Origin of the sequence: Aquimarina rhabdastrellae, assembly GCA_947387485.1 — a bacterium.
GTDB lineage: Bacteria > Bacteroidota > Bacteroidia > Flavobacteriales > Flavobacteriaceae > Aquimarina.
Genome location: CANDNT010000003.1, coordinates 57,672 through 115,342 on the forward strand (window position 1 = coordinate 57,672; position 57,671 = coordinate 115,342).

Annotated in this window: 58 protein-coding genes (2 of these 58 cut by a window edge); 29 read left to right on the forward strand and 29 right to left on the reverse strand. The window is 32.0% G+C overall.

Annotation, left to right across the window (positions count from 1 at the left end):
* From ACYEKI_RS07720 to ACYEKI_RS07730, 3 genes are all read right to left on the reverse strand, one after another.
* Nucleotides 1-2,029, reverse strand: the 5' portion of a protein-coding gene (locus ACYEKI_RS07720) for a hypothetical protein (protein ID WP_459210601.1). Its footprint begins 1,481 nt before the window's first position; only the first 2,029 of its 3,510 coding nucleotides appear in the window; its start codon is at nt 2,027-2,029; the stop codon falls past the left edge of the window.
* A gap of 149 nt (nt 2,030-2,178) precedes the next feature.
* Complete coding sequence (locus tag ACYEKI_RS07725; protein ID WP_459210602.1) at nt 2,179-3,906, reverse strand: porin family protein; 1,728 nt, start codon at nt 3,904-3,906, stop codon at nt 2,179-2,181.
* A 29-nt stretch (nt 3,907-3,935) separates the two neighbouring features.
* On the reverse strand, nt 3,936-6,962 hold the full coding sequence (locus ACYEKI_RS07730; RefSeq protein ID WP_459210603.1) for a tetratricopeptide repeat protein: 3,027 nt from the start codon (nt 6,960-6,962) through the stop codon (nt 3,936-3,938).
* 237 nt (nt 6,963-7,199) lie between these two features.
* Between ACYEKI_RS07730 and ACYEKI_RS07735 the strand changes: the two genes are divergently transcribed.
* Nucleotides 7,200-7,880, forward strand: coding sequence for a cell division ATP-binding protein FtsE (locus ACYEKI_RS07735; protein ID WP_459210604.1), 681 nt, complete (start codon nt 7,200-7,202; stop codon nt 7,878-7,880).
* Nucleotides 7,881-7,882: 2 nt separating this feature from the next.
* Here the strand turns inward: ACYEKI_RS07735 and ACYEKI_RS07740 are convergent, their stop codons facing one another.
* Entirely contained in the window at nt 7,883-9,004 is a 1,122-nt protein-coding gene (locus tag ACYEKI_RS07740) for a hypothetical protein (RefSeq protein WP_459210605.1), read from the reverse strand.
* A gap of 108 nt (nt 9,005-9,112) precedes the next feature.
* Here ACYEKI_RS07740 and ACYEKI_RS07745 point away from each other — a divergent pair, with 108 nt between their 5' ends.
* A complete protein-coding gene (locus ACYEKI_RS07745; RefSeq protein WP_459210606.1) occupies nt 9,113-10,078 on the forward strand; it encodes a glycosyltransferase family 2 protein in 966 nt (321 codons plus the stop codon).
* Here the strand turns inward: ACYEKI_RS07745 and ACYEKI_RS07750 are convergent.
* From ACYEKI_RS07750 to ACYEKI_RS07775, 6 genes are read right to left on the reverse strand one after another with little or no spacing between them, the layout of a single operon-like run.
* A complete protein-coding gene (locus tag ACYEKI_RS07750) occupies nt 10,052-10,468 on the reverse strand; it encodes a sugar 3,4-ketoisomerase (RefSeq protein WP_459210789.1) in 417 nt (138 codons plus the stop codon). The two genes, ACYEKI_RS07745 and ACYEKI_RS07750, sit on opposite strands and share 27 nt — an antisense overlap.
* Entirely contained in the window at nt 10,443-11,312 is an 870-nt protein-coding gene (locus ACYEKI_RS07755) for a glycosyltransferase family 2 protein (RefSeq protein ID WP_459210607.1), read from the reverse strand. The genes ACYEKI_RS07750 and ACYEKI_RS07755 overlap by 26 nt, the downstream gene beginning before the upstream one ends.
* Nucleotides 11,305-11,880 (reverse strand): acyltransferase, encoded by a 576-nt coding sequence (locus ACYEKI_RS07760; protein WP_459210608.1) that lies wholly within the window; start codon nt 11,878-11,880, stop codon nt 11,305-11,307. The genes ACYEKI_RS07755 and ACYEKI_RS07760 overlap by 8 nt, the downstream gene beginning before the upstream one ends.
* A 39-nt stretch (nt 11,881-11,919) precedes the next feature.
* Entirely contained in the window at nt 11,920-13,215 is a 1,296-nt protein-coding gene (locus ACYEKI_RS07765; protein ID WP_459210609.1) for an O-antigen translocase, read from the reverse strand.
* Nucleotides 13,216-13,221: 6 nt separating this feature from the next.
* Nucleotides 13,222-14,343 (reverse strand): DegT/DnrJ/EryC1/StrS family aminotransferase, encoded by a 1,122-nt coding sequence (locus ACYEKI_RS07770; protein WP_459210610.1) that lies wholly within the window; start codon nt 14,341-14,343, stop codon nt 13,222-13,224.
* A 34-nt stretch (nt 14,344-14,377) separates the two neighbouring features.
* Entirely contained in the window at nt 14,378-14,716 is a 339-nt protein-coding gene (locus tag ACYEKI_RS07775) for a tRNA-binding protein (protein WP_459210611.1), read from the reverse strand.
* 99 nt (nt 14,717-14,815) lie between these two features.
* Between ACYEKI_RS07775 and ACYEKI_RS07780 the strand changes: the two genes are divergently transcribed.
* Nucleotides 14,816-15,955 carry a glycosyltransferase gene (locus ACYEKI_RS07780; protein ID WP_459210612.1) on the forward strand — a complete coding sequence of 380 codons (1,140 nt, stop codon included), beginning with the start codon at nt 14,816-14,818 and terminating at the stop codon, nt 15,953-15,955.
* Here ACYEKI_RS07780 and ACYEKI_RS07785 read toward each other — a convergent pair.
* The 3 genes from ACYEKI_RS07785 to typA all read right to left on the reverse strand — a co-directional run bounded on the left by ACYEKI_RS07785 (nt 15,952) and on the right by typA (nt 19,134).
* The gene (locus ACYEKI_RS07785) at nt 15,952-16,941 is read right to left on the reverse strand and encodes a GNAT family N-acetyltransferase (protein ID WP_459210613.1); all 990 of its coding nucleotides are present in this window, start codon (nt 16,939-16,941) and stop codon (nt 15,952-15,954) included. The genes ACYEKI_RS07780 and ACYEKI_RS07785 overlap by 4 nt on opposite strands.
* A 9-nt stretch (nt 16,942-16,950) precedes the next feature.
* A complete protein-coding gene (locus ACYEKI_RS07790) occupies nt 16,951-17,202 on the reverse strand; it encodes a uroporphyrinogen decarboxylase (RefSeq protein WP_459210614.1) in 252 nt (83 codons plus the stop codon).
* A gap of 132 nt (nt 17,203-17,334) precedes the next feature.
* A complete protein-coding gene (typA, locus tag ACYEKI_RS07795; protein WP_459210615.1) occupies nt 17,335-19,134 on the reverse strand; it encodes a translational GTPase TypA in 1,800 nt (599 codons plus the stop codon).
* Nucleotides 19,135-19,321: 187 nt separating this feature from the next.
* Here typA and kdsA point away from each other — a divergent pair, with 187 nt between their 5' ends.
* The 8 genes from kdsA (at nt 19,322) to ACYEKI_RS07835 (ending at nt 24,502) form a co-directional block, all read left to right on the forward strand.
* A complete protein-coding gene (gene kdsA / locus ACYEKI_RS07800) occupies nt 19,322-20,140 on the forward strand; it encodes a 3-deoxy-8-phosphooctulonate synthase (protein WP_459210616.1) in 819 nt (272 codons plus the stop codon).
* Nucleotides 20,141-20,251: 111 nt separating this feature from the next.
* On the forward strand, nt 20,252-20,455 hold the full coding sequence (locus tag ACYEKI_RS07805; RefSeq protein WP_459210617.1) for a hypothetical protein: 204 nt from the start codon (nt 20,252-20,254) through the stop codon (nt 20,453-20,455).
* 146 nt (nt 20,456-20,601) lie between these two features.
* Entirely contained in the window at nt 20,602-21,207 is a 606-nt protein-coding gene (locus ACYEKI_RS07810; protein WP_459210618.1) for a hypothetical protein, read from the forward strand.
* A gap of 21 nt (nt 21,208-21,228) precedes the next feature.
* A complete protein-coding gene (locus tag ACYEKI_RS07815; protein ID WP_459210619.1) occupies nt 21,229-21,522 on the forward strand; it encodes a winged helix-turn-helix domain-containing protein in 294 nt (97 codons plus the stop codon).
* Nucleotides 21,523-21,588: 66 nt separating this feature from the next.
* Complete coding sequence (locus tag ACYEKI_RS07820) at nt 21,589-21,891, forward strand: hypothetical protein (protein WP_459210620.1); 303 nt, start codon at nt 21,589-21,591, stop codon at nt 21,889-21,891.
* Between the two features lie 109 nt (nt 21,892-22,000).
* A complete protein-coding gene (locus ACYEKI_RS07825; RefSeq protein WP_459210790.1) occupies nt 22,001-22,555 on the forward strand; it encodes a DUF1361 domain-containing protein in 555 nt (184 codons plus the stop codon).
* A 14-nt stretch (nt 22,556-22,569) separates the two neighbouring features.
* A complete protein-coding gene (creD, locus tag ACYEKI_RS07830) occupies nt 22,570-23,925 on the forward strand; it encodes a cell envelope integrity protein CreD (protein ID WP_459210621.1) in 1,356 nt (451 codons plus the stop codon).
* Between the two features lie 88 nt (nt 23,926-24,013).
* Nucleotides 24,014-24,502 carry a DUF192 domain-containing protein gene (locus tag ACYEKI_RS07835; protein WP_459210622.1) on the forward strand — a complete coding sequence of 163 codons (489 nt, stop codon included), beginning with the start codon at nt 24,014-24,016 and terminating at the stop codon, nt 24,500-24,502.
* Between the two features lie 75 nt (nt 24,503-24,577).
* Here the strand turns inward: ACYEKI_RS07835 and ACYEKI_RS07840 are convergent, their stop codons facing one another.
* From ACYEKI_RS07840 to ACYEKI_RS07880, 9 genes are all read right to left on the reverse strand, one after another.
* Nucleotides 24,578-25,600, reverse strand: coding sequence for an FAD:protein FMN transferase (locus ACYEKI_RS07840; protein WP_459210623.1), 1,023 nt, complete (start codon nt 25,598-25,600; stop codon nt 24,578-24,580).
* A 5-nt stretch (nt 25,601-25,605) separates the two neighbouring features.
* Nucleotides 25,606-25,983 carry a Na(+)-translocating NADH-quinone reductase subunit F gene (locus ACYEKI_RS07845; protein ID WP_459210624.1) on the reverse strand — a complete coding sequence of 126 codons (378 nt, stop codon included), beginning with the start codon at nt 25,981-25,983 and terminating at the stop codon, nt 25,606-25,608.
* A gap of 59 nt (nt 25,984-26,042) precedes the next feature.
* Entirely contained in the window at nt 26,043-26,921 is an 879-nt protein-coding gene (locus ACYEKI_RS07850) for a DUF4846 domain-containing protein (protein ID WP_459210625.1), read from the reverse strand.
* A 114-nt stretch (nt 26,922-27,035) separates the two neighbouring features.
* The gene (gene nqrF / locus ACYEKI_RS07855) at nt 27,036-28,346 is read right to left on the reverse strand and encodes an NADH:ubiquinone reductase (Na(+)-transporting) subunit F (protein ID WP_459210626.1); all 1,311 of its coding nucleotides are present in this window, start codon (nt 28,344-28,346) and stop codon (nt 27,036-27,038) included.
* A gap of 1 nt (nt 28,347) precedes the next feature.
* Complete coding sequence (gene nqrE / locus ACYEKI_RS07860; protein WP_459210627.1) at nt 28,348-29,067, reverse strand: NADH:ubiquinone reductase (Na(+)-transporting) subunit E; 720 nt, start codon at nt 29,065-29,067, stop codon at nt 28,348-28,350.
* A 4-nt stretch (nt 29,068-29,071) separates the two neighbouring features.
* On the reverse strand, nt 29,072-29,716 hold the full coding sequence (locus ACYEKI_RS07865; RefSeq protein WP_459210628.1) for an NADH:ubiquinone reductase (Na(+)-transporting) subunit D: 645 nt from the start codon (nt 29,714-29,716) through the stop codon (nt 29,072-29,074).
* Nucleotides 29,717-29,718: 2 nt separating this feature from the next.
* A complete protein-coding gene (gene nqrC, locus ACYEKI_RS07870) occupies nt 29,719-30,477 on the reverse strand; it encodes an NADH:ubiquinone reductase (Na(+)-transporting) subunit C (protein ID WP_459210629.1) in 759 nt (252 codons plus the stop codon).
* 2 nt (nt 30,478-30,479) lie between these two features.
* A complete protein-coding gene (locus ACYEKI_RS07875) occupies nt 30,480-31,673 on the reverse strand; it encodes an NADH:ubiquinone reductase (Na(+)-transporting) subunit B (protein ID WP_459210630.1) in 1,194 nt (397 codons plus the stop codon).
* 11 nt (nt 31,674-31,684) lie between these two features.
* Nucleotides 31,685-33,037, reverse strand: coding sequence for a Na(+)-translocating NADH-quinone reductase subunit A (locus ACYEKI_RS07880; RefSeq protein WP_459210631.1), 1,353 nt, complete (start codon nt 33,035-33,037; stop codon nt 31,685-31,687).
* Nucleotides 33,038-33,257: 220 nt separating this feature from the next.
* On the opposite strand from ACYEKI_RS07880, the gene ACYEKI_RS07885 reads away from it, so the two are divergent.
* The 3 genes from ACYEKI_RS07885 (at nt 33,258) to apaG (ending at nt 36,127) form a co-directional block, all read left to right on the forward strand.
* A complete protein-coding gene (locus tag ACYEKI_RS07885; RefSeq protein WP_459210632.1) occupies nt 33,258-34,526 on the forward strand; it encodes a type IX secretion system plug protein in 1,269 nt (422 codons plus the stop codon).
* Between the two features lie 93 nt (nt 34,527-34,619).
* Nucleotides 34,620-35,738 (forward strand): DUF3667 domain-containing protein, encoded by a 1,119-nt coding sequence (locus tag ACYEKI_RS07890; protein ID WP_459210633.1) that lies wholly within the window; start codon nt 34,620-34,622, stop codon nt 35,736-35,738.
* A 2-nt stretch (nt 35,739-35,740) separates the two neighbouring features.
* Nucleotides 35,741-36,127: a Co2+/Mg2+ efflux protein ApaG gene (gene apaG, locus ACYEKI_RS07895; protein WP_459210634.1), complete on the forward strand. Its 387-nt coding sequence runs from the start codon at nt 35,741-35,743 to the stop codon at nt 36,125-36,127.
* Nucleotides 36,128-36,142: 15 nt separating this feature from the next.
* Here apaG and ACYEKI_RS07900 read toward each other — a convergent pair whose 3' ends face one another.
* Together ACYEKI_RS07900 and ACYEKI_RS07905 are read right to left on the reverse strand one after the other, a co-directional pair.
* Nucleotides 36,143-37,132 carry a DUF6695 family protein gene (locus tag ACYEKI_RS07900; protein ID WP_459210635.1) on the reverse strand — a complete coding sequence of 330 codons (990 nt, stop codon included), beginning with the start codon at nt 37,130-37,132 and terminating at the stop codon, nt 36,143-36,145.
* The gene (locus ACYEKI_RS07905) at nt 37,129-37,848 is read right to left on the reverse strand and encodes an NRDE family protein (protein ID WP_459210636.1); all 720 of its coding nucleotides are present in this window, start codon (nt 37,846-37,848) and stop codon (nt 37,129-37,131) included. Before ACYEKI_RS07905 ends, ACYEKI_RS07900 begins: the two co-directional genes overlap by 4 nt.
* 147 nt (nt 37,849-37,995) lie before the next feature.
* On the opposite strand from ACYEKI_RS07905, the gene pruA reads away from it, so the two are divergent.
* Nucleotides 37,996-39,624, forward strand: coding sequence for an L-glutamate gamma-semialdehyde dehydrogenase (gene pruA / locus ACYEKI_RS07910; protein WP_459210637.1), 1,629 nt, complete (start codon nt 37,996-37,998; stop codon nt 39,622-39,624).
* 79 nt (nt 39,625-39,703) lie between these two features.
* Here the strand turns inward: pruA and ACYEKI_RS07915 are convergent, their stop codons facing one another.
* Nucleotides 39,704-40,405, reverse strand: coding sequence for a Bax inhibitor-1/YccA family protein (locus tag ACYEKI_RS07915; protein WP_459210638.1), 702 nt, complete (start codon nt 40,403-40,405; stop codon nt 39,704-39,706).
* A 516-nt stretch (nt 40,406-40,921) separates the two neighbouring features.
* Here ACYEKI_RS07915 and ACYEKI_RS07920 point away from each other — a divergent pair.
* The 3 genes from ACYEKI_RS07920 (at nt 40,922) to ACYEKI_RS07930 (ending at nt 43,958) form a co-directional block, all read left to right on the forward strand.
* On the forward strand, nt 40,922-41,089 hold the full coding sequence (locus ACYEKI_RS07920; protein ID WP_459210639.1) for a hypothetical protein: 168 nt from the start codon (nt 40,922-40,924) through the stop codon (nt 41,087-41,089).
* A gap of 107 nt (nt 41,090-41,196) precedes the next feature.
* Entirely contained in the window at nt 41,197-43,311 is a 2,115-nt protein-coding gene (locus ACYEKI_RS07925; RefSeq protein WP_459210640.1) for a tetratricopeptide repeat-containing sensor histidine kinase, read from the forward strand.
* Nucleotides 43,308-43,958: a response regulator transcription factor gene (locus tag ACYEKI_RS07930; protein ID WP_459210641.1), complete on the forward strand. Its 651-nt coding sequence runs from the start codon at nt 43,308-43,310 to the stop codon at nt 43,956-43,958. The genes ACYEKI_RS07925 and ACYEKI_RS07930 overlap by 4 nt, the downstream gene beginning before the upstream one ends.
* A gap of 1,084 nt (nt 43,959-45,042) precedes the next feature.
* Here ACYEKI_RS07930 and ACYEKI_RS07935 read toward each other — a convergent pair.
* Nucleotides 45,043-45,840: a hypothetical protein gene (locus ACYEKI_RS07935; RefSeq protein ID WP_459210642.1), complete on the reverse strand. Its 798-nt coding sequence runs from the start codon at nt 45,838-45,840 to the stop codon at nt 45,043-45,045.
* Between the two features lie 200 nt (nt 45,841-46,040).
* Here ACYEKI_RS07935 and ACYEKI_RS07940 point away from each other — a divergent pair, with 200 nt between their 5' ends.
* The 10 genes from ACYEKI_RS07940 (at nt 46,041) to ACYEKI_RS07985 (ending at nt 53,478) form a co-directional block, all read left to right on the forward strand.
* A complete protein-coding gene (locus ACYEKI_RS07940) occupies nt 46,041-46,904 on the forward strand; it encodes a hypothetical protein (protein ID WP_459210643.1) in 864 nt (287 codons plus the stop codon).
* Between the two features lie 27 nt (nt 46,905-46,931).
* Complete coding sequence (locus tag ACYEKI_RS07945; RefSeq protein WP_459210644.1) at nt 46,932-47,897, forward strand: caspase family protein; 966 nt, start codon at nt 46,932-46,934, stop codon at nt 47,895-47,897.
* 15 nt (nt 47,898-47,912) lie between these two features.
* Nucleotides 47,913-48,278 (forward strand): hypothetical protein, encoded by a 366-nt coding sequence (locus ACYEKI_RS07950; RefSeq protein WP_459210645.1) that lies wholly within the window; start codon nt 47,913-47,915, stop codon nt 48,276-48,278.
* A complete protein-coding gene (locus tag ACYEKI_RS07955) occupies nt 48,275-49,036 on the forward strand; it encodes a TIR domain-containing protein (protein WP_459210646.1) in 762 nt (253 codons plus the stop codon). The genes ACYEKI_RS07950 and ACYEKI_RS07955 overlap by 4 nt, the downstream gene beginning before the upstream one ends.
* A gap of 27 nt (nt 49,037-49,063) precedes the next feature.
* Nucleotides 49,064-49,435, forward strand: coding sequence for a DUF6804 family protein (locus ACYEKI_RS07960; protein WP_459210647.1), 372 nt, complete (start codon nt 49,064-49,066; stop codon nt 49,433-49,435).
* Nucleotides 49,436-49,605: 170 nt separating this feature from the next.
* A complete protein-coding gene (locus tag ACYEKI_RS07965; protein ID WP_459210648.1) occupies nt 49,606-50,862 on the forward strand; it encodes a hypothetical protein in 1,257 nt (418 codons plus the stop codon).
* Nucleotides 50,863-50,896: 34 nt separating this feature from the next.
* Entirely contained in the window at nt 50,897-51,796 is a 900-nt protein-coding gene (locus ACYEKI_RS07970; protein WP_459210649.1) for a hypothetical protein, read from the forward strand.
* Nucleotides 51,797-51,983: 187 nt separating this feature from the next.
* The gene (locus tag ACYEKI_RS07975) at nt 51,984-52,319 is read left to right on the forward strand and encodes a YegP family protein (protein ID WP_459210650.1); all 336 of its coding nucleotides are present in this window, start codon (nt 51,984-51,986) and stop codon (nt 52,317-52,319) included.
* Between the two features lie 98 nt (nt 52,320-52,417).
* Nucleotides 52,418-52,747 carry a hypothetical protein gene (locus ACYEKI_RS07980; RefSeq protein WP_459210651.1) on the forward strand — a complete coding sequence of 110 codons (330 nt, stop codon included), beginning with the start codon at nt 52,418-52,420 and terminating at the stop codon, nt 52,745-52,747.
* Between the two features lie 521 nt (nt 52,748-53,268).
* Nucleotides 53,269-53,478 (forward strand): hypothetical protein, encoded by a 210-nt coding sequence (locus ACYEKI_RS07985; RefSeq protein ID WP_459210652.1) that lies wholly within the window; start codon nt 53,269-53,271, stop codon nt 53,476-53,478.
* A 56-nt stretch (nt 53,479-53,534) separates the two neighbouring features.
* Here the strand turns inward: ACYEKI_RS07985 and ACYEKI_RS07990 are convergent, their stop codons facing one another.
* Nucleotides 53,535-54,131, reverse strand: coding sequence for a hypothetical protein (locus ACYEKI_RS07990; RefSeq protein WP_459210653.1), 597 nt, complete (start codon nt 54,129-54,131; stop codon nt 53,535-53,537).
* A gap of 295 nt (nt 54,132-54,426) precedes the next feature.
* Between ACYEKI_RS07990 and ACYEKI_RS07995 the strand changes: the two genes are divergently transcribed.
* On the forward strand, nt 54,427-56,094 hold the full coding sequence (locus ACYEKI_RS07995) for a tetratricopeptide repeat protein (RefSeq protein ID WP_459210654.1): 1,668 nt from the start codon (nt 54,427-54,429) through the stop codon (nt 56,092-56,094).
* Nucleotides 56,095-56,144: 50 nt separating this feature from the next.
* Here ACYEKI_RS07995 and ACYEKI_RS08000 read toward each other — a convergent pair whose 3' ends face one another.
* Nucleotides 56,145-56,525, reverse strand: coding sequence for a tellurite resistance TerB family protein (locus ACYEKI_RS08000; RefSeq protein ID WP_459210655.1), 381 nt, complete (start codon nt 56,523-56,525; stop codon nt 56,145-56,147).
* 305 nt (nt 56,526-56,830) lie between these two features.
* Nucleotides 56,831-57,671: the 3' portion of a T9SS type A sorting domain-containing protein gene (locus tag ACYEKI_RS08005; RefSeq protein ID WP_459210656.1), read on the reverse strand. It continues 707 nt past the right edge of the window; 841 of the gene's 1,548 nt are visible here — the last part of the coding sequence; the start codon falls outside the window, past its right edge; its stop codon occupies nt 56,831-56,833.

Consider the following 57,671-nt stretch of genomic DNA (forward strand, 5'->3'; position numbering starts at 1 on the left):
CTTTTCCTGAAGAATATCCATCTTCGGCAACATAATCATAATATCTCGTGGTTGCTCTTTGTGATTCACTACTGTAATCTGTAATTGATTTGATTCGTATACCTCCTACTTCTTCACTTAAAAACTCAGGTGTTTCTTCTCCATTTGTTCTCGGAGCTTTATAAAAACGTACGCGTAAGCGTCCTTCAACTTTTTTTCTGTTTTGATCTGTCCATATACTAAGTCTATAAGTTCCTGGTTTGATCTCTATTTTTCCTCCACTAGATCCACTCACTCGTATGGTCTCTGTATTAGGTACGGTATATTTATCATCAATCTCTTCATACAAATGTGGACACATAGCTGGCACTTCATCACTATTTATAGCGCGTAATTGTGTTGCTAAAGCATCATATTGAGTTGAAGATGCACAAGATCCTTCTCCTGCTACTCGTGTCATTGATATTCCTGAAAAAGAAATACCTACCGAGGTAAGTTCATGTTTTATCTCTGCTATAGTTGGCTCTGTAAATGTATATGTATATGATACTTCTTTACGTTGTGGTTGTCTTGTGGTTTCATCTGATTTAAATTTTAAATCTATCTCCCAGTTAGGTGCTAAGTTTGCATTGTTTTCTATTACTTCAGCATAAGGCTTCTTTACCGTATTTTGTTCGTATGCAATTTCACTATATCCTTTGGTAGGATAAATGATTTTTTTTAATGCACCTGCACTTGCATGTGTAAAGCTAGGTCTCTTATCTGCTTTATAACTTGTTCCTGCTACATTGACACCATACTGGTTATTTTTTCCATTATAAAACCCCCATAAGTCCTGCTTAAAGGCATTGGCATTTTCATTATTTAAAAAACCTGGTATTTGATTTTTATTTTGATATTCAAAACTATAATAGTGCTCTCCATTTCTGGTGATCTGCTTGAGCATATCTCTGGTTCCCTCATAGTCCAAACTATAATTCCAGACAATTGTATTACTAAATTTATCTACTACATATATTCCCTCATAGAGTACACGATCATTACTTCCTTGTGCTATTAAATTTCTACTAAAAGACACCTTACTGTTAGTACCTTCTATTCTACTTAGCAGTTTTCTGGTAATTTTTGTTTTAGAAACTCCATCTGTATAAGTAGTAAGTTGAGTTGGTAATCCATTCCCACAGGTTATTTCTGCTTCATTTGTACTCCCTGTAGCATAATAATCATAACTAATATAGCTATCATTATTATAACTAAAATTTAAGGTTTCTCCATTAGGATAAATTACTTCTGATAATTGCCAGCTTGATACATTATGGGTAAAAGCATCGTTATATACATTGTAATTTCCTCCATAAGGTTCATTTAATTCTTGCTCATAAAAACGATATTTTATTCCTTGATCATCGGTTACTATAAAGCCATTAAATTCTATCTTCTTTGAAGTCTTCCAATCAAATTCAACGATATAATTATGTTCTGATAAATATACTGGACTTTTATCTAATCCTACTTTAAACGAAAAACTAATACCATTTACACTTACATAATATTTATCTGCTTCTCCATCTAAATCTCCATTAATAAGTTGTCTTGATATCTCTTCTGTTAATAACGTATTTCCATATAAAAAAGGATTTACTAATCGTTCTCGTTCTTCTCGTATTCCATAATAACCATTAGGATGTTCATCAGGGATTCCTCTAACTTCTCGAGTAACCACTCCACCTGCATTTAAATTCCATCCTAAACCTGTAATTGATGGTTTATCTTGATAGATCAAACCTTTAAAGTTATAGCTTAAACTCACTGGCCAGCTATACCCTCCTATACTAGAAATATTGTAAATAGGTATGGGAAAGTTCATTTGTCCTGTACTTAAATTTACAGGAACATTACCATAGTTTCCTAGACTTGCCGCTTCTGGAGATACCGGAAAAGGTATCAGGTTAACATCCCTTTCTTCACCCGATCCTGCGTCTTGAGCATACATTATTCCGCTTATGATACACACCAATAGCGTGCACCACAGCTTGCTGTAGTGTTTCATACTTGTTCGTTTTTTTTGATTAATACTTTATTAAGCTACAAATTTACGGAAAAACCTTTTTTTTAACAAGTCTTAACATTATTCTGAAATATAAAAAGCGCTCAGTAAAACTGAGCGCCTTTTAGTTTTGATTCTTTTATCTATATACTTTAGAAATCAAATTTATAGGTTGCTCCTCCCATAACTTGTAATCCTTGTACTGGATAATTATTCCATTTGTTATAGTCATCTCCTAATAGGTTATTTCCTTTTATAAATGCAGATAAGCGATCATTAAATCGATATCCTACATTGATATTGGCATCTATATAACTATCTACTGTAACTGTTTGTGGTGTTACTACTAATGTTGTATTGAGTATATCTTTTCGCTCTCCTACAAAAAACAATTGTGCCCCAGCATACCATTTATCTGTGATCTGATAATCTGCATTTAAACCTGCTTCAAATTCTGGTAGATTCCATGCTTCTTCTTCTCTATCTGTACTGTAACTATAGTAAGTTCCGTTGATTCCTAAAGTAAATTTACGATTGAGTTCTACTTTGATTTCGGCAAATCCTTTAAAGGTTGTGATATCATCATATCGATATGAGAATGAGTTTCCGTATTGATATCCTTCTGTAGGTGTAATACTCATTGCGTTATTAACAAATAGTGCTTTATTATCTTCTGCTACATAACTTCCTCTTAAATTATATAGCACTCTATTTACTAACTTTCCTTTAATTCCTAAATATGCATCGTATTGATTGTGCGTAGATGTTAACGATAGATTAGGAGATACATACGGATTTTGTTGTACCGCATCTCTATAGCTATTTTGATACAGGTCACCTTCTATTCCTCCATACGCGATTGCTTGATCGCCTGATAATCGATATGATCCTGAAATTTTAGGATAGATATAAAAATTATTTTCTCCATTTTCAATATCAGAACTATAATATACGGCTGCTCCTAACTTTAATGTTAAGTTATCTCTTAACACCATAAGATTAGGACTCACTCCTAAGTTTAAAATACTATATGTATCTACTGTTGTATTAGGAATAACAGTATCATAGCTTCCGTTAAGGAAATCCACAATTACATCTGTTTTTATCAATTCGTCTGCTACTTCTATTTCAAAAGTAGGTTTTGCCTTGATATGGTGTTCTACCGTACTCGTTGCATCTCCAAAATAACGGTAACGTAAACTCGCTTCTTTAAAAAAGGAATCTTCTAATTTTAATTTTCCTCCTACATATGCTCCAAAATAACTTTGAGCAGGATCGATTGCTTCTATTTCTTCTTGAGTACGCACTGGTAATGGTGGTAATCCGTACCAATTGTATAATTGATGTTCTGCTCCTACTTCTATTCCGTATGCCAAATCTCTTGTTCGAGAAGTATAATTTAGATCCAAAGAGGTATTGTAAAATTTGTCATCTAATTGAATATCTTGTATACCACCTTGAGAAGAGTTATGATGTAAATACACTCCTACATTATCTGTTCTATCAATTTGAAAATTACTGTAAAATTCGGCTAAAACCGAAGTAAAATTACCAAAACCTAGTGTTGCATAATTATCAAATAACGGAATTCGTTTTGCTTTTTCAAGACTAACTGCTTTTCCTTTTACGGGAGTATAGGTTGACGCTACTGGAACCGAAAAAATACTGTATCGCAGTGCTTTGGTATTCTTGGTAATCGAATCATCAAATACTGGTGATGCTTTTACTTTAAAAGCATCGCTTATGGTAGGTGTATACGCTTTTACAATGACTACGCGTTCTGTACCTATGTTTTGTTGCTCTTCTTCTTGTGCTTGTACTACTCCTGCACTTAAGCCTATAAAAATAGTGAGAAGTATATATTGAATATATTTAGTCATATAGGTTTGTTTATTTTATGCTGTGCTTATTAATTATCTTCTGTAGTTTTAATAGAAGAGTTCGTTTTTGCTTCTTCCGCTTTGATTTTTTTCAACTCGGCTTTGGCTTCAGTAATTACATCTGGATATGCGGTGAATTTTTTAATGACTGTTTCAAGAATATAAGTTGCTTGATAAGCATCTTTTAATCCATAAAAATTCTTTGCCATTAACATCAATCCTTTTGCTCCATATAGCTTATAACCTGAATATTCTTTGGCTAATCGCTGTATTGTTTTATTTGAAGCCTCGTATTGTTTCTCTTTTGTTTTAAAATAAGCATCATAATATAGTGCTTCGGCAGCTAGTTCTCCAGTAGCTATTTTACTCACTTCTGCATAGGCTTCTTTTGCTCTATCTTCGTTTCCTGTTTGTATCGCTGATCTCGCAATAAAAATCTGCGCATCACTCTTTATCGCATTTTCTATTTTAGGATTTTCTAAAACCTTTTCTGCGTACACTACAGTTTCTTTATATTTAAATAACTGGTAATATGACTTCATTAAATTAGATTGTGCAAAAATGATATTTTGAGGAAAATCTGCTACTTTTTCTAAACGTTCTAATACTGGAATTGCTTTTTCATAAGCTCGCTTCTCTAACAGCACTTGAGATAACCTTGCTAGTGCTTGTTCTGTAAACTCATTACGTTCTTCTTGTAACACATATTCATAATGTGGTATAGTTGCTTCTTTATCTCCTTGTATATAATAAATCTGTGCTAAATAAAAATGACTTTTTAACGCATGTAATCCTTTCGGGAATTCTTCAAGGTATTTAGTAAATCCATTGATCGCTGCATCATAATTGTTATCGTGGAATTGCTTTTCTGCAGCTTCATATCTTGTATTGTCTAAATCTGCATCTGTAACCTCAACAAAATCCAATCCTTTTACCCAATTAGTATACTCGTCTATTCTACCTAAATCCACATAAATCAATCGTGCTGTATTTACTGCTTGTATCGCTTCTTCTGTTCCGGGATATTCGGCTACTACTTTTTTAAATTTCGCTAAAGCTTTATTCCCCTCGTCTCCATTGTAATAGATCAATCCTTCTTTTAATAAGGTTTTAGGTACATAAGAACTTCTAGGTAATTCTGTTATCAATTGATCATAAGTAGCAATTCCTTTTTCGGTTTGATCTTCTGCTATATATACATTTCCTAATGCGTATAAAGCATCGTCTCTATAAGTAGATCGTGGATAGTTTTTTAAAAAGGCATTAAGGTCTTCTATCTTTCTATCGTTTTTATTTACAAAACCATAACTAATTGCTTTTTGATAATGTGCATAATCTGCATCTGCTCCTCCTGCTTTGATGGCTTTGTTATACGTTTCCATTGCAGGCCAATATTGACTCGAAATAAAATGACTATCTCCTAATCGTAGGTATGCATCTATTTTTCTTGTTTCGTCTATACCTCGCTTACTACTATACTTTTTAAAATGTTCTATAGCTTTATTGTACTCTTTCTTTTTAAAGTATGTATATCCTATTGCATAATCTATAGCTGCATATTCTCTAGTTTCTGTAGCTCCTGAACTATTTGCAAATTGTTTAAATCCTATTAATGCTTCATCATATTTATTTAAAAGATATTCGCTTTCTGCTTTCCAATAAATTGCTTTTGCTGTATACTTAGAATCTCTTTGTTCTGTTAACGATTTATCAAAATAGATAATTGCTTCAGGATAATTCCCTTCGTTATATAATTCTGTACCTCTAAAGAACGCTACTTTTTGATAGACTATTTTATCTTCAAAATTGCGGCTATTTTCTAATAGTTCCATAGCTTCTTTATAGTTCTTTGAAGTAATATAGGAATCGATTAATAATGATTGTATCTCTTCTGTATGTTCTCCTTTTTTATATGCTTCAAGATAGTTTGTTAATACTGTAGGTACGCTTTCATACGAGTTCCCTACTTCATAACTAAGTTTTGCATAATTATAAGCTGCATCATCTTTGATCTGCATATCAAAATCCATTTCTGATGCATTGCGAAAGGCATTTAATGCTTGCTGTTTTTGGTCAGATTTTAAATAAGATTCGGCTAAATGATAATAAGCATTTTGAGCAATACTATTCTTTCCATCAATAATTTTATTGAATTCTGAAATAGCACTTAAATAGTCTCCTTGTTTATAATATGCGTACCCTAATTGATAATAATCTGTATTATTCCACTTTCCTTTAAATCCTTTGTATTCTTTTAAATATGGTATTGCTTTGTCATATTCTCCTAAATTAAAATAACTCTCTCCTATGATTTTATTTAATTCTGATTTTTCATTAGCTTTTTTTGTATTGGGTAACTGGCGTAATCCTTCTGTGATTGCTTCTTGAAAATTTCCAGATTTAAAATTCATATCACTCTGGAAATATGATAAATTTTTATTGTATTGTTCTAGATCTTTTACTTCATCAAATAATTTATTGGCCTTTTCATAATTATCTCCTTCATAAGCAATGAATCCTAAATAATATTTAGCTTGTGCTCCATAAGTTTCACTTTCTTGTACTAATCCCAAAAACTTTTCGGCTTCGTTAAATCGTTGTGCCTTAAAGTTTGCATATCCATTATTGAAATTAAACTTTTCTTTATCTGCATTGCTCATATTGCTTTGATCTACTCGATCATACCATTTACGGGCATAGGCATAGTTTCCGTTTTCGAAATAATAATTTGCTACATCTATAAAAGCAGAGTTACGCTTGATACTTGTAGGGTATTTTTCTACAAAGTCTTCGATTAACACATCTGCTTCTTTCTGATTAAGCCAGATAGCACAATTAGCGATATAATAGGTACAGTCTGAAGCCACTTCTTCATCCTTTGTATGCTCTTTTACTTTATCAAAAAGTGTTTGTGCTGCTAAGAATTGTTTGTTATTATACAACTCAATCGCCTGCTTATATTGCACTTGATCATGAGTATAGATTGCCGATTGTTGCGCATAGACAGAGGTACATAGTCCTACTGCAACAAGCATCGTAGTGATGTGTTTATTCATTTAATTCAGATTAATATCAAAAAAGTAGTAGTATCTTATTCCGTTATATTACAAATTTAACTTCAAAATAAATGAATCTCTTTTTAATAACGAATTATTTTATGGTTAATTACATGCTTTATTTTCATCATTACTGTTTTTAACTCTTTTTTAATTTTTTTGTCATTTTTTTCCTCCTATAAATCTCAATTCTCCTTAAACTTTTTACTTTTACAGTACGTTAATATCTGATTATATATGTCGACTATACTAAGTTTAAAAAACGCTGCTATTTATCAAAGAGAAAATCTTATCCTTTCTAATGTCAATATCACAGTTGATAAAGGTGATTTTGTGTACCTTATTGGTAAAACTGGTACTGGTAAAAGTAGTTTTATGAAAACTTTATATGGTGATATTCCTTTAGTCGAAGGTGAAGGTAGCATTGTTGATTTTGATTTGCCGACCTTAAAAGAAAGTCAGATTCCCTTTTTACGTAGAAAGTTAGGTGTCGTTTTTCAAGATTTTAAATTACTTAACGATCGTACCGTTAAGGGTAATCTTATGTTTGTCTTAAAAGCTACAGGCTGGAAAGATAAAAAGGCAATGGATAGAAAGATTGATGATGTTCTAGATAAGGTAGGTATGAAAAACAAAGGAAATGAGTTTCCTTATCAATTATCTGGAGGAGAGCAACAACGTATCGCTATTGCTAGAGCTTTATTAAATGACCCTGAATTAATTCTTGCCGATGAGCCTACAGGGAATTTGGATCCTCAAACATCTGTCGAAGTTATGGAAGTTTTACAGGAGATTAATAAAAATGGTAGAACTATTCTTATGGCTACTCATGATTATGCCTTGATTCTTAAATATCCTTCTAAAACTTTAAAATGTGAGGGTAGTAAAGTCTTTGAAGTAGTACAACGTAAAGGGTAAGATTACTTTTTATTTTCTGCTAAAATTGCAGCTATTTTTTGTGCATTCTTTTTGACATCATATAATTCTGGAAGTATAGCTTTTCTTAATTTACTTTCTTGATATGACGTATCTTTTAATTTTGCTATAGTTGCAAGAAAAGCTTCTTTTGTCGAGGCTAGTTCGCATAATGAAAGTACTTTAGGTTCATCTGTAATATTTTCATTAATAATACAAAACCTACTCTTATACAATGCATTAATCAATTTAAGTTTGGTTCCTGAACGCTGAAAAGAATACAACACATTGATATGTGCACCTTCCAATAACTCATCGAGATGAGTATCATTCTTTATCTGCACATAACTTATGTTTACTGTATTTCTTATCTTATTATCTATACATTGTTGTCTCGTGCCACTTGCTATTACAAAAGGGTATTTGTTTTTCTTGAATATTTCAATCAAAAATTCCACCGCTCTAATATTATCACTTATAGACAAATCGCCATGGTACAACGCATATTTTCCTTTATCTGATAATTCTTTTACTTCTCCTCCTCCATGAAAAACAGGAATATCTATGGCATTTTTATAAGCTTTATTAAAGTATTCATATTCATAATGAGATAGACTTAATACGTTTGTAACATTGTGCAAGTTTTGCTCATATTTTTTAAACCTCAACGCTTCTAGATAATGTATTCCTTTCCATAAAATATTTTTAGAGCTTCTTGCCAATCCTTTACTGTAGTCGTGCTCTATATTATGTGCTCGTACTAGAAGTGTTCTATCTAATACATCTTTATGTTTAAGTAGTTGTGTTGTATGCAATCCTTCAAAGAGAATAGGATGATTATCCTCTAGAATTCGCTGTACCATTTTTTTATGATATCGTATTTTTACTCTATACGGAATGGTACTTAATAACTGTATTAATGCTGTTCTTTTAGGATAAAAATATACATTATCGCACAATTGTTTTAACTGTTCTGGAACCACTTTATCTTCTGTAAAACAATGCAAGTTTATACGTATCCCTATAGCATGTAATGCTTCTATTTTATAAAACACATCTATTGCACCTCCATAATTAGCGGGATATGGATTATCAAAACTTATAATATGTAGTTGTTTTTCTTTCAACTTATAAACTTGGGGTTACAAAAATAGTATTATTCATTTGTCATACTATTATATCTTAATATTTGTTAGTATTATTGTTAAACTATAGAAAATTAAGCCTTGTTTTAAATGAGTTCTAGTTCTCCACATCCTCTTTCTCTCGAACCTACGCCGCTATTTTCTATCATCATTCCATTATATAACAAAGCTTCTTATATAAAAAACACCTTAGATTCTGTCCTGGCACAAACAGTATCTGATTACGAAATTATTATCATTGATGATGGTTCTACAGATCAAAGTGCTACTATCGCAAAAGCAGTTTCAGATACAAGAATAACGTATACTTATCAAGAAAATCAAGGGGTTTCTGCTGCTAGAAATCACGGAATACAGCTTGCTCGTGGAACTTATATTACTTTTATCGATGCCGATGATTATTGGTATCCTTTTTTTTTGGAAGAAATTCTAAATTCAATTCAGAAATTCCCTGAAGCTTCTGTTTTTTCTATGGCTATCGAACGTAAATTCAAACAGCATACCTATCCAGAGGTATATGCTGTACCTCATATCAATCCAGTATGTATTGATTATTTTGAAGGTAGTCAATCTATGTCATTACTTACAACCTCTAGCACAGTTATAAAAGCCACTGTTTTTGAACATATAGGCTATTTTGATACGCAACTTAAAGCTACAGAAGATATTGATTTATGGATTCGCATAGGTTTACACTATCTTGTTGTTTTTAATTCTCGCATAGGTGTACGATATATCGATGTTCCTAAGAGTTTATCTAATCTTAGATTATCAACAACGTATAAGAGTTCATATGATGCTTTTAGTACCTACGAAGCGAAACGTCCATATCTTAAACGTTTTTTGGATCAAAATAGATTCGCTCTCGCTCTCGAAAGTAAACTCACTAATAATAACGAACGTTATTCTTTTTATAAAAAATCACTTTCGATACAATCTCTTAATTGGAAACAAAAATTAATTCTAAAGTGTCCTGCTTTTTTCTTAAAAATATTACTCTCACTAAAACAATGGCTAGCTTCCAAAGGATTAAGAACTTATATCTTTAAAGGATAAAAATCGATCATATTCTCTGATATAATCCTCTTCTTCAAAAACATCTGAAGCTAAGACTAAACATACTGATCCTGCAGAAAAGTTTTCTAACTCTCTCCAGATTCCTTTGGTTATATATAATCCTTTATCTGGTCGATTTAATGTTATTGTTTGTTTTTGTTCGCCATCATCTATAATCACATCAAAACTTCCGCTTAATGCCACTAATAATTCGTATTGTTCTATATGAGCATGTCCACCTCTCTTTGCTCCACTAGGAACATCATATAGATAATAGACTCTTTTGGCTTCAAAAAAATTGGTATCTTTTTCTATTACCGATAAATTACCTCTTGGATCTTCGATTTTCGGAATAGTTATAAGCTTACATTCTTGTATTGTTGTTTGCACTGTAATCACTTGGGGTGTGTTTTAATTCTTTATACTTCGTTATTGCTGCTATCCCTACTTTCCATTTTGTATAACTTTCTCCCATCCCAATATATTGCTTTCTTATCAAATAAACTATATATTTTAGAAGCCATATGTATACTTTATTCTTATATAATTGATAATACATTGCTGTTCTAGCATAAATTAACCGATCAGAATCTACTTCGTCACTAGAAGAAAAAGGCTCGTGAACAACAATATTTGCTGGATAAAAATAGCTCTGTAGTCCTCTGTATGCTACTTCTTTTAAGAATAAATAATTTTCGCCATCAGAAAAAATTGCTCCTAACCCAAAATGTTCTTCAAACTCAATCCCTTCTTTCTTAATATCTTCTAGTTTTATAGTGATCTCTGGAGATAGCACATTCGTTCTTATATGTGTATTAAACTTTTGTGCTTTTTTAGGATACTTCCAATAAGGTTTACCTGTTGTTGTTAACGTTTGAAAACTAACTACTGTTGCTTCAGGATTTAAATTGTGAGCTGTTATGATATGCTTTTCAAACCCTTTAATTAATGCTATATCATCATCAAGAAGTAAACACAATGGTTTTGTTGCTTGTTGTATAGCTAGGTTTCTACTTTTTGACAATCCTTTTTCAAAGGAGTTAATTATGATGACATTATCCAGGTTTGATTTAATAATATGCTTTGGAGTTGTTTGATTCACAACTATAATTTGATAATCTGCTATAGATACTTGACAAAACATCAACTTTAAAAAATCTAACGAATTTCTATGAGTAGTAGCGATCAATAATTGAAGATCTTCCTTTGTATATTTTTTGGTTTTATTACTCATTAAAATACTTCAATTCGCTAATAATTTTCATAGGATTCCCTCCTACTGTAGTATTCTTTGGTACATCTTTGGTCACCACAGTATTACTACCTATCACACTATTTTCTCCTATAGTTACTCCTTTAAGAATAGTTACATTATTACCAATAAACACATTTTTTTTGATCAAAACATTTCCAATATTTCCTGATGTATTTAATCTATCATAAGTATTTATCTCATGAAAATCACTATCATATATATGACAATTATAACCTATTAATGTATTTGATTCTATAGTTATTTCTCCTCCTGCACTTATGATACTGCAGTTATTATTGATATGTACGTTATCTTTAATAGTAATTGTAGCTTCTGGTGTTCTTGCTTCTATATATCCATATCCATTATAATAGTATGGAGAACGTATTACTCCTATATGAGTTTCTTTTCCTATTATAATCTTTCCTTCTCCATTAAGTACTATTGGTTGGTGTATATTAAAATTTCCTTCTATATATTTTGCTGAGGATAGCATTTTATACTTCCATATACGTAGTTTAACCCATAAAAATGATTTTATCCCCATTAGTCTAATTTATATAACAAATATATCTATAATGTAGTGTTAAATGGCTCTATCTGGTCCAAAAAAGGATTTTCTAAATACGATTATTAAGATGATTAACAACAACATATAATCTAAGGCATGTGCTATTGTCGCTCCTATATAGCCGTATTCGTCTATAAAATAAATACTCATAAAATAGAGAAAACTCAAAGAGATTATTTCGATTATAACATAATGCCAAAACATTTTCTTTGCAATAAACTGATATGCAATCACTAAAGATGCTACCTTAAAAAAATCTCCTATCAACTGCCACATAAACAGTGGTTCGACCGCTGCAAAGGATGTTGATAAAAACCATTTAATGATATATGTTCTCAAGAGATATACAACCACTAGTCCTAAACCAAATAATGGTAAAATTGTTTTATAAAAATTTAGTACTTCTTCTTTAAAGAAACGACTCCTTTTTATTCCTGATAATTTAGGTAATAGATAAACGCCCAGTAAAGTATTTATAAACAATAAATATTGTCCACTAATACGCTGCATAGCTTCCCAATGTCCTGCACTATCAATTCCTTGGGTAAGGCTTATATAATTTCTAATTTTTATCATTATTGCAGGCAATGCTATTGCAGAGATTAAAGCCATAATTGCATAGACTCCAAAGCGTTTCATATAAGTTTTGGAAACTTGCTCGACTTTAATAAGCTTAGAAAAATTTCGCTGATTTAATATGATAACAAAAGTGATTAAAAAAGCGATTGCAGGATTGACTACTATTGCTATAAAAGCTCCTTCTAATTTAAATTGCCATATTAAAAATACAGTAATTATCAATCCAAGAATACTTCCTACTATATTTATTATGATATAGGTTTTATATTTTGAGTATCCATTTATAATTGCCAGACAAAGCATATTTAAAGCATAAAGAGGAAGCGCGATTGCCATTGCTTTAAAGACATATGCAAAATGATATGTTATTCCAAAAATATAGGTATTCCAGAAATCTGCCCCATAGTATAATCCCACCGCCATAAGCATAGTTGCGGTAACTCCCAGGTAATAGGTCGTTGATAATATCTTGGATATTTCGGCTTTGTTGTCTCTGTATTCTGCTATGTAGCGAACAACCGCATTATAGATTCCTAATGTACTTATGGATTGTATTGAGGTTAAAAAGTTACGAATATTGCCTATTAAAGCCATTCCTTCGGCTCCTAAGAACAATGCTATAATTTTTGAACTGGTAATTCCTGCTATTAATTGAACTATGACACCTACAGCATTCCATGAGGTTACTTTTAATAATACATTTTTGCGGAATTTGTCAGATATCCAGCTCATTAAATTCTAATAGGCATTAAGTACTTCTATAACTCTTTCGATTTCGTTGATTGTCATTTCTGGATAAAGAGGAATACTTATAACCTCGCTATGTATCTTTTCGGTTATAGGTAATTCTAAATCCTTAAATTCAATTAATGCTTTTTGATGATGAGGGGGTATAGGGTAATGTATTAAATATCCTATTTCTTCTTGGTCAAGATACAAACAAAATTCGTCTCGATTTGTAATTTGTATAACAAATACATGAAAAATGTGATTTTCCCATGACTTTACATGTGGTTTCTTTATTTTTTCATTCTCGATTTTATTAAAATACTGTTTTGCTATAGCTCTACGCCTATCATTATTTTTATCTAAATCTTTCAGTTTTTCTAAAAGAAAATATGCTTGCACTTCATCTAATCGAGAATTCACACCTATGATATCATTTACATATTTTGAGGTTGATCCATAATTTGCCATTGATCTTATAATAGCGGCTAAGGCACTATCATTTGTTGTTACAGCGCCACCATCTCCCAGTGCTCCAAGATTTTTGGTTGGATAAAAGCTAAAGCCTACTGCATCACACAAACTTCCTGCGCGAGCTCCACTTGTCGTCATCGCTCCATGTGCTTGTGCTGCATCTGCAATAACAAGTAATCCTCGCTTTTTTGCTATGGCACTAATAGCCTCCATATCGGCTAGTTGTCCATACAAGTGTGTAGGTAGAATTACTTTAGTATGTGTAGAACATTGTGCTTCTATCCTTTGTGGATCTAAATTAAAACTAGCTGCATCTGGTTCTACCAAAACTGGAGTCAAATTAGCCTGTTTTACTGCTAGAATAGTTGCTATATACGTATTTGCCGCAACAATAACTTCGTCTCCTTCTTTGATGCGTCCTAGTGCTACATAAGCTTTCAAGATTAAAGTTAATGCGTCTAATCCATTACCTACTCCAATACAATAACTGGTTCCACAATAGTTTGCAAAGGCTTTTTCAAACGCTGTAACAGCACTTCCTTTAATGTACCAACCAGAATCCAAAAAACGTTCAAAAGACTTTTTAAACATCTCTTTATATGGTGCGTTGACTCTTTTTAAATCTAAGAATGGAACTTTTACTTTATTCTTATGTTGCATATATAGCCTAAACTTATTTTGTGTGCTTTTAGTATTACGATATTTTCAATCCATTTACTACTGCTCGCTCTGTTTGTAAAATAGTAACTTCTTTGTCATCACCTACTGCGCCTAACAACAAAAACTCACTCATAAAGTTTGCGATCTGTTTAGGCGGAAAATTAACTATTCCTATGATCTGTTTTCCTATCAATTCTTCTGGTTGATAGAGTTTAGTAATTTGTGCCGATGTTTTTTTATGTCCTAATGCTCCAAAATCAACAACAAGTTTATATGCAGGATTTCTAGCTTCTTTAAAAATACTAGCTTCTATTATCGTTCCTACTCGCATATCTACTCTTGCAAATTCTTCCCATTTTAAATCTTGATCCATTTGATTAGTTCTTTTAATTCCTTAAACTTAATAAAGTTTATGATTTCTTTTATTTTTTTAAAGATTAAAAATACCTTTGAGAACAAAGATTTTTTCTGCATGCGCATATTATTAGTTGGTGAATACAGTAGGCTTCATAACTCTCTTAAAGAAGGGCTTATTGAATTGGGGCATCACGTAACTATTATTGGCAAAGGCGATGGCTTTAAAAAATACCCTGTAGATCACTCTCTAGAAGCTACTTACACCAATTCATCTATACTATTAACCAAAATAAGACATGCTATACATCGTATTTCTGGATTTGATATTCACAGTATAGAGACCCTATATCAATTTTATAAAAAACGATCTTTTTTTAAAAACTATGATGTAGTTCAACTTATAAACGAATATCCTTTTGAAACACATCCTATCTTAGAAAAACTGCTTTTACGGTTTATTTTCAAACATAATGCTACTGTTTTTCTATCTGCTTGTGGCGAAGATTATCTTTCTGTTTCTTATTTATTACAACATCATAGTCAATATCATATTTTAACCCCTTATCTCAACGATTCTAATCTAAAAAATACATATCAATATTCTTTAAAATACACTAAACCTAGTTTTAAACGATTACATCATTTTGTTTTTAAACATATAAAAGGGGTTATTCCTACAGATATGGACTATGTTCCCCCTTTAAAAGGGCATCCTTTGGCTAGACCATTAATTCCTAATGCCATCAATACAGCTACTATTGATTTTATTCACAATGATATAAAAGAGAAGATTGTTATTTTTCATGGAATTAATACCGCAAATATTCCTAAAAAAGGAAATGATTTCTTTACTGAAGCTTTATCCCGTATTCAAAAGAAATACAGTGATCACATAGAGGTTATTGTTGCCCAAAGCTTACCATATGCTCAATATATTAAAGCATATAAAAGTGCTCATATATTACTAGATCAGGTATATTCTTATGATCAAGGATATAATGCTCTCGAAGCTATGGCTATGGGAAAAGTTGTTTTTACTGGTGCCGAAGATTGTTTTATTTCTCATTTTGATTTAAACGAAACAGTAGCCATTAATGCTACACCAGATGTTGATGCTATTTATCAACAATTAGAGTGGCTTATCTTACATCCTGAAGAAATTGTACAAATAGGAAAAAATGCCAGAGCATTTATCGAGCGAGAACACCATTATATTACAATTGCTCAACGTTATATAACTACCTGGACCAGTTAAATTAAAACGGCATCTAATAAGGTGTGTTGTTTTGGGTTTACACTATAAAAGTCATGTACTATACCTCGTGCACCAAAACATTCTTTCCAATAATGTAATCCTATATTCATTTTGGTTCCTTGAGCTTCATTAGAAATTCCAAAGTCAAAATATCGTTTGTCTTTAAATCTATTTTCTATTAATTCTGAAAAGAGAAAATCTAAACTCCCTAAAATCTGTCGGTCATCATTACTAGAAATATATTGTACATGTACAACTTGATCTGTTATAAAAAGTGTTGTTCCTGCCACCAATTCTTCTTCTTTATACACATTAAACTGTTTAATGTGCTGCGGAAATAAGTTGGCTAATTGCGTTATTTCTTTAACCGAATGTACAGGAGTTGCTTGGTGTCGTTTTTGAAGGTTGGGGATCAAAATAGTTTCCCAAAAAGAGGCAAATTCTTTTTCTTCTCTTACCTCTAATAGATTCTTTTTCCCTTTACGTACTCCATCTTTTCTATTTGATTGAATAGGCAATTTAAAGTTATCTTGTTGAATCACCGAAGCCAAATCCCTACGAGTTAATTTCGCTTTAAGCAAAAATAAGATATAATCTACCTCATCGGCCGGGACTTTGTGATATATTCTAGGGGTTAACTTGAGTTCTAAATGCTGAATGTGCTGTGCTTCTAGAAACACTAGTATTGCTTTATAAATACTTATTGTTTCATTAAACTTTACTTTTTTAGAAAGTACAACACCACCATAGCTCAATCCTTGATGAGTATATACCACCGCTCCACTTTTATTAGCAGGTACCACTGCAATAAGCGTAGTTTCTTTAAATACTAAAAGCGAAAAATCTTCAAACCTATCCTTATGATACTCCATAAAATCTCTATGGAATAAAAAAGTAGCATTCTTTGCATTAGCTACAAATTCATTCCATAGTTTTTTATAAGTCGAAGTATATACTATTACCGAATAGGTTTCAAGATTTCGCACGTTTCAAATTTATTGTTTCTTAATAAAAAGATAATAAAAATTAATTAACGCTATAGATATGTTAGTTATAATGATTGGATACGACCAACCTAAAAACACTCCGTATACTACAAACGCCAAACACCCTATAGTGTTAACGATTCTAAGTGTACGAATATTTTTCATTAAGAAAGAAACAAGTACCATAAGAGATGCAAAATAACCTATAATTTCTGTAGTTGACCACATTGACTCTGAAAGGAAAATTACTAATTGCTTCATCATATTTATTTTTAATTACAATATTACTTTATTTAAAATACAGACCCCCATACCTTTACCCCATGTAAACTAAAAATCCCGAGCACAATGCTTGGGATTTTCAATAAATAGAGAGTCTTAACTTTCTATTTATTAGATGTTTTTATTTCGCTTACGCTCTACTTCAGTTAAAAGAATCTTACGTAATCTCAAGTGATTAGGTGTTACCTCTACATATTCATCTTTTTGAATGTATTCTAACGCTTCTTCAAGTGAGAACTTGATAGCAGGTACAATCTTTGCCTTATCATCTGCACCAGCAGAACGTACGTTTGATAACTTTTTAGTTTTCGTTACGTTAACTACCATATCATCTCCTCTAGAGTTTTCTCCGATCACCTGTCCTTCATAAATATCTTCTCCTGGATCTACAAAAAACTTACCTCTATCTTGTAATTTATCAATTGAGTAAGGAATCGCAGTACCTTTTTCCATAGAAACCAAAGAACCATTTTGTCTTTCTGGGATACCTCCTTTAAGCGGTTGGTATTCTTTAAAACGGTGTGCCATTATAGCTTCACCAGCAGTAGCCGTTAATAATTGGTTACGTAATCCTATAATTCCTCTTGATGGAACCATAAACTCACAAACCATACGGTCTCCTTTTGCCTCCATACTTAACATTTCTCCTTTACGTAAAGTAACCATCTCAACTGCTTTACCTGATACGTGCTCTGGTAAATCGATAGTTAACTCTTCTACTGGTTCACATTTTACACCATCGATTTCTTTGATGATTACCTGTGGTTGTCCAATTTGAAGCTCATATCCTTCTCTACGCATTGTCTCGATTAATACTGATAAATGCAGTACTCCACGACCAAATACTAAAAACTTATCTGCACTATCTGTCTCTTGTACACGTAATGCTAAGTTTTTCTCTAATTCTTTTGTTAAACGCTCCTTGATATGACGAGAAGTTACATATTTACCATCTTTCCCAAAAAATGGAGAATCATTGATCGTAAATAACATACTCATTGTAGGCTCATCGATAGCAATCGTTTCTAATCCTTCTGGGTTTTCAAGATCAGCAACAGTATCTCCAATTTCAAATCCTTCTAATCCTACAAGTGCACAAATATCTCCAGCTACAACTTTCTCTACCTTTCTTCTTCCTAATCCTTCAAAAGTATGTAGTTCTTTAATTCTTGATTTTATAATGCTGCCATCTCTTTTTACAAGAGAAACTTGCATTCCTTCTTTTAATTCACCTCTTTGTAAACGCCCGATTGCAATACGTCCTGTAAATGATGAATAATCTAATGATGTAATCAACATTTGTATAGAACCTTCTTCAATTTTTGGTGAAGGAATATGCTCGATAACCATATCTAATAACGGCTCAATATTCTCTGTTGGCTTTTGCCAATCTTCGCTCATCCAGTTGTTTTTTGCAGATCCATATACTGTAGGGAAATCCATTTGCCACTCTTCTGCTCCTAATTCAAACATAAGATCAAATACTTTCTCATGTACTTCTTCTGGCGTACAGTTTTCTTTGTCTACTTTGTTTACAACCACACATGGCTTTAAACCTAAATCAATTGCTTTTTGTAATACAAAACGCGTCTGTGGCATTGGTCCTTCAAAAGCATCAACTAATAGTAATACTCCATCGGCCATATTTAATACACGCTCTACTTCACCTCCAAAATCGGCGTGACCCGGAGTATCAATAATATTGATCTTTGTGCCTTTATAATTTACAGATACATTCTTTGAAGTAATTGTGATCCCACGTTCACGTTCCAAATCATTGTTATCCAAAATAAGATCTCCGGTGTTCTCATTTTCGCGAAATAACTGACAATGGTACATAATCTTATCAACCAGTGTAGTTTTACCGTGGTCAACGTGTGCAATAATCGCAATATTTTTTATTGTGCTCATAGCTAAACTTAAAATTTTAAAAATGCCTGTATTTTAAAGGCGTGCAAATGTACTCTTTTTTTTTGACAGGTCTAACATTCTTAAAATGATATTTTAAAACTTTTTAAATCAATCATTTAGCAATATTTATTTTTAGACCTTCAATCGTAATAATTGCTGTATATTTGCGGCTCAAAATACAATTATTATGCAACTCCAAAATATCCCTAATATTAAGAATACTGATAGTGATAATTTCTTTTTACTTGCAGGTCCATGTGCTATCGAAGGTGAAGATATGGCCTTGCGTATTGCAGAGAAAGTAGTAGCTATCACAGATAAATTGCAAATCCCTTATATTTTTAAAGGGTCTTTTAAAAAGGCTAACCGTAGTCGTATAGATAGTTTTACAGGGATTGGAGATGAAAAAGCTTTAAAAATTTTACGTAAAGTTTCAGAAACTTTTAATGTTCCTACTGTTACAGATATTCATACAAACGAAGATGCCTCTATGGCTGCCGAGTATGTTGATGTATTACAAATTCCCGCTTTTTTAGTAAGACAAACAGATCTTGTTGTAGCTGCTGCAAACACTGGTAAAACAGTAAACTTAAAAAAAGGACAGTTTATGAGTCCTGAAGCAATGCAACACGCAGTTAAAAAAGTAACCGATTCTCATAACCAAAATGTAATGGTTACCGATAGAGGAACAATGTTTGGATATCAAGATATGATCGTAGATTTTAGAGGTATTCCTACTATGCGTCAATATGCTACCACAGTATTAGATGTTACGCATTCTTTACAACAACCTAATCAATCTAGTGGTGTTACTGGCGGTAGACCAGATATGATCGAGACGATCTCTCGTGCTGGTATTGCAACTGGTGTTGATGGTTTGTTTATGGAAACGCATTTTGATCCAGCTAATGCAAAAAGTGATGGTGCCAATATGTTGCATTTAGATTATCTAGAGAATTTATTAAAAAACTTAGTTGCTATACGCCAGACAATTGTTTCGCTATAAAACAACTTGTTTTTTAACACTATATAATTCTTGCTAATAAGGATATACATTATTTTAGAGCTATAAAATAAGATTATCAAATCTTGTTTTATTAATTAAACAATTTCCTCTATGAAAAAGTTATTCTTTGCAAGTAAACTATTATTAATAGTAGTATTAGCCACTGTAGGAACATTATCACTTATAATGTTTCCTTTTTTAATTGGAGACAGTGATCCCGAGACCGCAATCATCGGGTGGTCATATTTTGGATTATTACTATTTTCTGTTTCTTCTGGCTACTTAATATTAAAAAAAGGTTTAAAATTAAATTAGTATTAAAACGACACACTTAAAAAAACTGTTGAGATGTAATAAAACATCTCAACAGTTTTTTTTTACAGTTTCAAAAAAAATCTTGAATATAAAATTTGCTTGTTCTATTTTTTTAATATTACTTTGTATCTCAAAGTACTTTAAAAATGATTCAAAAAGATTATTTACAAGATATTTCAGAAATCAAATCGTTGATGAATAAATCAACTCGATTTTTATCATTGAGTGGATTGGCTGGTATATTGGCAGGTATTTATGCTATTATTGGTGCTTTAATTGCTTATTATTTGATAGATCATAGCAATAAAAATTATGTTGTCTTAGGAGGTACAGTTTTTAAATATATCATTCTTGATTTATTATTAGTAGCCTTATTAAGTGGTGTTACTGCAATCTTTTTAAGCATAAGAAAAGCTAAAAAGAATAAGGAATCATTATGGAATGCTACTTCAAAAAGATTATTGATTAATTTTTTGATCCCTATGATCACTGGTGGAGTTTATATTCTTATCAAAATCTTTAGTCATCACTATGGACATACAGGCGCATTAATGTTAATCTTTTATGGTTTGGCTTTAGTAAACGCTTCAAAATACACTATAGGAAATGTAAAGTACTTAGGTTTTACCGAAATTTTATTGGGATTAATTTGTGCTATTTTTCCTGGATATGTTTTTTGGTTTTGGATCATAGGTTTTGGGCTAATGCATATTATTTACGGAAGTTTGATTTATTTAAAACACGATCGTTAATTTTGCGGCTAAATTTCGATTATGAAAAGTATTATTAGCAATATCAATAAAGTCTTTGATCACCGAATACGTTTGGGGATTATGTCGGTATTGGTTGTTAATGATTATGCCGATTTTAAAACACTCAAAGAACTTTTGGGTGCTACCGATGGTAATTTGGCAAGCCATACAAAAGCACTGGAAAAAGCTGGATATATTACTGTAGAAAAATCTTTTATAGGTAGGAAACCTAATACCAAATACAGTGCTACCAAGCAAGGTAAAGAAGATTTTAAAACACATGTAGAAGCTATAGAAAAACTATTAAAGTCATAAAATATCTCAGGATATTTTTTTTACTCACTTACTTTGAGTTTCAAAGTACTTTTAAAATACCTAAAAATGAATACCTTTTTATTTGAACATCCTTTTAATCGTAAAGCTTTTCGTATAGCGCTTTTAAGTTTTGGTATAGGGACTTCATTACTCCTGCTATTTTTAATTACCCGAAATGGTCTCTTCGTAGTGATAGGAATCTACTACACGCTAATTGCTATTATAGTCAATGCATTAACAGGTTTAAAGCTAATCAAAAACCTTATAACAGATACGACCAAATACGAGACCTTATATACATTATTGATCTTATTACTCAACATACCTATTACTGTATTATACATTCATATTGTTCTACTTCCAATCTAATCTTACTATGTATTCATTCTCAAAAAAAAATAACATAACGATTTACTTAATTTCTCTATCCGCAATTATACTGTTATTAAGTGCCAGAGTTCTTATTACACAAAGCTTAATGTATGTGTTTTTACTATGGAATATTTTTTTAGCATTTATCCCTTATGGTATAGGCTTGTGGATTCAACAAAAAAGAAATAATCTATCCAAAATTAAACTTAGTTTTTCTTTAATGCTATGGTTATTATTTCTCCCTAATGCCTCTTATATTGTTACTGATTTTGTGCACTTACGTTTATCTACTCCTAATACCATATGGTTAGATACCTTATTATTGTTTTTTTGTAGTTCGTTAGGATTACTACTAAGTTTTTCATCTACTTATCAAATTACAAATACTTTATTCAGTAAATCCAATTCAACTACTAAACTTATTTGGCTTTTTTCAATACACTTTGCTATTAGTTTTGGTGTATACTTAGGTAGATTTCTCAGATGGAATTCTTGGGATTTCTTTCATTATCCTTTCAACCTTTTCACAGACATTGTTAATCGATTTACTCATCCATTACACTATATAAATGATTGGAGCTTCATTCTATTATTTCAAGCTTTCATTTCATTCTCCTATTACTGTTATCAATATTTAAAACAAAATACATCTAACTTTTAATAACACTTAAACTTATGGAAATTCAAAAACAAAAAAAGACATTTAGTCAATGGATTACCACTTCTATCACGATAAGAATGTTTATGGTAGGGATTTTAATCTTGATTCTATTGATTCCTTTAACTTTTATACAGTCTTTAATTAATGAACGTTCTCATCGTCAATCGGAAGTCATTGATGAGATCAATCAAAAATGGGGAAACGAAGTATATTTATATGGCCCTATTTTAAAAATCCCTTATCGCAAACGTGCTGAAACTTCTATATGGGATCAATCCGAAAAATCATACATTAAAGAGCATACAACCACTATCGAGAATGCCTATTTTTTTCCTGAAACTTTAAATATCGATGCTGATATAAGCTGCGAACCTTTGCGTAGATCTATTTATGAATCTGTGGTATATAATGCAGATATGAATATTTCTGGAAGCTTTTCTAAACCAAATTTTAATTCAAAAGATATTCTTGACGAAGATATTTTGTGGGACAAGGCTACTATTTTAATTAAAACCACCAATGTCAAAGGAATTAAAAGTAGCCTAAACTTTGTACTTAATGATACTTCTTATCCTTTGTTTTCTAAATATACCGAAGACACATCTTATGCTGCTTTAGAAACTAAATTCCTTGCACTAAAAGATTTACCCGATACCAATACTATTTCTTTTACACTACCTTTTAATGTTAACGGTAGTAAAGAAATTAAGTTTATTCCTATAGGAAAAGAAACCGATGTACATTTAGCTTCAGATTGGGGTGATCCTAGTTTTGATGGTAATTTTTTACCTAACCCAAAAACTAAAAAAGTTACCAAAGATGGTTTTAAAGCCGATTGGAAAGTTTTACATGTTAATCGTGAATTTGAGCAAGAGTTCTTTGGTAAACTACCTCAAATTAATGCTGCTGCTTTTGGGGTTACGTTATTAATTCCAGTAGATGAATATCAAAAAAGTGAGCGTGCAGCAAAATACGGCTATCTAGTAATAGCACTGACCTTTTTGGCATTCTTCTTAATCCAGACTATGAGTAAAATTCATATCCATCCGTTTCAATATTTTATGATTGGTCTAGCGCTTGCCATGTTTTATACCTTATTGATTTCTATCTCTGAGCATTCATCATTTTTTAAAGCTTATATCATTGCCAGCATTGCTGTCATTACACTCATCACCGTCTATAGTAAATCCATACTCAAAAGCTATAAGTTTACGCTCTTAATCTGTGCTACGCTATTAGCTTTATATACTTTTATTTTCGTTTTAATTCAATTAAAACATTACGCATTACTAGTAGGTAGTATAGGTTTATTCTTAATTCTAGCAGTTGTTATGATGGTTTCAAAAAACATCGACTGGAAAAACGCTTAACGAGGTCCATTTTCATCATATACCGTTTGATAAAAGTTTTCAAACGGTATTTTTTTTAATAGTTTCGTAATTCTTAAAAATCGACTCTATGAAAAAAATCTCATATCATCTTATCTTATTAAGTTTCTTTATTTGTTTATCAAGTTGTAAAGAAACTTCTTCTAAAGAAGAGCAAATCACTACTCAAAAAATTGAATTTAAAAAAGAAGGGGAACTTACTTTAAAACGAAACGATAGTATTCTTAAACAATTAGATATTGAAATTGCCGATGATGATTATCAAATTCAAACAGGTTTGATGTATCGCACTTCAATGGCTACTCAACAAGGTATGTTATTTATGTTTAATGATAGTGATATTCGCTATTTCTATATGAAAAACACCTTAATCCCTCTGGATATTATCTATATTAATAAGAATAAAGAAATTGTAAGTATCCAGAAAAACGCAAAACCTCTTGACGAAACCACATTACCGTCAGAAGCCCCAGCTATGTATGTATTAGAAATCAATGGTGGTCTATCTGATCAATGGGGACTTCAAAAAGGAGATAAAGTTTCCTTTAATACGTTTTAGATTTACTAAAAAAATAATATAAAAAAAGCCGTTATGCAATTGACATTAACGGCTTCATTTTTATCTCTACTTTAATTATTCTGGAAAACCATTAAGTGCTAAAGTTTCTAATTCTTTTTGATCATTTTCATAAATGAAATACACCTTAAGCTCTGGATGCTGTTGTAAAAAAGCTTTTACAGTCATTATTCCCATATTTTTAAAGACCGTAGCATATGCATCTGCTAGCATACAATTTTCTGCAATTACAGAAACACTTAACACATTAGTCTTACTAGGATATCCTGTTTGTGCATCTATAATATGTGCATAACGATTACCATTTTTGTCTATTTTAAATTTTCTATAGCTTCCAGAGGTAGCCATGGCAGCCCCATCTGGTAATTCTACTATTTTACTATACGATTGTGTTCCATCAAAATTAGGATCTTCTATACCTACAGTCCATGCTTTTTGCTTAATCGTATTTGTACCCGATACAACAATTTCACCTCCTATTTCAACCAAGTAATCTGTATATCCTTTGGCTTTTAAAAAGTCAGCAAAAACATCTACAGCGTATCCTTTGGCCAATGCATTAAAATCTATTCGTGTTTTTACATTTTCTTTAATAATGTGATCATTTTTTAAATGCACTCTATCTAGCCCTACAGTAGTCATCAATTCTTTTAACTTCAAACTATCTATTTGTTCGAGCTCTCCTTCTGGTCCAAATCCCCAGGCATTAACAATGATTCCTATAGTAGGATCAAAAGCACCTTGAGTTTGCTTATAAATCATTTTTGATGCTTCAAATACTTTTTTAAAATGATTATCAACTTGTACTGTAGTATCTCCTTCGTTAATTCTAGTAATATCAGTTCCTTTTTGATATGTAGACATCGACTGATTAATTACAGCGATCAAACTATCGTATGATTTTTGATACGAAACTTCTTCTTCTTCTGCAAATAATACACTATAGGTAGTACCAAAAGCTTTACCTGATAGGGTATTCAATATTTTTTTGGATTGCTGCTTTTGCGGACTTGCTTTTTTTGAATTACATGCAATACTCAAACTCGCAATAACAATTATTAAAAGTGCTAATCTTTTCATCAAATTTAATTAAGGTGAGTTTCTATAACTTGTATACCATTGTATTCTAACCCATAATCTTCGTTAAGGTAAACAGGTAATGTAGGGTCTGATGCATTTTGTAATCCTACACCTGCATAAAATATTTTGGCATTATGTTCTGTTGCATGTTTTTTAAAACTTTCCATCCATATCACATCATAGTTGTTAGGATTTTCTGGATATGATACTGCTTTTACAATCACAAAAAAGCGTTGCTTATTCTTATCGATACACACAAATTGTGGATGCCTTCCTAATTGACTATTAATGGCTATAAACTCAAATCCTCTTTTCTCTAGCTCTTTTCCTACAATATTCATTGCTAGATTATGTAATTCTTGCTTTGTTAGTGCTCTTCCCATAAGGTACAAAGATACGGTTTTACCTATTGTTCTTTTTTATTCTATAAAGAGTTTTATTCTTATTCTTTAAATCTAATAAACTTTGCTTCTTCAAAATAATACCCTGGGACATATACTTCTTCTCCAGCAGTAAATCCATACCAAGGTGATAACTTACTTTCTTCAAAGTTTTTTAATAAACAAACACTTTGCGCTGGTGTATTTCCTTGAATTAAGGCATATAGTTTTTCTCCATTTTCGTTTTCAATTTCGTCTGCAATCATCACCACATGTCCTGGCGTTCCTGGTTTGACAAGCATATCTCCTATATGTACTTCTTTAAGAGCTACCTTGGACAGTTCGTTATATAGCGATAATGTTCCTGCATAGGTATAGATAAGATTTAGATATCGATAAAAATTAGCTTTGGTATGATTAGGCTTGGCTGTCTTATGAAAACTAACTTTATTTCCTTTTATTTTTGGTCGGTAACCTTGCGCATATTTTGTCCACGAACAATAATGTCCAGAGGTGAACTTAAATCCTATTTCGTTCTTTCTATTCTTTTCCCATAAATATTCTGCTCGCATTCGCATTAATGCATCTGCACATTGTTGTAATCCATTTTTGGGTACTGGAATTTCAAGAATAGCTTCATGAATATTTTGTGCAAAGTATTCACTCCCGTCATAATTTATGATCGGACTGCCATATGGTTTGATTTTATAATTACGTACATATTCTTGAAAACTTCCTTCTGGATAACTTATTCTATGATATCCTTCCGGTAATTTAATACGCTCTTTAAGTGTTGTTCCTTCTTTATTGATATAATCCGGTATAATAGCATCTACCACAAAACCTTTTACATGATTGGTTGCTATTCTGCCTTTTGCTGTATTGCGTAATAATACTAGAGTGATGATAGAAATTGTTAATGCTAAAATGTATTTTTTCATTCTTTTGATCGATATTAATCTTATAAAATAGTAACCAAAAACTACGCCTAAAAGTATCTAAAAACAAAAAAATCGGTACATAAGTACCGATTTTTAATTTTGATTTTTTTTTGTTTAACCTCCAAAGTCGTCAAATCTGATGTTCTCATCTGGGATTCCAAAATCTTCTCCCATTTTTTCTACAGCTTTGTTCATCAATGGTGGTCCACAGAAATACAATTCTATATCTTCTGGAGCATCGTGGTGATTCAAGTAGTTGTCGATCACACAATTGTGAATAAATCCTACGAATCCGTCTCCTTCTGTATCATGGATATCTTTCTTTACCTTCCAGTTATCTTCTTCTAATGGCTCAGATAGTGCTAAGAAGAATTTAAAGTTAGGGAAGTTTCTTTCTAACTCATAGAAATGCTCTAAGTAGAATAACTCACGCTTAGAACGTCCTCCATACCAATACGTTACTGTACGTCCAGTCTTTAATGTTTTGAATAAGTGGTATAAATGCGAACGCATTGGCGCCATACCTGCTCCACCACCTACATATAACATCTCTGCATCAGACTCATTGATAAAGAATTCTCCATAAGGTCCAGAAATTGTTACTTTATCTCCTTGTTTTCTAGAGAAAATATAAGAAGAAGCTACACCTGGATTAACATCCATCCATCCGTTCTTTGCTCTATCCCATGGTGGAGTTGCAATACGTACATTTAACATGATTTCTCTTCCTTCTGCAGGGTAAGAAGCCATAGAGTAAGCACGCTCTACAATCTCTGTATTCTTCATCACTAATGGCCATAATCCAAATTTATCCCATTCTGCTTGGAATTTGTCTGGAGTTTCATGCTCTTCTGGATGTGCTGTAATATCGATATCAGAATATTTGATCTCACACTCAGGAATCTCTATCTGGATATATCCTCCTGCTTTGTAATCCATATCTTCTGGAATCTCTACTACGAATTCTTTAATAAAAGATGCTACGTTATAGTTACGAACAACTGTCGCTTCCCATTTCTTAATTCCGAATATCTCTTCTGGAATTTGAATGTTCATGTCTTGCTTTACTTTAACCTGACATGCTAAACGTGCACCGTGTTGTAATTCTTTACGAGTAAAGTGAGGTGTTTCTGTAGGTAATGCTTCTCCACCACCGTCTAATACGTGACACTCACACTGGATACAAGTTCCACCTCCACCACAAGCTGATGGTAAAAAGATTTTCTCACTACCTAAAGTCGATAATAAAGATCCTCCTGATGGTACTTCTACTACTTTATCGTTGTTAATTGTAATTTTTACATTTCCTGATGGCAATAATTTATCTTTAGCAAAGATTAAAATCCCTACTAAGATTAACACTAACACTAGCAATGAAATTACCGTGATAGTTATTGCCCCACCTGTTGACACTAAATAAATCATCTTATTTTATTGCTTTATCATTAGTATTATCAGCTTCGGCTACTGTCTTTGTTTCTTCAACTTTAACCTCTACTGTTTTCTCTTCTTTCTTTGATTCTCCGTCACCTCCAGTTAACATTCCTCCAAAACTATTAAAACCAATAGCCATAAGTCCTGTAATAATGAAAGTAATACCTAATCCTCTTAATGGAGCTGGTACATTAGAGTATCTAATTTTCTCTCTAATAGCTGCAATAGCTAAGATTGCTAAAAACCATCCGATTCCTGATCCTACTCCATAAGTAGTTGCTAAACCTATTGTAGCAAACTCCTTTTGTTGCATGAATAATGACCCTCCTAAGATCGCACAGTTTACAGCGATCAATGGTAAAAAGATTCCTAAAGAGTTATATAATGATGGTGAAAATTTTTCAACAATAATTTCTACTAACTGTACCATTGTAGCAATTGTAGCAATGAATAGAATAAATGTTAAAAAGCTTAAATCATACTCAGCATATTCTGGTCCTAACCAAGTTAAAGCTCCATCTCTTAATAAATACTGATCCAATAACCAGTTTAATGGCATTGTGATTGCTAATACGAAAATAACTGCTGCTCCTAAACCTACTGCTGTAGATACTTTTTTAGAAACTGCCAAGTAAGAACACATCCCTAAGAAATATGCAAATACCATATTTTCGACAAATATCGATTTTAAAAATAATTCTAAATATTCCATAATTCTAGTGGTCTTCTATTAGTGCTTTATTCTTACTACGTTGTACCCAGATGATTATACCTACAACAATTAATGCCATTGGTGCTAATACCATAAAACCATTATTCTCGTATCCGTAAGCATATAATCCTGTCTTCTCGATTGGATCTCCAAATACTGGGTAACCAAAAATAGTACCTACTCCTAATAACTCTCTAAAGAAAGCTACTATAACTAGTAATATACCATACCCTGCAGCGTTCCCGATTCCATCTAAGAAAGATGGCCAAGGCTTATTACCTAAAGCAAAGGCTTCAAAACGTCCCATAATAATACAGTTCGTAATGATTAAACCAATAAAAGCTCCTAATTGCTTACTTAATTGGTACGAATAAGCTTTTAATACTTGATCTACAATAATTACTAATGTAGCTACAACTATTAATTGAACGATAATTCTAATTTTAGAAGGAATGATATTACGCATTAATGAAATAATAACGTTACCTGCTCCTAAAACGAATATTACTGAAACTGCCATTATAATAGATGGCAATAATTGTGATGTTACTGCTAATGCTGAACAAATCCCAAGTACTTGAATAGTTACTGGGTTGTTATCTGATAAAGGATCTAAAATTAATCCTTTGTGTTTTTTTGATAGTCCCATAATTAACTTTTAGTCTTTAATGTTTCAAAGTAAGGAATATACAATGCTAATCCTTTTTTAATCATAACAGCTACACCGTCTCCAGTAATAGTTGCTCCTGCCATCGCATCTACTGCATTGTCAGTTTTTCTTTCATTCTTAGGGTCCAAGTTACCTTTTTTAATAGCGATACCTTGATAATTTCCTTGAGCATCAAATAAGTGCTCTCCTTTAAAATCATCTCTAAAGAATGCCTCTTTGATATTAGCTCCTAATCCAGGAGTTTCAGTTTGATGATCAAAGTAAGCTCCTTGAACTACCATATCTTTATCCAAAGACATATAAGCCCAAACTGGCCCCCAAAGACCATTTCCTCTTACAGGTACTATATAAAAACTTTTACCATCTTTCTTACCTATAAACAATGATAATTGTTGCTTATAAGAAGGATCAGCTTTTACTTTATCTTGTTCTTTCTTTACTTCAATTTTAAAAGCTTCGTTTGTTTTTGTAGCATCTGCGCCAACAATAATATATTGCTCATCTCCTACATATTTTTCAAACAACTTTTCTGCTTCTGATTCAGGTACAGACTCATTTGCATTATCAGGATGTGTAACTCCCATAGCAAATAAAATATTCTGCATCTTCTCTATTTTCTTATTAGTCTTAATCTTATCACTTAAGCTAGAAGAAATACCTGCTAATAAACTTCCTACTATCACAACCATTACGATTGAAAAGATAATAGTATATGAATTTTTACTTGTGTCTATAGCCATAATTATGCAGTTTTAATACGTTTTAATCGCTTCTTAACATTTCCTTGAACAACATAGTGATCAATTGTTGGAGCGAATACATTCATTAATAAAATAGCTAACATTACTCCTTCTGGGAAAGCTGGGTTGAATACACGAATCATTACAGATAAGAATCCAATTAAAAATCCGTAAATCCATTTTCCTTTGTTAGTTTGTGCTGCAGATACAGGATCTGTAGCCATAAACACTATACCAAAAGCTAATCCACCTATCATTAAGTGTTGCCAGTAAGGTAAACTCATTAATGCAAAGAATTTAGTCCCTTCCATAGATGGCGCTATTAAGTTAAAGATGAATCCCATAACTATAGCTCCTACAACAGAAGATAACATGATTCTCCAGCTTCCTATCTTTGTAAAGATTAAGAATAAAGCTCCTAAAATGATTAAAATCGTAGAAGTTTCTCCTACAGATCCTGGAATGAATCCATTAAACATATCCATTACAGAGTAGCTATATTCTTTAGCTTGAGCTAAACTTCCTAAAATAGTTTCACCAGAAATTGCATCTGGAGTTCCAGTTCTTGCTACGGCATCGTGAACCCATACTTTATCTCCAGTCATCCATGTAGGATAAGCAAAGAATAAGAACGCTCTCACAGTTAATGCTGGGTTAAGGATGTTCATCCCTGTACCTCCAAAAACTTCTTTTCCTATAACAACTCCAAAAATTACCGCTACTGCTAACATCCATAATGGAATATCAACTGGTACAATCAAAGGAATTAACATTCCAGATACTAAGTATCCTTCTTCTACTTCGTGTCCTTTTATGATAGCAAAAACAAATTCTACTGCTAATCCTACTATATAAGACACTATTACTAATGGTAATACTTTACCTGCTCCTAATAACAAGTTATCAATAGACCAAAACTCTGGACTAAAGAATCCTCCTGATACTGCTTGGATTTCTCCTGTAGCTAGGTAATGTTGGTATCCTGCATTAAACATACCAAATATTAAACATGGTACTAATGCCATGATTACAATATTCATCGTACGTTTAAGGTCATCTGCACCACGAATATGAGATCCGCTATGCGTAGTTTCATTTGGCAAATACAAGAATGTATGCAATGCATTAAAAGCAGGCGCCATCTTCTTGCCCTTGTATTGCTCTTTAAGATTATGTAATTTTTCTTTTAATCCCATTACTTTATATTTTAGCCAATTTCAGTTATCATTAAATCAAGACCTTTTCTTATGATTTCTTGATGATTTTGCTTAGAAACACAAACAAATTCTGTTAATGCAAAATCTTCTGGGGCGATCTCATAAGCTCCTAATTGCTCCATAGCATCTAGGTCATTTACCATAAATGCTTTAAGCAATTGTAAAGGATATATATCTAATGGAAATACTTCTTCATAAGTACCTGTAGTTACAAAAGCTCTGTGCTCACCATTAGTATTTGTTGTTAACTCATACTTTTTCTTTGGGAACAACCAAGAGAATGTTAATGCTCTTGAAGTACTTATTTTGTTAGTAATAGGCTTATTCCATCCAAAGAACTCATAATCGTTCCCTTCTGGAATTACACTCACTGTATTGTGATAGTATCCTAAATTACCATCTGGCTTTACATTTTGTCCAGTTAATACATCACCGCTAATCACGCGAATATTATCTTCTTTTACACCAGCATCATAAACAAAAGTAGCAACCTCTGCTCCTATTTTTGTACGATAGTATTTTGGTGCTTTAACAGAAGATCCTACAAGAGCGATCGTTCTTTCTGCGTTAAACTTCCCTGTAAGTAATAACTCCCCTATAATAACAAGATCTTGTGGCGATACAACCCAAACTACTTCTCCTTTGTTGATAGGATCAATGTTTGCAATTTGTACACTTACATTTCCTGATGGGTGTGGTCCAGATACTTTGTGTACTGTAACATCAGACAATCCTGATAAAGGAGAGTTTGATGATTTACCTACAGAAACGTGAACTGTTCCTTCAGTCATTTTACTTAATGCAGTCACCGCAGCTTGCAACTCTTGTTCTTTCCCTTGCAACACATAATCATAATCTGCTGCTAATGGAGCGCTTGCATAAGCAGAAACAAAGATAGCTTTTGGGGCTACATCTGGATTTGCAATCACATCATATGGACGTTGCTTTATAAAAGGCCAACAACCTGCTGATAGCAAGTGTGCTTTAACCTCTTCACCGTTCATAGAAGCTACATTTTTGATACCATTATCTTGGTATTGCTGCTCTTTGTCTGCGGCAATCTTAAATGATAATATCTTTCTTTTTGCTCCTCTAACGATATCTACAACTTCACCGCTTACTGGTGATGGGAACAACACTACATCATTCGCTTTTGAATGAAATAATGGAGCTCCAGCCTTTACGTGTGTTCCGACTTTTGCAATAACTTTTGGGATAATACCGTGAAAATCGTCAGGCTTTACTGCGTACATATTACTTTTAGTAGCGTCGACAGTTTTTTGTTCTGCCTCACCTACTAACTTAATATCCAAGCCCTTCTTGATACGAATGTCTTTTGACATATTTAGTACTCTATGTTAATTAACTAAAAAAATCCCGCAAATTTACTAATTAAAACATGGAACTAAAAGCTACCTTACAGATAAGAATTTATTTATACTCTTTCTAAATAACAACTCAAACTTCTCAAACTCATCCCGCTTAAATTGTATTTACACTTCTTTAGGCATACAATTTGTTTATCTTTACCTCGTTAATCAATTACATGATCTTAGCTTACTAATGATAAAAGATTTATATATTTTTCTGTTTTGTATAGCTTCATTAGGGTTTACATATGACGTACACTCTCAAGGTGCTGTTCAAGAAACTACTCCTCCCGATTACATTAAAACAGTGCAACTTTTTGGAGAAAATGATTTTAGTGAAACTCCTGTTATTCCACTTGGTTCACCTATAAAACTAAATTTTGACGACATTAATGGTGATGAAGCCGATTACTATTATAAAATCACTCATTATAATTTTGATTGGACTCCATCTATATTAAGCAAAAATGAATACCTCAATGGTTTTGATGATATTAGAATTATAAATTATGAGAATTCTTTTAATGCATTACAATTATATAGCAACTATACACTTACTATTCCTAACGAAGATACTCAAGGGATACGTGTAAGCGGTAATTATCTTTTAGAAATATATAATGATGACGACGAACTAGTTTTCTCTAGAAAATTTATTGTTTATAAACCTCTTGTTAATGTAAAAGTATACATAAAACGTTCAAGAGATTTGGCTTTTATTAATAGCAAACAATCGGTTCAATTTGAGATTAAATCACCAAATAAAATTTTACGAAATCCTCAACGAACTGTAAAAACACTAGTAGTTCAAAATAATGATTTCAACCATGCTATCACTAATCTTATACCTCAATATACTATAGCCAATGATTTAATTTATAGATATGACCAAGAAGCTAGTTTTTGGGGCGGAAATGAGTTTTTATTCTTTGATAATAAAGAAATTCGTTCTTCTACTGTAAATATTAATCATGTACAGTTAAAAGACATTTATCATAATTATTTGTATACAGATATTACACGTGCTAATAGAAAATATACATATGCCCCTGATATTAATGGACGCTTTCAAATTCGTAATTTAAGAGCAGAAGATAATAATATTGAAGCTGATTATGCCTGGATGCATTTCACCTTAGAATGTTATGAAAACCTAGGTGATAAAGAAATTCATTTATACGGAGCATTTAACAATTATGTAATTGATGATTCTACTCGTTTAAATTATAATAAAGACAAAGGCATCTTTGAATTATCCTATCTTTTTAAACAAGGTTTTTATAATTATCGTTATGTAGTTTATGATCCTGCTACAGGTAGTATTTCTCCCAATATTGTGAGTGGTGATTTTGATGAAACCGAAAATGAATACACAGTTATAGTTTACTATAGAACTCCAGGAGGTCGTTATGACGAAGTGATAGGTAAAGGTGTTACTAGTTCCAGAATTATTACTAATTAAAGATTCGCCTGTTTTGTCTTGTTTTATGTAACAAAATACTATTATATTGGTCTCATAACTAATTAGTATTTGTAGTCTTTTAAACATTCAGAATTGAAAAAAAACGGGAGAACTTTAGCTAAATATAGAAGTAACGAATGCCTTAATTGCGGTGTTCCTCTTGATGTTATTGATAAATACTGTCATCATTGCGGACAATTAAATACCACAAAAAAATTAGCCTTTTCAGATTTATTCAATGAATTTTTAGCTAGTATTTTTTCTTATGATTCTCGTTTGAGTCATACTATGGCGGCTATGCTTTTTAAACCCGGAAAAATTTCTAAAGATTATATCGAGGGTAAAAGAGCTACTTATGTAAATCCTTTTCGTTTCTTTTTGAGCATCTCTGTCATCTTTTTTATCATCAATGGCTTTTTTATTGATTTTGATACTATGAGTAGTACACTCAATAAAGGTATTAACCAATTTAAAGGACAAGATACTATCATCACCTCAGCCATTCGTGATGACCTTAAAAAACAATTTGCTGCTCAAGATGAGCTTAACTTTAATTTAATAGATTCTCTAGTCATCGCTCCTCGTTTAGAGAAACACAAAACAAAGAAAACTCCTGATAGCATCTATCTAAGTGAGCAACAACTTGACACGATGTCACTTTTTAATGCTACTAGTAAACGCTGGGAAATTTATGATAATTATTATAACGAAACTGGTGAAATATCTGCAGTTATTGCCTTAAAAGAACTTAAGCATAACAATACATGGTTTAATCGATATATTTATAAAAGAACCTTAAAGACAGAAAACCTGAACGATAGTCCTATGGAGTTATTTAAATACTTATTTAATAAACTACCATTTATCATCTTTTTCTTCTTACCGTTATTCGCTATGGCTATTTGGTTTATTTACATAAGACGTTCATATACTTATATGGAACACCTTGTTTTTACCTTCCATACACAAACAATGTTTTTTATAATGTTAGGTATTGCCATTTTAATCGACCAAATCATCGGTGATAGTGTTACTGCGATTACTTTAACTTTTGCGTTATTTTTATTATATTTATACAAAGCCATGCGGAAGTTTTACAATCAAAGTAGAACCAAAACCATTATTAAGTTTGTTATTTTAAACTTTTTATTTTTAAATTTAGCCAGTATCGGTTCTATATTAGCTATAATGGGGTCCGTATTCATATTTTAAAAATGGTGCAACAAATTACAAGAGGGATAAAAATTTCGGTAGATACTACCTTTGAAGGAACTTTCTATAAAAACTATAGAATACACTTCGCATTTGGGTATCGTGTTACCATAGAAAATCAGAGTAAAGACTCTGTTCAATTAACCTCGCGCTTTTGGGAAATAAAAGATGCTTTAAACGACACTACTTTTGTTGAAGGTGAAGGTGTTATAGGTAAAAAGCCTGTTTTAAAACCAGGAGAATCACACACTTATAGTAGTGGTTGTCTTTTAAGTTCTCCTTTTGGAGCTATGAAAGGGTATTACAATATGATCAATTTTACTTCAACTAAGAAATTTAAAGTAATTATCCCTAGTTTTAAACTTAGTGCTCCTTTTGCACTTAATTAAAATCTTATCGTTTTTTCACAACCTTTTAATACACTCTAGACGAAACTTCTCTTCGTTTTGTACGATATGGCAAAAACTACAATTAGAGTCGTATGTAAATTTATATGGTTCGTTATACTCAAACTTTGATGCACTTTCTATTTTAAAAATCCCTCTAAAATCTTCTGTAAAACATGCTGTATAGCGATATACTATAAATTCATCTGTCTTTTCTGTAGCTTCCATTCTAAAATATGCACTACTCCCCGTTCCTGATAAAAAGTACGCATCATCTGGAATTGTTTTTATATCTCGATCTTGATGAGCATCTGCTGTAGGAATATCTTTATGAAAGTAATTGGTCAAATTCTCTTTTAAAATTGAGCCTCCATAAGGTTTTATCTTGCCATTAAAGACTTCGTATATTATATTTTCTTTAGATGACTTTCCTATATTCCCTAATGGACTTGGTGTAAAACGTTTGTTTTTTAATAAGCCTTTTATGATTTTATCATCTGTTGTCGCAGCCAAAATCGTATCGGTAACAATACGAGAACAATTGGTTCCTATTTTCCCAAAAGCTTTATAAGGAATACTTCCTTTTCCTTGCATATAATCTAGGTATTCTTTGGCTTTATGGTAATCAATCTCATCACAAACCGAAGCTACAAGACGTCCGCTCCCATGTGTTTTGTCTGGGTGCGCTTCAAGCCATAACAACAATTCATCTAAATTGACTAATTGTCTATCTGGTGTTAATTGCATGGTAAACGGAATCTCCAACTCTACATCTGTCAATGCACTGCGCACACGACCATGTCCCTTGGGAGTAATATATCTTCCAAAATCATAATACGCTGCATGACCTGTCGCATTTTCTATAAGAACCAGAGCAGCATGACCTGCTTTAATATAATTCTTCTTACCTAATCCCAATAGTGGCAATAAGGTTAAAACAGATTCGTCTGAATGTTTTACGTATGTATCTGGAAAAGCTAGGGGAATTATTTTACCTGTTGGTTTCACGCGTTTACAGTTTCAAAAATTACAGTATCCACTTTATTTTCTTGTAAGTTTTCATAGCGCATAGCTATATTATCATGTTCTTTACTTACTTGAGTAACACTTACTGTTTTAAGCGCTCCTCTGTCAATCTGTAAATCGATATTTTTATCTCCTATACCTGCATATTTATGAAACTTAATCAAGTTTTCTTTGGTCAAATCATTTTCTAATGCAAATGAGGCTAACCACTCTCTACGTGTAGCTTTCATTTCATCTGTATACAAAGTAGACGAAGACCATATATGCTTTTTATTTTTATCTAGTAATTGAATATGCTTCTTTTCACCATCCCATACTAGTTCATAAAACGTAAGCTCTTTTTTCCAGCAAACTGCCACAATAGTAAACGGTTCTATATCCTCACAATTGTATTCATAAATAGCTTTCTCAAGATCATTAGAAGCCAAAAGTTCTTTTACCACTACACCTCTACTCTGGCGATAGCTATCTTTACGCTCGTGTTTTTTATAACCTCCGTTAAGTAAACAGATCATATTACATGCTTCACTCACTCCTATCCAAGTCCCTCCTGCTACTGCATCTTTGGGGAATAGCATTTTTGTATTATCTATATCATAAAATGCTGGAATTTGAGTTTCACGTAAAACGGCTTCATCTCTATTTGAGGTAAGCACAAAACTGTTTTCTTGGGTTGGTATTAAAGTAACTGTACACATACTTATAGGGTCGACTTATAAAAAAACAACTTACAAAAATATAGTAATTGTTTTATAGTTTATAAAAAGGTTAAAGTGGATTATCTCCGCTTTAATTTTTTCTATATTTGTCGACAAAGTTACTAACTTAATAAAGATATAATAATTATGGGAAAAGGTTTTTTTCACGTTCCTACAGCTGTAAACGAGCCAATTAAATCGTATGCTCCTGGAACTCCCGAAAGAGAAGAGGTATTAGCAGCTTATAAAGCGCTATACAACACTCCTGTGGATGTACCTTTATATATTAACGGAGAAGAGATCAGAACAGGTGATACTGGTACAATGTCTCCTCCACATGATCACCAACACAACTTAGGTGTATATCACAAAGCAGAAAAACAGCATATCGACAAAGCTATCGCTACAGCTCTTGAAGCTAGAACTGCTTGGGCAAACTTACCTTGGGAACAAAGAGCTGCTGTATTTTTACGTGCTGCCGAATTAATCGCTGGCCCATATAGAGCAAAAATAAATGCTGCTACTATGATCGCGCAGTCAAAAACTATTTTCCAGGCAGAGATCGATGCTGCTTGTGAGTTTATTGACTTCTTGCGTTTCAATGTAGAATACATGACTCAAATCTATAACGATCAACCAGCTTCTACTTCTGGAGCATGGAACCGTTTAGAGTACCGTCCGTTAGAAGGTTTTGTTTATGCTATTACTCCGTTTAACTTTACTGCTATCGCTGGTAACTTACCTGCTAGTGCTGCGTTAATGGGGAACACTGTAGTATGGAAACCAAGTGACAGTCAGATATTCTCTGCAAAAGTAGTTGTTGATATCTTTAAAGAAGCTGGTCTTCCTGATGGAGTTATCAATGTAGTTTATGGTGATCCTGTAATGATTACAGATACTGTATTAGCTAGTCCTGATTTTGCAGGAGTACACTTTACTGGTAGTACTCATGTATTTAAAGACATCTGGGCTAAGATTGGTGCAAACATTCACAACTATAAGACATACCCTAGAATCGTAGGAGAAACTGGTGGTAAAGATTTTATCATTGCACACCCTAGCGCTAATGCTAAGCAAGTAGCTACTGGTATCTCTCGTGGTGCATTTGAATTCCAAGGACAAAAATGTAGTGCTGCTTCTAGAGTTTATATTCCTAAAAGTTTATGGGCAGATGTTGAGAAATTCTTAAAAGAAGATATCGCTTCATTCAAAATGGGATCTCCAGAGGATATGAGCAACTTTATCACTGCTGTAATTCACGAAGGTTCTTTTGATAAATTAGCTAGTTTTATCGATCAAGCTAAGAAAGATGATAATGTAAAAGTTATTGCTGGTGGTGGTTATGATAAATCTAAAGGATACTTTATCGAGCCTACAGTTTTATTAGCCGAAGATCCTAAGTATACAACAATGTGTACGGAGTTATTTGGTCCTGTAGTTACTATATATGTATTTGAAGACGAGCAATGGGAAGAAACATTAGCACTAGTTAACGGTACTAGTGAATATGCACTTACTGGAGCTATCTTCTCTACAGATCGTTATGCTGCTGCAGAAGCTACTAAAGCTCTTGAAAACTGTGCTGGTAACTTCTATATCAACGATAAGCCTACTGGAGCTGTTGTTGGGCAACAACCATTCGGTGGTGCTAGAGCTTCTGGTACTAACGATAAAGCTGGATCATACTTAAACTTATTACGTTGGGTTTCTCCACGTACTATCAAAGAAACTTTTGTTTCTCCAGCAGATTATAGATATCCATTCTTAGGTGAATAGAACATCTTATCTTTTTTATATATAAAGAAAGCCGTGCATTTGCACGGCTTTTATATTTGTGTTTATCAAGTATCTTATATTAATCGTTTGATAAAATGCTTAGGATATACCAGAATAATAACATCAATGATGCAAATAATCCTAATGAAGCACCTACGTATTGATCCTCGCTATAACGATGAACCATTCCTGATGTTTGGTATAAGATAGATCCAGATGCCAAAATCACCATTAAAGCACTAAACCATAATCCTAAATTAAATCCAAAAATCATTCCTGCTACCATTAATCCTAATGCTATAAAGAATCCTATCGTTAATCCTGAACGCATAAACGAAAAATCTTTTTTAGTTAATAACGCCACAGCAGATAATCCTGTAAATAACGATAAGGTTAATATTGCTGCTTGATATAGGATATTAGTCCCTCCTTCTTGAGCAATAGTTAATGCTATTAAAATTAAAGGAATAAAAATAAAGGCTTCTGCAACTACATATAGTAATAATGCCATGTATTGCTTTCCTTTATCATGATTAGTCACCGCAGTCTTTTCTGCATAATTAGTCACAAACATAAAACCACCTAGCATGATTAACCATTTCCATCCTCCAGTAAACCATAAGGCAGCATTAATTACTGCTGGAATTTGAAAAAAGATAGTTTCAACGATTACAAATAATAATACGGCCATAGCAAGATGTGTATACGTTTTTTTATAAAACGCTACTCTTCGCTCTTCTGTAAGCGTACTTACAGGTAATGTACTCTGAATGTTTTCCATTTTTTAAATATTTTGATGAATTAATTCTTTTGGTTAAAAGAGTTTACTTTCAATAACAAGCAAAAATACTAAAAGAATATCGAATATTGAATATCCAATATCAAATGTAGCACTAGCCTTCGACAAGCTCAGGCTACGGATATGATCATTATTCAGCTTTCGGTCATAAAGTCAGTAATCATCGAGTCTATCTAGTTTATAAACATATCTAATATCTAAGCTTGCCTGGTCACTGAGCCTGTCTAGTTTATGAACATATCGAGCCACTGAGCCTGTCTAGTCACTGAGCTTGCCTCGTCACTGAGCTTGTCTGGTCACTGAGCTTGTCTGGTCACTGAGCTTGTCTGGTCACTGAGCTTGCCGAAGTGACTAAACCACTTTTACATTTTACATTTCCAGCTCTCCACCTATTTTTATCATCAAAACTGATGAGTAAAAAACCCTAAGTAGTACTGATTGTTTTGCCCTTTAAATCCCTGCAACTTTGTAGTGTACAAAATTTAAAACTATACAATCATGAAAAAAGAATTTGTAAACTTTAGTCAAACAGAAAATACGTCTAACTATGCAATGCAAGGTTATGATCCTAACGAACACGAAGACACACCAAAACCTGATGGTGGGGATGAAACCAGTGGAGAATCAGATGAAGAGGAAGACGATGAAAAACCTATTGAAATATAATTTTTTTAAAAATGCTTTATGTATCTTTCATTTCAGATATGTAAAGCATTTTAAATAAAAAAATAATCTCTCCCTCTAATCATTTTACTCTTTTAACGCTATCATTTATGAAAAAACTATATCTTTTATTACTACTAATAATTTCTATATTTAATCATAATTATGCTCAATCATCTCTTCAAAAAATAGATAGTCTTAAAAACATCTTAAATAATCATAATACTACTGATTCTAATTATATTGATACCTTAAACGACATTTCTTGGGAGTATCTTTCTTTTAATAATTCTGAATCATTAAAATATGCTATAAAAGCAAATAACTTAAGTAAAGAAACACATTATGATCCTGGGTTATCTACTAGTTTTTTTAGAATGGGTTCAGCTTATATCAAAAAAGAAGATTATACAAAAGCTACACTTTATTTATTCAAATCACTTAATCTAGAGAAAAAGAATACTAACTTAAATGGAGTTGCTAAAGTTAAAATTCAATTAGGAAAATTATTCCGAATTCAAAAACAATATGATAAAGCTCTTCAATTTTACAATGAGGCCTTATTAATTAAACAACAATTTAATAATAAAAAAGACATAGCTAACATTTTTAAAAAAATAGCTATTTTATATAAAACACAAAATGAATACTCTCAAGCCATAAAATATTTTACTAAAGAATTACAAATAAGAGATTCTTTAAATCTCGAAAAAGAAAAAATCAATTGTTATAAAAATTTAGGCTATTGTTATAATGAACTCAAAAAATATCAAAATGCTTTATTTGAATTAAAAAAAGGAAAAAAACTAGCCATTAAATTAAAGGATAGTCTTCAGTTATCTGATATATATGTTAATATAGGAAATTCTTTCTTTAACTTAAAATCAAAATCAAGTTCTGATTCAGCTTATATTAATTACAATAAAGCTTTGCAAATAAAGAATAAACTACAATTACAAAACAATCATAAAATTTACAATAACTTAGGGTTAGTTTCCAAATTAAAAAAAGATTATGACTCTGCTATTTCCTTCTTTTTGAGAAGTGTCGATATTTCAATTAAACTAAAAGATTATAACAATTTAACAAAAGCTTACTATAACCTTGGTAATTTATATTTAGAGCTACAACTTTATGAAAAAGCCTTATATAATCATCATAAAGCTCTTGTTTTATCAAAAGAATATAACATTCTCTCTTTACGTTTACGTATTCTAATGAGTCTAGCCGAAGATTATGAACAATTAGGTAATTTTAAACAATCCTCATTTTATAATGAACAACATATTGTTTTACGAGATAGTATAGATTCTAAAACGTTAAAAAAAATAGATAACGAATCTCTCCAATTAAAAGAAAATATTTTCATACAACAAAAGCAACTCTCAATAGCAGAAAACAGCAAACAACAACTACAACTTTATGGAGCTATAGCTATTGCTCTTATTCTTTTGATATTATTTTTTGTATCTCGTAGAAATTATCGCCTTAAAAAGCAAACATTAATCGCACAACATACCGCTGCTAAAAAAGAAGCCGAGTTTGATGAGCTACTTAAAAACCAAGAATTAAAATCTATTCACGCTATGATTGATGGTCAAGAAAAAGAACGTAAACGTATCGCACAAGACCTACATGATCGTTTGGGAAGTATGCTTTCTATGGTTAAGATCCATTATAAATCGGTGGAGGATAATCTTGATAAAATCAAAGCCGAAGCTCGTGAACAATACGATCGTGCCAATACCTTACTCGACGAGGCTTGTGTAGCCGTACGTGAGATTTCTCATAATATGGTTTCTGGAGTATTGACCAAATTTGGTCTTATTGCTGCGCTTAACGAACTTAAAACTGGTATTGAATCTACCAATGCCTTACAAGTCGAACTTATCGATCATGGTTTTGATGATCGTATCGACAACCAACTCGAAATCAATATTTATCGTATTATACAGGAATTGATTAGTAATATTTTAAAACATGCTCAAGCACAAGAAGTCAGCATTCAGTTATTTAAACGTGATGATAACCTACAGATCATGGTCGAAGATGATGGTGTAGGTTTTGATACCAAACTCCTCTCCTCTTTTTCGGGTATGGGACTTAAAGGTATTCAATCCAGAGTACAAAATCTTAATGGTACCATTGATTTTGATTCTAGAAAACATCACGGTACTACTGTTACTATTACAATTCCGTTACAACAAAACACTACTGCTATATGATTACACCTACTACCCTTAAAGTAATGATCGCAGATGATCATCTTATCGTTATTGATGGTATTCGCTCTTTACTTAAACACAATACTAATATCCAAATTGTAGGCGAGGCTACCAATGGTAAAGACGCATTACAAGTTATTCAAGAAAAAGAAGTTGATATTGCTATACTGGATATTAATATGCCTATGCTTAATGGTGTTGAGGTTACCCAAAAAATTAACGAACTTAAACTCGATACCAAAGTGCTCTTTTTAACCATGGAAGATACTCCCGAGTTTATTACCCAATCTATTGATATAGGTGCTGCTGGGTATATTGTTAAAAATCGTGGAAAAGAAGAATTAGAAACTGCATTGGAAAGGATTGCTCAAGGCGAAAAGTATTTTGGTCCTGAAGCAAAAGACGTGATTTTTAATCGCTATGTACAAAAGAAAAAAAACGAACAGGAAGTCAGGCTTACTCGTAGAGAAATTGAAGTCTTAAAACTTATTGCCGACGGACATTCTACCCGTCAAATTTCAGAAAAATTATTTATTGCTCATGCTACTGTAGAAACTCATCGTAGAAATTTAATTGATAAAACCGGAGTATCAAATGGTACCAAAGGTTTGATTAAATATGCTATTAAAAAAGGATATAGTTCATAGTAATACGTTAATATTATGTTGATCACTGAGATAAAAGCACTCAGTGATCAGTTTTGTTATCTTTTTTCAAAACTATATTTCTGCCCTGCATGATTGTAGAACCGATCTCAAGGCTATAATTCCTTCCTGCATCATTGCAGAGCTAATCTCAAGACTATATTTCTGTCCTGCATGATTGTAGAACCTATCTCAAGACTATATTTCTTTCCTGCATCATTGCAGAGCCAATCTCAAGACTATATTTCTTTCCTGCATCATTGCAGAGCCAATCTCAAGGCTATATTTCCTTCCTGTATCATTGCAGAGCTAATCTCAAGACTATATTTCCTTCCTGCGTCATTGCAGAGCCAATCTCAAGACTATATTTCCTTCCTGCATCATTGCAGAGCCAATCTCAAGACTATATTTCCTTCATGCAATCATTGTAAAGCCAATCTCAAGACTATATTTCCTTCATGCAATCATTGTAAAGCTAATCTCAAGACTATATTTCCTTCATGCAACCATTGTAAAGCCAATCTCAAGGCTATATTTTCTTCATGCAACCATTGTAAAGCCAATCTCAAGGCTATATTTTCTTCATGCAACGGTTGCGGCACTATTGTAAATACTGGGCTACGGGTATAATCATCATTCAGTTTACAGTCATAGATCTAACCTGGTCACTGAGCGTACTGAAATGATTAACTTCATTACTATACACCTCTTCTCTCTTCACTAATCACTCCTAACTTCTAAAGAAACATTTTTGATACATTAGGTCTCGATACAATTTTATTTCGTTGCTCTACATAAAATCACTCGACCTACATCAATTATTTTATCAGGCATATCAATGAATGTTGGATAATGAATAAAGAATAACGATTATCAAAAAGACACTTACTACCAAACTCAATTCTAATCGCTCTTCTCTAATAAAATATAGAAACAGCCATCGACAAGCTCTGACTACGGATATAATCATCATTCAGTTTACGATCATAGAACTATCCTGGTCGCTGAGCTTGCCTGATCACTGAGCTTGTCGAAGTGACATCTCAACCATCAAATCCAAAAGACTAATTAACTCAAAAACTAAATCCTATTCATCAACTATTTTTACAAACACGTCTACATCTCCTTCAGTGATAAGAAGTGATTTTTCGTTTGATGTTTGTTGTTTTGCTAACGCTTTTTCTTTTAAGCTTTGGATACGATTTTTAACTTTTGTTTGTATATCTTCTGGTATATTTTTCTTTGTGTATTCTTTTTCGTTCATCTGTATTTTACCTGGTGCAATTATATGTATTGCGCCTTCTTTTAACGCAGTTGCAAATCCTGCATAAGAATAAAGTTTTATACGAATGATATTGATTGCTTTAGGTATTTTTATCGTATAAACTTTATCTAATAAAGCTTCTTCTTTTGAGATCGGAATACCATAAGCTAATTGTATAGCAGCAGTTGTTTGTTGTTTAAACGTTCTACTTATTACCTCTTGTCTAGAGTTTTCTATAGTGATATATGGAATCCACTTATTGCCCACGTTGATATAAAGCATTTTATCTCGTTTTCCACGTGATGCTTCATAATCAATCTGTATTTCGTTTTTTAATTGTTGTTCTTGAGATCCATAAACTCTAAATTCGTTTACAAACCTTGCTTCTGGCTCTAGCTTTATTTCTTTCTCCTTTATCTGATAATCACCATAAAGATCAAGATTTACATTTCCAAAAATCGCATAATAATAAAAACTAGCATCTTCTAATAAATACAAACCCGAAGCCATTTCCATTTGCGTCATGTTATAAAATCCAGTTACTGTAGTTGTTTTCTCTTGCTGAGCAAATAACAACTGCATATAGCAGCTCATAAAAAAGAATATAAAATGTCGCTTCATATCATGTGTTTAAATATGTAAAAATGGATACTGCATAAAGATGATTTATACTACTCGAAGATACCCTTCCTTTAATTATATAACAAACATACTTAATACTATTTACCAGTAAACTACAATTTCAAAACCTCTTTTCTAGCTAGTATTTCGGTATAAAATCTAAAAATCATCAGTTCTAATTAGAAAAACCCACCAGAATTATGGTTTCCCGTACTCTTTATTCATCAGAAATTTGTACACATAAACAACCAAACAAATTAATAATGAAAAGATTAACAACGCTTTATTCCAAAGAAATTGCCAAAGCCTTAGGTAAAATTGCCGTTTATTTACCCGGTGAACAATTACAGGTAGGAGACATTATTCGTTTTCCTTATGGTAAAACTAGCCTATTTAAACCAGTAGCACCTTTAGGTAGTTTTATTAAGATTAGTTCGCTTTCTCATTTGGGCATCACTGATCTCGCTACGACTACTTCTAACAGTCCAGATTCTTATCGTTTTACCAGCAAAGATGCAGTACAATTAGAATTTGACACTCAAGCTCAAGCACATCTTGCCAACCCTGCTTTGCCCCAAGCTCATGGTTCTCTACATATTAAAATGGCCAACGAAGGTGCTTTGTGCTTTTTTGCACTTAACTGCTATAAAACTCAGCTCGACAATCTTGCGGGTTTAGAACATGAAATCAACAGCATGGGTAAACGTATGGTCTGGGAAGATACGTTCTTGGTCACCTCGGTAACCATTGCACAAAAAGCGATGATTATTCAATCCAACTCGGCTGCATCAGAATTGGTATTAAGCGGAGATTTTCAAGGATTACAATCACACCAATTGGCTTCGCTACATGCTGATGCAAAAATCAAAGTACAACGTCAAAAGGGTGACATCTTGGTCAAAGATTGGTCTGATGAGGTTACGGTCTTTATGGATGTGATGCGTTTTGATCCTCAAGTATTCGAAATGCAGGAAATTGAAAAACAAGCAATTTTTACAACTCCTCAAACTGCTACTATTCGTTTGACTACTGTGCTTCCTAATGAGTTATATACCATTACTTAATATTTCAAATCTAAAAAACCAACCAACATGAAAATTACAAAAAGAGCCCTTATTGTAGGGATCAATCATTATGCCAATGCTCCGCTCAAAGGATGTGTAGGTGATGCTCAAAAGATGAAAGAAGTTTTAGAACAAAATCCAGATGGTTCTCCTAACTTTGATTGTAAACTTAAAATATCTCGAGAGGAATCTAAATATCCTATTACTACTTCTCGTCTTAAAGAATATCTTATCAAGCTTTTTACACACGAAGCTGATATGGCGCTGTTTTATTTCTCTGGACATGGTGCTACCAATCAAGCAGGAAATTATTTGGTCACTCAAGATGCTTCTAGATATAATGAAGGAGTCTCATTACAAGAGATTATTACCATGGCAAATAATTCTAAAGTAAAAGAAGCTATTATCATTATCGATGCTTGTCATAGTGGTCATCTAGGTAATGTCATGGATATAGGTAATCGTAAAGCTCTATTGAGAGAAGGCGTTTCGGTATTAACTTCTAGTAGAGATACACAATATTCTGTAGAGCGTAATGGTGCTGGATTGTTTACTTCGCTAGTTTATGAGGCACTACAAGGTGGTGCAGCAGACCTTATAGGTAATATTAATATCTCTAGAATTTATACCTATGCAGATCAATTATTATCGTCTTGGGAACAGCGTCCTATTTTTAAATCACACCTTTCACAGATGATTTCTTTACGTAAGCTTCCGCCAAAGATCCCATTGCATATTCTACGTAAGCTTCCTAACTATTTTACGAATAAAGAGGAATCCTTTTCATTAAAGCCCATATATGAAGAAAGTATCCCGCCTTATAACACCACTTTTGAAGGTATTATGGAACACCTGAGACTTTTTTATGTCAACGGACTTTTGATCCCTCATGACGCTTCTTCTATGTATCATGCTGCCAAAGAACATAAATCATGCATACTCACAGCTCTAGGTAAATTTTATTGGGAACTAGCTGATAAAGGACGTATTTAATTAAATATATAGCATATGAAAAAGCAATTAATGCCCTTATTCTATCGCGCTATACAAATCGTCATCGCTATTAGCATACCCTATGTTATTTTTTTAATAGCCAAATATTTTAATGACAATCGTGGTGCCGCTGAAGTAAGTAATATTCTTAAGGATTTTGGTTTTAGAATCAGTATGGATTTAGGACTACGCATCTTCTTTATCATGGTTGCATTAGCCTTTATCATCTATGAATATTGCCTTGTTAAATTCTATATCAACAAATTAGAAAAAGATATAAAAAACAAACAGTTAGACTCGGTCGCCCAAGTTTTATCTTGGATAGAGAATTACAATATATCAACCTTATTAAAATCTATTCTTAAAAGCAAATACTTATGAGTATACCAATTAACGCAATGGAGCGCAAAAATTTAATACAAGAAATCTCTTTATTTCTTTTTGCCAAACACGAACATAATCCACAAAAACTAAAAAAACATTTAGACACCTATAAGCTTAATCCCAGTTTATCACAGCTCAAAAAAAGAAATCGTTTTATCTCCTTTCTAGAGCAACAAAGTGACGAAACTTTATTTAATATTCAACGAAAAGAAGCTATCAATTCTTCTATCATTACTAATCCTACATATATAAAAGCTATGGCTACAGATCCTCGTTTTCAGAAAATTTTTATTAGTCATTCATCTCACGATAAGGCTTATGCTCAAGCAATGGTTAATTTATTAATTGATTTAGGGGTTCAACCCGAACATATTTATTGTAATAGTTATCCTGGGCATGGTACCACCTTTGGTCAAAATTATATCGAAGATTTGAAGCTTAAATTACAAGATAATGTCTTGGTGTTATTCTTATTCTCTGAAAACTTTTTTAAAAGCAACTTCTGTTTATGCGAGATGGGCGCTACATGGGTTTTATCTCAGGCACAAATCCCTATATACATTCCGCCATTTGCACCAGAAGATGTAAAAGGTGTTTTTCATACTTCTCAAGGATTCCCGATTAATCATAAACATCATCTTAGTGCTTTTAAAGAAGAAATCGAAAAAAGACATCAACTCACTCCTATAAAAAGTGTGCGATGGAGTACTACACAAGATCGCTTTATCAAAGAAATTGATCTTTTACAACAGTAATTATTAACCTTTTAATCCCTCCAAATTATGCCTACTAAATACAGCCTAATCATCACCAAAAATCTATCTCTAATCTGTGCTGCATTGTTATTGCTCAGTTTATTTAGATTACCGCCAGTATACTATACGGTATTACGCATTATTGTTATGCTAGGGGCTTTTGGTGTTATTCTTAATCGCAGTATGCAACGTGATTATTTATGGTGCATTGCCTTTGTGATTATCACAGTTCTTTTTAATCCTTTTTTTTATTGGGATATCTTGTATTCTTCTCAAATTTTCTTGTTTAATGGTCTAGTCGCTGTTTTATTTTTAATAGACTATTATACTGAGTATACATGTACCTCAACTACCCAAAAAAGGGAGGGTAAAGAATACTCTAGAGATCGTATTTATTAAAACGATGCTATTGTAACCTTAAGACCACTTCTCTAACTCTTACTTATTACCCTATATCATTAATTGCTAGAATAAACAACTAAGCGATCAGGACACGTTATGCCTAAAAACAACACGTACTAAACATCGCTAATCACATTTTTTAATAACCAAAACAAAAAACAATTATCATGGAAATTCTTAATAAAGTGCTACCCAAAAAGAAAGAAGAAATTGCAGCACCTCAAAACACTATTGCTATTCAAAAAAAAGATTATTTAAATGAAGGTTATGATACTTCTAAAGCTTGTCGAGGTCGCGCTTCTAATCTTAAAACAGGTTTAGAAATGGTTTATGAAAAATATTTTAATCAATGTAAACTTGATGAGCATAAACAAAAACAGCTTAAACAACCTTATTTAACCGAACTTAATGAAGTTACCACTGATATCAAGAATAAAGAAAATGAGGTTCAAGAACTCACACAGCAAATCACTACACATCGTGAGGATATCCAGCAAATCAAACAAGACATTATCTTGGTTAAAAAACAACCTGAAAATTTTGGTATTGATATCGAACATAAATCCAATATCAAATTATGGATAGGGCTCGTTTTTCTTATTCCACTTAGCTTCTATATATTTATCTTTTATATTTCTACAGCTTATTCTGCCTTCTTTAAAAAGTTTGATTCTAAAAATGCTCTTTTCGAAACAGTTTTTGAAGCAGATGCTTTAACTAGAGCGTTAGAAGATGGCCCTCTAGAATTAGGTTTTGTGCTATTTATTCCTTTTGTGTTCTTTTCGTTAGGTTATCTTATTCATATGTTTTGGGAACGCAAGACAAATGCCAACTATATCAAAGTTGTAGGTCTATTATTAATTACTTTTCTCTTTGATGCCATTCTTGCTTATTTGATTGATGAAAAAGTACATGAATTAAATAGACGTAGAGGTGAACTTCATTTTAGCATTTCTATGGCTATACAAAATGCTAATTTTTGGCTTATCATTTTTGCTGGTTTTGTCTCTTATATCGTATGGGGATTGGTCTTTGATATGGTGATGAACGAAAATGCTAAACGTTTTAAAATTCAAGTTTTTAAACGTAGTAAAAATGAAGCTATACAGGATAAAACGAAGCTTATTGATAGAACTATCAAAAAACGTACACGTTTAAAAGAAAAGTTAGATGAGCTCTCTATCAAGAGTATTCGATTAGAAAGTATAGTTGCTGGATTTATCCTACCCATACAGAATTATAAAACTTTTGCTGTAGAATACTTAAAAGGATGGCAAAAATTTATTGCTGCCGAACTTACTCTTGGCAAAAATGAACAAGAGCAATTGATCTCAGATTGTCGTGCTGTCTATAATGATCATATGACTGCATTAGACCTAGAAACCGATGATTATCAAAATAAAGTATACACTCCTAAACTATAACCAGCTATCATTTAACATCTTAAAAAACCACATTATGAAAAATCAATTTTCAACCGTTTTAATCATACTACTTTCATTTACTTTTTTTAATTGTAATACCTCTTTTAAGAAAGGAAAACCAACTACCAATCCAGAAACCATAGGCAATAAGCCATGTAACCACCCAAAAACAAACCTCAATATCAGTATATTACTAGACTTATCTGATCGCATTAGTTATAAAAATCAAGCAGCTTACGATCGTGAATATTTAAAACATATCACTTCAACTTTTAAATCATATTTAGACCAAAAACCTGACGCTTCTCATGACGATTATATGCAAATCTTTTTTGAACCCAATCTTAATGATAATGATATTAACAATATAGCTAGTAATCTAAAAGTCCATGTTAGTCCTAATTTAAGTGATGAAAAATTCGATAATTTAGACACTGCTTTTGATGCTCCAATACAAACACTATACAATAAAGCTCAAAACGATCTTTCTACTCGCAACGGTGCTGATCTTTATAATTTCTTTCAAAATGATATAAAAGATAATTGTATCAAAAGTTGTCACCGTAATATCCTAATTATATTAACAGATGGCTATTTATATCACAAAGACGACCGTATTAAACATGGAGATCGTACTTCTTATCTAGCTTCAAATATTTTAAATAAAACTGCTTTAAAAAGCGCTAATTGGAAAGAACATTTCAAAAAACAAAATATGGGCTTTATCAAAGCTCAAGAGGATCTTTCGGGATTAGAAATATTAGTATTAGGTATTGATAAACAAAAACACAAAAATCCTAATACTCAAGAGATCATTCGATCATATTGGGGAGATTGGTTTAACGAAATGAATGTTCAAACATATAAAATTAAAGAAGCTGTTTTACCTGCTAATATGGAATCTATTATTGATAACTTTATTAATCCTGAATAAAATTATCTTCTCATTTCTAATATAGAATAACAGCCTTAACAAAAATGTTAAGGCTGTTTTTTTTATCTTCTCTTTTTATAATTCATCACTATTGATGATAGATTTCCCTTTTTATGGTTATGGTTTTAAACAGTCTTTCAACGGATCTTTGTAACTCATTTAATACTAATCATAAATTTTAAAAATCATGACTTATCCTAAGTTTATTATCAAAAAATCTAAAGACAATCAATTTTACTTTAATCTGCATGCTGTAAATGCTGAAATCATACTTACTAGTGAGCGTTATACTTCACTACTGAGTTGTAAAAATGGTATTGCATCAGTACAAGAGAATGCTCCTAATGATGCTAATTACTATAGAGGACAGGCAAGTAATAGCTCTTATTACTTTAATCTTAAAGCTCAAAATCATCAAAACATAGGTACTAGCGAAATGTATACCACAACTACTGCTAGAGATAATGGTATTGATGCTGTAAAACGAGATGCGCCTAGTGCTAGTATTACAAATTTATCTTAATGCTACCATTTTACGGTTTCTCGTAATGTAATATAATTCTTTGCTATTACTTTTAAATACACATTACAAATCTTATAACCAATCTTATTCTTTAATCTATGAAATCATGGTTTATTATTGGGCTATGTCTAGCCCTAAGTTTTAACGCTTTAAGTTATCCATTTAACACCTATGGCCCGTCTTGTGATACGGATACGCTTATCAATAAGAGTTTTTACCCTCATGAACAAAACACATTAGCACCTGTACATACGTTACCTTCTCTACTTAAAGATGGTGAAGTATATATCTGTAAGGGTTCTAATAGTAAACGTTATCATTTTAATAAAAACTGTAGAGGTCTACGTAGATGTACTACACGACTTTATAAGGTTTCTATTAAAGAAGCTAAAAGAATGGGGCGTACAATCTGCGGCTATGAAGATTAATTTTCATGAGTTGAGTTTATACCATTACTCAATTAAAATTACCATATTAAAATTATTATTTATGCATTTTACTTCAAGATAAAATATCACTGTAGCTATTACTTCGACTTTGCTCAGTACAGGTGCTATGCTTTTATTTTCTTTTTTGTAAAACATCAAAAATCTTTAATTTTCTTACACGGTATTTTTTAATAAGAAATGGTATTATATGATTATTCTTTATGTTAAGTAGCTTGCAGAATGTTTTCTGCAAGCTCTTTTCTTTTATACCTTAATGATCTCCTCCTGTTACATCAATGCTGCTGTTCTTGACATTATACGTTATTCTACGACATTTCTATCTCATCTTTGAATTGTAAAAATATCAGATTTGTTTAGCTAACTCATCTTTCTATATATCGTCAACATGCAGTAAGGAAACTTTATTTAATTGAGTTATAACTATAGTTTTCTTCTGTTTTTATCAGGGTATTATCGGTTTCCTGATTGTAAAACACCGTATCAATTAAAATTGTGTTATTATGCCTAAAATATCTTTAAGAGACTTATCTAATTATGCTTCTGAACATAATGGTAGTCTAGAACAAACCAGTAATGGAAATTATAATTTAAGAGGTCCTAATGGCTCTAGAAATATCGGAAAGCCTGATAGTAATAATAAATGGGCAAGCGCTCAACTTACTAGAGCTTGGGGTGATGCTACAGGAATACCTAATTATTGGCACTCTTAAAATTACCCCTAATCATATCTTAATTAGACTAAAGCACATTTACTGTGCTTTAGTTTTTAATTTATTTCGTACATCGTACTTATTTTTTCTCTTATGATAGTGATCGTATCTATAGCATTAGACACTTGATTATAAATCATTAGTCCATCTGTATTAAATTTTCTAGTATCAAAAGCCTCATCATTAAGTAGTTTATCTAGCTCTGTAAGATACATTTGATCTACACTTGTGCCTGTTGCATATATTATTTCAGCAATATGATGAACTTCTGCTACTAAATCAGAATTTACATAAGCGGCTATATCATCCATTTGTAAGGAGAGCTTATCTAATTCTTTTATAAACTTTACTGCTAGAGGTTTTACTCCCTTACCATATTTATCATATCCTACATCCATGAGTTTATCTACCAGTTTATCTCGAATAATCAAGTATTTTCTTAGCTCATTTTGCAATTGCCCTAATTCTTTTTTTAATGCAAGTGCTTTACTCTTTTGAGTATAGGATTCTACTCTCACATTGAGTTTACTCATAAAACTTGATAACTCAATAGAAAATGATTCTAATTCGTGTGCTTTTTGGTTTTGTCCATAGCTATTGATATATATAATAGCTATAAAAACTAAACTTATTATTCTCTTATCCAAATGCATTGTTGCCTATTATTTATTAAACTATTACTAATTGAATAGCTCATTTTATTTTTTGGTCGGCATCAATTGACATGGTAAATTGTTTACCAGTAGGGGAAGATTGTAATCAAATAGTTTTTTTCTTAATTACTGTATAAATATATGTTAAAATCTCATAAAACCAAAACACAAACAACTAAAAAGCAACATCTTACACTTAAAAAACCGTATTTAAACTATACTTTATAGCTTTTGAGCTTTCTTTTTAATAGCCTTCTTTTTTTATAACTACACTTAAATAGATAGTTTTGCTTTTATGAAAAACCTTTTAAAATTCATTTGTATTCTTAGTACATGTTGCATTTCTGCTCAAATAAATAAGGATACTACTTTTATTCGTTTAGAGCAAGAAATAGCTATTGCTCCTAATGATTCTTTAAAAGTAGCTGCTTTATTAGCATTAAGTGAATATGAATATGATCATGATTTTAGTAATGCTAAACAGCTGTTACATCAAGTTTTTAAAATGATCACACCTCAAAATGAATTACAATGGGCAAAAGCTAAAATCATACAAGGGGTTTTATATCGTAGAGAAGGTTTGTATCCCAAAGCAATTGAGGCTTATCTAGAAGCCCAACATATCTATAAATCACAAAATGATTTATGGAATATCTCAGATATCTATCACAATATAGGTATGGTCTATCGTTATCAAAAAGAAAGTCAAAAAGCCATTGCCACCTACAGACAGTCTATTAAAATCAAGAAAACTTTGGGTGATACTCATGGTATTGCTGCTTCTTACAATATGATGGGCGTTTCTTATAAACATTTAAAAAAAATGGACTCTGCCCTCTTTTGCTATCAAAAAGCACGTACCCTTTTTGAATCAATAAAGAGTATCGAAGATGTACAGCGCGTAGATCATAATATGATTAATGTCTATACACTTCAAAAAGAGTATAAAAAAGCTGAAGCTTTAGCCCTAGTTTATTTAGCTGATAGTAAAGTATATCATAAAAAACATTCGTTGAGTTCTGCCTATTATATTCTTGCTAATATTAATCGAAAAACTAATCGTCTCGATCGTGCTTTAAAATATGCTGATTCTTCTTTACAGGTCGCAACACAAGAAGGTTTTAGAGAGCGTATTGCCAAAGCGTATTTAAGAAAGAGTTATATCTATTCTTTACAGCAAGATTACAAAAATGCTTATTATGATTATCGCAAGTTTAATCGTCACTCTGATTCTATTTTTAATATTGAAAACATAAAAAAAATACAGGCTTTAGAATTAAATCATCAATTTGATCAACAACGATTAAAGGATAGTCTGGCTTATGTACAATCCAAAAGAGAAATTGAACATACGGCTCAAGATGAAGCTTCTCAAAAAAGATGGTTTATGCTTTTGTTTATTCTTGCTTTGATTAGCGGATTGGTTATCGCCTTATTACTCAAGCGTATTTATCGAAATAAAGCCTTAATCATCGAAGAAAAGTTGGCCAAAGAAAAAGCTCAAAAAGACTTATTGGATCAAAAAATCAAAGCTCAAAAAGAAGACACTAAACGTTTAATAGCTGATAACAGTATGCGACTATCGTTTAAGCAGGAATTATTAAACAAGCTAAAAAACGATATCTTACCTCTTGTTCCTGATGATACTAAACAAGCTATATTATCACTTTCGTCAGAGTTACATATGCAGATTTCAACCGAGAATAAATTGTCTGGGTTACATGATAAAGTCGATGAAGTTAATGCCGAGTTTGATACTAAATTAAGAACGCTTTATCCTAATCTGACTAAAACAGAACGCGAAGTTTGTGCTTTACTCCGTTTAAATTTATCCATCAAAGAGATTATGACAATTCGTAATGTATCTGTAGATTCTGTTAAATCTACTCGTTATAGGATTAGAAAAAAATTAGGTTTGACTTCTAAAGATGAATTAGAGAAGTTTATCCAAAATCTTTCTTAATCATCATATTAAACATAAAAAAAGGATACTCATGGTATCCTTTCTATTTTTTATAGCGTATTGATTCTACTAATATCTTCGCTAAACTTCTTACATAAGTCGTTAACAAAGCTGTCCATCACTTCTTGTTCATCGGCATCAATTCCTGCGCTAGATTTTGCAATTTCTTCTAATACGCTAATCAAAAAATCGTATTCTTCATCTGGACCATGTGTTTCGCAATAGTAAATTACCTTTTTGTATAACTCATCCAGATCTCTTCCTTTCTTTACTTCATAATCAAAAGACCATTTCATGTCTTTTCCCCATGGATGCTGTGATAACCGCTTCTCTATAACTTCTAATTCTTCTTTTTGAATTTTCCCATCGGCCATCGCTATCACATAAATTAACTCACCAAATGCTTCGTATAATTTGTATGTATTTCGCATAGATTTCCCCTTTTTTGATTCTACTTTAATTATTTTCCCTTAACGCAATATACAAATTGTTATAGAATACCATCATCGAGCTAAGTTGTCATTCTTTTTCATATTTAATAAACTTTAATCGTCCTTCTTTATAAGAGTTACAATACTCTACCTATTATAGTTCATGAATTCTGTTTTATATCATCTTTGTTTTTGTTATTCACTAATCTATCTTAATACTACAAAAGAGATAGTAATGATTAATTACTACCTCTTTAATTTTATATTAGCCATTGACTTGGCACTTAAGGCCAGCTTATTCTATTTTACTTTTTAATTACTTTCTTTATAAATTTATATTCTTTAGTGGCATCATTAATCCCTTTTAAATGTCCTTTTAAAATATACAACCCTTTTGGTAATCCATTTGCTTCTATTGAAATTGTATGAGCTCCTTTTTGAGTAACATTTTTATTAAGTTTTTTAATTTCTCTACCTGATTCGTTATATAATATTACTTCTATATCACATGCTTCTGGGGTATTCACTTCTATATGCATCATGTTTATAAATGGATTAGGATACACGACTCCTGCAGAAAAATTATTTTTTGGTAAATTCTCATTCTTTTTTTCTTCTATCAATACTCTCTTTGTTGCTAATTTTCCTGTTATAGTAGGGTATGCCACTTCTGTATTAGAACCGCTAGGATGAGCAACTTCCCACTCCATAACAATATGGCCATTCATTCTTTGTAATATATACTCATCTACTAATTGATATTCTACATATAATGTTGTTCTATCTACATTAATTGTTTTTTTATATCTAAATGTATCTTCTTGATTTGTCGTTAAACTGGTTACTTGTCTTTTACTAATTTCAAACGATCTACTAAAAGATGTTGATACAGAACCACTTGCTGCCACTCCTGTATAGCTTGCTTCAGCATTTACTGTAAATCCTATATTTAGTTTAGTCGCTACTTCATATAATTGAGAATGTTCAATCCCCTTAGTTTGAGTAAATTCTATTTCATGATTAATTCCTGGATTAACAGTTTTAGGTGTTCCTACCATTCTCCAATATTGTTTTCTCACTATTTTATAATATGGAGTTTGTTTAACTTGTATACTTCTTGGTAAATCATTTCGAACCATAGTAAAC

Coding starts and splice junctions, on each gene's coding strand:
- ACYEKI_RS07930 (WP_459210641.1), top strand. CDS start 43,308: ATGATTACACCTACTACCCTTAAAGTAATGATCGCAGATGATCATCTT.
- ACYEKI_RS07735 (WP_459210604.1), top strand. CDS start 7,200: ATGTCGACTATACTAAGTTTAAAAAACGCTGCTATTTATCAAAGAGAA.
- ACYEKI_RS07955 (WP_459210646.1), top strand. CDS start 48,275: ATGAGTATACCAATTAACGCAATGGAGCGCAAAAATTTAATACAAGAA.
- ACYEKI_RS07965 (WP_459210648.1), top strand. CDS start 49,606: ATGGAAATTCTTAATAAAGTGCTACCCAAAAAGAAAGAAGAAATTGCA.
- ACYEKI_RS07820 (WP_459210620.1), top strand. CDS start 21,589: ATGAATACCTTTTTATTTGAACATCCTTTTAATCGTAAAGCTTTTCGT.
- ACYEKI_RS07865 (WP_459210628.1), bottom strand. CDS start 29,716: ATGGGACTATCAAAAAAACACAAAGGATTAATTTTAGATCCTTTATCA.
- ACYEKI_RS07745 (WP_459210606.1), top strand. CDS start 9,113: ATGAGTTCTAGTTCTCCACATCCTCTTTCTCTCGAACCTACGCCGCTA.
- apaG (WP_459210634.1), top strand. CDS start 35,741: ATGGTGCAACAAATTACAAGAGGGATAAAAATTTCGGTAGATACTACC.
- ACYEKI_RS07985 (WP_459210652.1), top strand. CDS start 53,269: ATGCCTAAAATATCTTTAAGAGACTTATCTAATTATGCTTCTGAACAT.
- ACYEKI_RS07850 (WP_459210625.1), bottom strand. CDS start 26,921: ATGAAAAAATACATTTTAGCATTAACAATTTCTATCATCACTCTAGTA.
- ACYEKI_RS07815 (WP_459210619.1), top strand. CDS start 21,229: ATGAAAAGTATTATTAGCAATATCAATAAAGTCTTTGATCACCGAATA.
- ACYEKI_RS07990 (WP_459210653.1), bottom strand. CDS start 54,131: ATGCATTTGGATAAGAGAATAATAAGTTTAGTTTTTATAGCTATTATA.
- ACYEKI_RS07760 (WP_459210608.1), bottom strand. CDS start 11,880: ATGGGGATAAAATCATTTTTATGGGTTAAACTACGTATATGGAAGTAT.
- nqrF (WP_459210626.1), bottom strand. CDS start 28,346: ATGATTTATTTAGTGTCAACAGGTGGGGCAATAACTATCACGGTAATT.
- creD (WP_459210621.1), top strand. CDS start 22,570: ATGGAAATTCAAAAACAAAAAAAGACATTTAGTCAATGGATTACCACT.
- ACYEKI_RS07730 (WP_459210603.1), bottom strand. CDS start 6,962: ATGAATAAACACATCACTACGATGCTTGTTGCAGTAGGACTATGTACC.
- ACYEKI_RS07905 (WP_459210636.1), bottom strand. CDS start 37,848: ATGTGTACAGTTACTTTAATACCAACCCAAGAAAACAGTTTTGTGCTT.
- ACYEKI_RS07875 (WP_459210630.1), bottom strand. CDS start 31,673: ATGGGATTAAAAGAAAAATTACATAATCTTAAAGAGCAATACAAGGGC.
- ACYEKI_RS07770 (WP_459210610.1), bottom strand. CDS start 14,343: ATGCAACATAAGAATAAAGTAAAAGTTCCATTCTTAGATTTAAAAAGA.
- ACYEKI_RS07960 (WP_459210647.1), top strand. CDS start 49,064: ATGCCTACTAAATACAGCCTAATCATCACCAAAAATCTATCTCTAATC.
- ACYEKI_RS07915 (WP_459210638.1), bottom strand. CDS start 40,405: ATGGAAAACATTCAGAGTACATTACCTGTAAGTACGCTTACAGAAGAG.
- ACYEKI_RS07940 (WP_459210643.1), top strand. CDS start 46,041: ATGGTTTCCCGTACTCTTTATTCATCAGAAATTTGTACACATAAACAA.
- ACYEKI_RS07725 (WP_459210602.1), bottom strand. CDS start 3,906: ATGACTAAATATATTCAATATATACTTCTCACTATTTTTATAGGCTTA.
- ACYEKI_RS07780 (WP_459210612.1), top strand. CDS start 14,816: ATGCGCATATTATTAGTTGGTGAATACAGTAGGCTTCATAACTCTCTT.
- ACYEKI_RS07790 (WP_459210614.1), bottom strand. CDS start 17,202: ATGAAGCAATTAGTAATTTTCCTTTCAGAGTCAATGTGGTCAACTACA.
- pruA (WP_459210637.1), top strand. CDS start 37,996: ATGGGAAAAGGTTTTTTTCACGTTCCTACAGCTGTAAACGAGCCAATT.
- ACYEKI_RS07885 (WP_459210632.1), top strand. CDS start 33,258: ATGATAAAAGATTTATATATTTTTCTGTTTTGTATAGCTTCATTAGGG.
- ACYEKI_RS07880 (WP_459210631.1), bottom strand. CDS start 33,037: ATGTCAAAAGACATTCGTATCAAGAAGGGCTTGGATATTAAGTTAGTA.
- nqrC (WP_459210629.1), bottom strand. CDS start 30,477: ATGGCTATAGACACAAGTAAAAATTCATATACTATTATCTTTTCAATC.
- ACYEKI_RS07840 (WP_459210623.1), bottom strand. CDS start 25,600: ATGAAAAGATTAGCACTTTTAATAATTGTTATTGCGAGTTTGAGTATT.
- ACYEKI_RS07845 (WP_459210624.1), bottom strand. CDS start 25,983: ATGGGAAGAGCACTAACAAAGCAAGAATTACATAATCTAGCAATGAAT.
- ACYEKI_RS07810 (WP_459210618.1), top strand. CDS start 20,602: ATGATTCAAAAAGATTATTTACAAGATATTTCAGAAATCAAATCGTTG.
- ACYEKI_RS07765 (WP_459210609.1), bottom strand. CDS start 13,215: ATGAGCTGGATATCTGACAAATTCCGCAAAAATGTATTATTAAAAGTA.
- ACYEKI_RS07920 (WP_459210639.1), top strand. CDS start 40,922: ATGAAAAAAGAATTTGTAAACTTTAGTCAAACAGAAAATACGTCTAAC.
- ACYEKI_RS08000 (WP_459210655.1), bottom strand. CDS start 56,525: ATGCGAAATACATACAAATTATACGAAGCATTTGGTGAGTTAATTTAT.
- nqrE (WP_459210627.1), bottom strand. CDS start 29,067: ATGGAATATTTAGAATTATTTTTAAAATCGATATTTGTCGAAAATATG.
- ACYEKI_RS07975 (WP_459210650.1), top strand. CDS start 51,984: ATGACTTATCCTAAGTTTATTATCAAAAAATCTAAAGACAATCAATTT.
- ACYEKI_RS07925 (WP_459210640.1), top strand. CDS start 41,197: ATGAAAAAACTATATCTTTTATTACTACTAATAATTTCTATATTTAAT.
- ACYEKI_RS07945 (WP_459210644.1), top strand. CDS start 46,932: ATGAAAATTACAAAAAGAGCCCTTATTGTAGGGATCAATCATTATGCC.
- ACYEKI_RS07970 (WP_459210649.1), top strand. CDS start 50,897: ATGAAAAATCAATTTTCAACCGTTTTAATCATACTACTTTCATTTACT.
- kdsA (WP_459210616.1), top strand. CDS start 19,322: ATGCAACTCCAAAATATCCCTAATATTAAGAATACTGATAGTGATAAT.
- ACYEKI_RS07980 (WP_459210651.1), top strand. CDS start 52,418: ATGAAATCATGGTTTATTATTGGGCTATGTCTAGCCCTAAGTTTTAAC.
- ACYEKI_RS07935 (WP_459210642.1), bottom strand. CDS start 45,840: ATGAAGCGACATTTTATATTCTTTTTTATGAGCTGCTATATGCAGTTG.
- ACYEKI_RS07835 (WP_459210622.1), top strand. CDS start 24,014: ATGAAAAAAATCTCATATCATCTTATCTTATTAAGTTTCTTTATTTGT.
- typA (WP_459210615.1), bottom strand. CDS start 19,134: ATGAGCACAATAAAAAATATTGCGATTATTGCACACGTTGACCACGGT.
- ACYEKI_RS07825 (WP_459210790.1), top strand. CDS start 22,001: ATGTATGTGTTTTTACTATGGAATATTTTTTTAGCATTTATCCCTTAT.
- ACYEKI_RS07775 (WP_459210611.1), bottom strand. CDS start 14,716: ATGGATCAAGATTTAAAATGGGAAGAATTTGCAAGAGTAGATATGCGA.
- ACYEKI_RS07755 (WP_459210607.1), bottom strand. CDS start 11,312: ATGAGTAATAAAACCAAAAAATATACAAAGGAAGATCTTCAATTATTG.
- ACYEKI_RS07950 (WP_459210645.1), top strand. CDS start 47,913: ATGAAAAAGCAATTAATGCCCTTATTCTATCGCGCTATACAAATCGTC.
- ACYEKI_RS07995 (WP_459210654.1), top strand. CDS start 54,427: ATGAAAAACCTTTTAAAATTCATTTGTATTCTTAGTACATGTTGCATT.
- ACYEKI_RS07805 (WP_459210617.1), top strand. CDS start 20,252: ATGAAAAAGTTATTCTTTGCAAGTAAACTATTATTAATAGTAGTATTA.